The sequence below is a fragment of the Microcoleus sp. Pol12B5 genome (assembly GCF_036701335.1).
Classification (GTDB): domain Bacteria; phylum Cyanobacteriota; class Cyanobacteriia; order Cyanobacteriales; family Microcoleaceae; genus Microcoleus.
Map to the genome: position 1 here is coordinate 155066 of NZ_JAUBQQ010000002.1, position 57671 is coordinate 212736.

The 57671-nt window shown below is 44.6% G+C and carries 46 protein-coding genes and 1 pseudogene (1 of these 47 cut by a window edge); 29 read left to right on the forward strand and 18 right to left on the reverse strand.

Annotated elements, in window-relative coordinates:
* Both QUA24_RS01955 and QUA24_RS01960 read right to left on the reverse strand, forming a co-directional pair.
* The coding region (locus QUA24_RS01955) for a tetratricopeptide repeat protein (RefSeq protein WP_333226774.1) at window positions 1–2622 on the reverse strand (2622 nt) is incomplete at its 3' end.
* A gap of 106 nt (window positions 2623–2728) precedes the next feature.
* A complete protein-coding gene (locus QUA24_RS01960) occupies window positions 2729–3874 on the reverse strand; it encodes a hypothetical protein (protein WP_333226776.1) in 1146 nt (381 codons plus the stop codon).
* 275 nt (window positions 3875–4149) lie between these two features.
* Here QUA24_RS01960 and QUA24_RS01965 point away from each other — a divergent pair, with 275 nt between their 5' ends.
* Complete coding sequence (locus QUA24_RS01965) at window positions 4150–4854, forward strand: hypothetical protein (RefSeq protein ID WP_333226778.1); 705 nt, start codon at window positions 4150–4152, stop codon at window positions 4852–4854.
* Window positions 4855–5308: 454 nt separating this feature from the next.
* Here QUA24_RS01965 and QUA24_RS01970 read toward each other — a convergent pair whose 3' ends face one another.
* Both QUA24_RS01970 and QUA24_RS01975 read right to left on the reverse strand, forming a co-directional pair.
* Window positions 5309–5755: an NADAR family protein gene (locus QUA24_RS01970; protein WP_333226780.1), complete on the reverse strand. Its 447-nt coding sequence runs from the start codon at window positions 5753–5755 to the stop codon at window positions 5309–5311.
* A 48-nt stretch (window positions 5756–5803) separates the two neighbouring features.
* On the reverse strand, window positions 5804–6517 hold the full coding sequence (locus tag QUA24_RS01975; RefSeq protein ID WP_333226782.1) for a hypothetical protein: 714 nt from the start codon (window positions 6515–6517) through the stop codon (window positions 5804–5806).
* A gap of 121 nt (window positions 6518–6638) precedes the next feature.
* Here QUA24_RS01975 and QUA24_RS01980 point away from each other — a divergent pair, with 121 nt between their 5' ends.
* The 8 genes from QUA24_RS01980 (at window position 6639) to QUA24_RS02015 (ending at window position 14706) form a co-directional block, all read left to right on the forward strand.
* Window positions 6639–7718, forward strand: a complete 1080-nt coding sequence (locus QUA24_RS01980; RefSeq protein ID WP_333226784.1) for a dipeptide epimerase — start codon at window positions 6639–6641, stop codon at window positions 7716–7718.
* A gap of 158 nt (window positions 7719–7876) precedes the next feature.
* The gene (locus tag QUA24_RS01985; RefSeq protein ID WP_333226786.1) at window positions 7877–8926 is read left to right on the forward strand and encodes a DUF1611 domain-containing protein; all 1050 of its coding nucleotides are present in this window, start codon (window positions 7877–7879) and stop codon (window positions 8924–8926) included.
* A gap of 284 nt (window positions 8927–9210) precedes the next feature.
* Window positions 9211–9684: a GNAT family N-acetyltransferase gene (locus tag QUA24_RS01990; protein ID WP_333226788.1), complete on the forward strand. Its 474-nt coding sequence runs from the start codon at window positions 9211–9213 to the stop codon at window positions 9682–9684.
* Window positions 9685–9750: 66 nt separating this feature from the next.
* Complete coding sequence (locus QUA24_RS01995) at window positions 9751–11256, forward strand: amidase (RefSeq protein WP_333226790.1); 1506 nt, start codon at window positions 9751–9753, stop codon at window positions 11254–11256.
* Window positions 11257–12031: 775 nt separating this feature from the next.
* Window positions 12032–12319, forward strand: coding sequence for an NfeD family protein (locus QUA24_RS02000; protein ID WP_333101688.1), 288 nt, complete (start codon window positions 12032–12034; stop codon window positions 12317–12319).
* A 113-nt stretch (window positions 12320–12432) separates the two neighbouring features.
* Window positions 12433–12720 carry an NfeD family protein gene (locus tag QUA24_RS02005; protein ID WP_333226792.1) on the forward strand — a complete coding sequence of 96 codons (288 nt, stop codon included), beginning with the start codon at window positions 12433–12435 and terminating at the stop codon, window positions 12718–12720.
* A 127-nt stretch (window positions 12721–12847) separates the two neighbouring features.
* Window positions 12848–13726, forward strand: coding sequence for a glycine--tRNA ligase subunit alpha (gene glyQ / locus QUA24_RS02010; RefSeq protein WP_333226794.1), 879 nt, complete (start codon window positions 12848–12850; stop codon window positions 13724–13726).
* Between the two features lie 212 nt (window positions 13727–13938).
* The gene (locus QUA24_RS02015; RefSeq protein ID WP_333226896.1) at window positions 13939–14706 is read left to right on the forward strand and encodes an ATP-binding cassette domain-containing protein; all 768 of its coding nucleotides are present in this window, start codon (window positions 13939–13941) and stop codon (window positions 14704–14706) included.
* Window positions 14707–14913: 207 nt separating this feature from the next.
* Here QUA24_RS02015 and QUA24_RS02020 read toward each other — a convergent pair whose 3' ends face one another.
* On the reverse strand, window positions 14914–16185 hold the full coding sequence (locus tag QUA24_RS02020) for an MFS transporter (RefSeq protein ID WP_333211413.1): 1272 nt from the start codon (window positions 16183–16185) through the stop codon (window positions 14914–14916).
* A gap of 289 nt (window positions 16186–16474) precedes the next feature.
* Window positions 16475–16987 carry a DUF2808 domain-containing protein gene (locus tag QUA24_RS02025; RefSeq protein ID WP_333226797.1) on the reverse strand — a complete coding sequence of 171 codons (513 nt, stop codon included), beginning with the start codon at window positions 16985–16987 and terminating at the stop codon, window positions 16475–16477.
* 444 nt (window positions 16988–17431) lie between these two features.
* Between QUA24_RS02025 and QUA24_RS02030 the strand changes: the two genes are divergently transcribed.
* The 3 genes from QUA24_RS02030 (at window position 17432) to QUA24_RS02040 (ending at window position 20605) form a co-directional block, all read left to right on the forward strand.
* Window positions 17432–18580, forward strand: a complete 1149-nt coding sequence (locus QUA24_RS02030) for a Re/Si-specific NAD(P)(+) transhydrogenase subunit alpha (RefSeq protein ID WP_333226800.1) — start codon at window positions 17432–17434, stop codon at window positions 18578–18580.
* A gap of 322 nt (window positions 18581–18902) precedes the next feature.
* The gene (locus tag QUA24_RS02035) at window positions 18903–19196 is read left to right on the forward strand and encodes an NAD(P) transhydrogenase subunit alpha (RefSeq protein ID WP_006633295.1); all 294 of its coding nucleotides are present in this window, start codon (window positions 18903–18905) and stop codon (window positions 19194–19196) included.
* Window positions 19193–20605 carry an NAD(P)(+) transhydrogenase (Re/Si-specific) subunit beta gene (locus QUA24_RS02040; protein ID WP_333226802.1) on the forward strand — a complete coding sequence of 471 codons (1413 nt, stop codon included), beginning with the start codon at window positions 19193–19195 and terminating at the stop codon, window positions 20603–20605. Before QUA24_RS02035 ends, QUA24_RS02040 begins: the two co-directional genes overlap by 4 nt.
* 98 nt (window positions 20606–20703) lie before the next feature.
* Here QUA24_RS02040 and QUA24_RS02045 read toward each other — a convergent pair whose 3' ends face one another.
* Window positions 20704–21066 carry a tetratricopeptide repeat protein gene (locus QUA24_RS02045; RefSeq protein WP_333211406.1) on the reverse strand — a complete coding sequence of 121 codons (363 nt, stop codon included), beginning with the start codon at window positions 21064–21066 and terminating at the stop codon, window positions 20704–20706.
* A 62-nt stretch (window positions 21067–21128) separates the two neighbouring features.
* Here QUA24_RS02045 and QUA24_RS02050 point away from each other — a divergent pair, with 62 nt between their 5' ends.
* Window positions 21129–21608, forward strand: coding sequence for a helix-turn-helix domain-containing protein (locus QUA24_RS02050; RefSeq protein ID WP_333226804.1), 480 nt, complete (start codon window positions 21129–21131; stop codon window positions 21606–21608).
* Here the strand turns inward: QUA24_RS02050 and QUA24_RS02055 are convergent.
* On the reverse strand, window positions 21605–21874 hold the full coding sequence (locus QUA24_RS02055; protein WP_333226806.1) for a type II toxin-antitoxin system HicB family antitoxin: 270 nt from the start codon (window positions 21872–21874) through the stop codon (window positions 21605–21607). The genes QUA24_RS02050 and QUA24_RS02055 overlap by 4 nt on opposite strands.
* A gap of 260 nt (window positions 21875–22134) precedes the next feature.
* Between QUA24_RS02055 and QUA24_RS02060 the strand changes: the two genes are divergently transcribed.
* A complete protein-coding gene (locus QUA24_RS02060) occupies window positions 22135–22830 on the forward strand; it encodes a hypothetical protein (RefSeq protein WP_333226808.1) in 696 nt (231 codons plus the stop codon).
* Window positions 22831–22850: 20 nt separating this feature from the next.
* Here the strand turns inward: QUA24_RS02060 and QUA24_RS02065 are convergent, their stop codons facing one another.
* On the reverse strand, window positions 22851–23165 hold the full coding sequence (locus QUA24_RS02065; RefSeq protein ID WP_333226810.1) for a hypothetical protein: 315 nt from the start codon (window positions 23163–23165) through the stop codon (window positions 22851–22853).
* A gap of 205 nt (window positions 23166–23370) precedes the next feature.
* On the opposite strand from QUA24_RS02065, the gene QUA24_RS02070 reads away from it, so the two are divergent.
* The 11 genes and pseudogenes from QUA24_RS02070 to QUA24_RS02120 all read left to right on the forward strand — a co-directional run bounded on the left by QUA24_RS02070 (window position 23371) and on the right by QUA24_RS02120 (window position 38547).
* Window positions 23371–25650: an N-6 DNA methylase gene (locus QUA24_RS02070; RefSeq protein WP_333226812.1), complete on the forward strand. Its 2280-nt coding sequence runs from the start codon at window positions 23371–23373 to the stop codon at window positions 25648–25650.
* Window positions 25634–26469, forward strand: a pseudogene (locus QUA24_RS02075) (type ISP restriction/modification enzyme). Before QUA24_RS02070 ends, QUA24_RS02075 begins: the two are co-directional and overlap by 17 nt.
* A 20-nt stretch (window positions 26470–26489) precedes the next feature.
* Entirely contained in the window at window positions 26490–26816 is a 327-nt protein-coding gene (locus QUA24_RS02080; protein WP_333226814.1) for a DUF433 domain-containing protein, read from the forward strand.
* 56 nt (window positions 26817–26872) lie between these two features.
* On the forward strand, window positions 26873–27199 hold the full coding sequence (locus QUA24_RS02085) for a DUF433 domain-containing protein (RefSeq protein WP_333226816.1): 327 nt from the start codon (window positions 26873–26875) through the stop codon (window positions 27197–27199).
* A gap of 3 nt (window positions 27200–27202) precedes the next feature.
* On the forward strand, window positions 27203–27544 hold the full coding sequence (locus tag QUA24_RS02090; protein WP_333163649.1) for a DUF5615 family PIN-like protein: 342 nt from the start codon (window positions 27203–27205) through the stop codon (window positions 27542–27544).
* A 101-nt stretch (window positions 27545–27645) separates the two neighbouring features.
* Window positions 27646–30306, forward strand: coding sequence for a protein-arginine deiminase family protein (locus QUA24_RS02095; RefSeq protein ID WP_333226818.1), 2661 nt, complete (start codon window positions 27646–27648; stop codon window positions 30304–30306).
* Window positions 30307–30505: 199 nt separating this feature from the next.
* Window positions 30506–31429, forward strand: coding sequence for a hypothetical protein (locus QUA24_RS02100; RefSeq protein ID WP_333226820.1), 924 nt, complete (start codon window positions 30506–30508; stop codon window positions 31427–31429).
* Between the two features lie 85 nt (window positions 31430–31514).
* The gene (pruA, locus tag QUA24_RS02105) at window positions 31515–34490 is read left to right on the forward strand and encodes an L-glutamate gamma-semialdehyde dehydrogenase (protein ID WP_333226822.1); all 2976 of its coding nucleotides are present in this window, start codon (window positions 31515–31517) and stop codon (window positions 34488–34490) included.
* 120 nt (window positions 34491–34610) lie between these two features.
* On the forward strand, window positions 34611–36239 hold the full coding sequence (locus tag QUA24_RS02110; RefSeq protein ID WP_333226824.1) for a glycosyltransferase family 39 protein: 1629 nt from the start codon (window positions 34611–34613) through the stop codon (window positions 36237–36239).
* 42 nt (window positions 36240–36281) lie between these two features.
* Complete coding sequence (locus tag QUA24_RS02115; RefSeq protein WP_333226826.1) at window positions 36282–37892, forward strand: glycosyltransferase family 39 protein; 1611 nt, start codon at window positions 36282–36284, stop codon at window positions 37890–37892.
* 175 nt (window positions 37893–38067) lie between these two features.
* Window positions 38068–38547 (forward strand): hypothetical protein, encoded by a 480-nt coding sequence (locus tag QUA24_RS02120; RefSeq protein WP_333226828.1) that lies wholly within the window; start codon window positions 38068–38070, stop codon window positions 38545–38547.
* 174 nt (window positions 38548–38721) lie between these two features.
* On the opposite strand, the gene QUA24_RS02125 is transcribed toward QUA24_RS02120, so the two are convergent.
* Window positions 38722–40767 carry a S8 family serine peptidase gene (locus QUA24_RS02125; protein ID WP_333226830.1) on the reverse strand — a complete coding sequence of 682 codons (2046 nt, stop codon included), beginning with the start codon at window positions 40765–40767 and terminating at the stop codon, window positions 38722–38724.
* A gap of 254 nt (window positions 40768–41021) precedes the next feature.
* On the opposite strand from QUA24_RS02125, the gene QUA24_RS02130 reads away from it, so the two are divergent.
* A complete protein-coding gene (locus QUA24_RS02130) occupies window positions 41022–42068 on the forward strand; it encodes a lysylphosphatidylglycerol synthase domain-containing protein (protein ID WP_333226832.1) in 1047 nt (348 codons plus the stop codon).
* 113 nt (window positions 42069–42181) lie between these two features.
* Here QUA24_RS02130 and QUA24_RS02135 read toward each other — a convergent pair whose 3' ends face one another.
* The 4 genes from QUA24_RS02135 to QUA24_RS02150 all read right to left on the reverse strand — a co-directional run bounded on the left by QUA24_RS02135 (window position 42182) and on the right by QUA24_RS02150 (window position 45454).
* Window positions 42182–42931 (reverse strand): amino acid ABC transporter ATP-binding protein, encoded by a 750-nt coding sequence (locus tag QUA24_RS02135; RefSeq protein ID WP_333226834.1) that lies wholly within the window; start codon window positions 42929–42931, stop codon window positions 42182–42184.
* Window positions 42897–44360, reverse strand: coding sequence for an ABC transporter substrate-binding protein/permease (locus QUA24_RS02140; protein WP_333226835.1), 1464 nt, complete (start codon window positions 44358–44360; stop codon window positions 42897–42899). The genes QUA24_RS02135 and QUA24_RS02140 overlap by 35 nt, the downstream gene beginning before the upstream one ends.
* Window positions 44361–44626: 266 nt before the next feature.
* Window positions 44627–45160 (reverse strand): DUF2726 domain-containing protein, encoded by a 534-nt coding sequence (locus QUA24_RS02145; protein WP_333226837.1) that lies wholly within the window; start codon window positions 45158–45160, stop codon window positions 44627–44629.
* 21 nt (window positions 45161–45181) lie between these two features.
* Complete coding sequence (locus QUA24_RS02150) at window positions 45182–45454, reverse strand: hypothetical protein (RefSeq protein WP_333226839.1); 273 nt, start codon at window positions 45452–45454, stop codon at window positions 45182–45184.
* 240 nt (window positions 45455–45694) lie between these two features.
* On the opposite strand from QUA24_RS02150, the gene QUA24_RS02155 reads away from it, so the two are divergent.
* Window positions 45695–49108 carry a tetratricopeptide repeat protein gene (locus tag QUA24_RS02155; protein WP_333226841.1) on the forward strand — a complete coding sequence of 1138 codons (3414 nt, stop codon included), beginning with the start codon at window positions 45695–45697 and terminating at the stop codon, window positions 49106–49108.
* A gap of 582 nt (window positions 49109–49690) precedes the next feature.
* Here the strand turns inward: QUA24_RS02155 and QUA24_RS02160 are convergent.
* On the reverse strand, window positions 49691–50611 hold the full coding sequence (locus QUA24_RS02160; protein WP_333226843.1) for a cation diffusion facilitator family transporter: 921 nt from the start codon (window positions 50609–50611) through the stop codon (window positions 49691–49693).
* A 241-nt stretch (window positions 50612–50852) separates the two neighbouring features.
* Between QUA24_RS02160 and QUA24_RS02165 the strand changes: the two genes are divergently transcribed.
* On the forward strand, window positions 50853–51200 hold the full coding sequence (locus tag QUA24_RS02165; protein ID WP_333163608.1) for a hypothetical protein: 348 nt from the start codon (window positions 50853–50855) through the stop codon (window positions 51198–51200).
* Between the two features lie 126 nt (window positions 51201–51326).
* On the opposite strand, the gene QUA24_RS02170 is transcribed toward QUA24_RS02165, so the two are convergent.
* From QUA24_RS02170 to mtnA, 3 genes are read right to left on the reverse strand one after another with little or no spacing between them, the layout of a single operon-like run.
* Window positions 51327–52184, reverse strand: a complete 858-nt coding sequence (locus QUA24_RS02170) for a rhodanese-like domain-containing protein (protein ID WP_333226845.1) — start codon at window positions 52182–52184, stop codon at window positions 51327–51329.
* 3 nt (window positions 52185–52187) lie between these two features.
* A complete protein-coding gene (locus QUA24_RS02175; RefSeq protein ID WP_333163602.1) occupies window positions 52188–52673 on the reverse strand; it encodes a type IV pilin-like G/H family protein in 486 nt (161 codons plus the stop codon).
* Between the two features lie 37 nt (window positions 52674–52710).
* Complete coding sequence (mtnA, locus tag QUA24_RS02180) at window positions 52711–53772, reverse strand: S-methyl-5-thioribose-1-phosphate isomerase (protein ID WP_333211358.1); 1062 nt, start codon at window positions 53770–53772, stop codon at window positions 52711–52713.
* A gap of 532 nt (window positions 53773–54304) precedes the next feature.
* Between mtnA and QUA24_RS02185 the strand changes: the two genes are divergently transcribed.
* On the forward strand, window positions 54305–57671 hold the 5' portion of the coding sequence (locus tag QUA24_RS02185) for an SdrD B-like domain-containing protein (protein ID WP_333226847.1). It continues 2150 nt past the right edge of the window; the window shows 3367 of its 5517 coding nt (coding positions 1–3367); the start codon lies at window positions 54305–54307; its stop codon lies off the right edge, out of view.

Consider the following 57671-nt stretch of genomic DNA (forward strand, 5'->3'; position numbering starts at 1 on the left):
ATAGCGGCCGAGATTATCCAGTACCCAGCCTCGACTAAACCAACCCCACTGATAATTGGCATCAAGTTCGAGCGCCCGATCGTAAGATACTAAAGCTTCTTCATAGCGTTTGAGGTTGTTGAGTACATGGCCTCGTACAGCCCAAGCCCACTGATAATTGGCATCAAGTTCGAGCGCCCTATCAAAGGATTCTAAAGCTTCTTCATAGCGTTTGAGGTTGTCGAGTACATCGCCTCGCTTAGCCCAAGCTAACTTATAATTGGCATCAAGTTCGATCGCCCGATCGTAAGATACTAGGGCTTCTTCATAGCGTTTGAGGTAGGTGAGTACATCGCCTCGCATACGCCAAGCCAACTGATTATTGGCCTCAAGTTCGATCGCCCTATCAAAGGATTCTAAAGCTTCTTCATAGCGTTTGAGGTTGTTGAGTACATGGCCTCGTACAGCCCAAGCCCACTGATAATTGCTGTCAAGTTCGATCGCCTTATCTAAGGATACTAAGGCTTCTTCAAAGCGTTGGAGGATCGTGAGTACATTACCTCGGCTAACCCAAGCTAACTTATGATTGGCATCAAGTGCGATCGCCCTATCAAAGGATGCTAATGCTTCATCATAGCGTTTGAGGTTGTTGAGTACAATGCCTCGCATACGCCAAGCCCACTGATAATTGGGGTCAAGTTTGATCGCCCGATCGTAAGATACTAAAGCTTCTTCATAGCGTTTGAGGTTGTTGAGTACATGGCCTCGTACAACCCAAGCCCACTGATAATTGGCATCAAGTTCGATCGCCCTATCAAAGGATTTTAAAGCTTCTTCATAGCGTTTGAGGTTGTCGAGTACATCGCCTCGCTTAGCCCAAGCTAACTTATAATTGGCATCAAGTGCGATCGCCCGATCGTAAGATTCTAAGGCTTCATCATAGCGTTTGAGTTTGTTGAGTAAAATGCCTCGCCAATACCAAGCTAACTTATCATTGTTGTCTATTTTTATAGCTTCATCATAAAATACTAAAGCTTCTTCATAGCGTTCTAGACTGTTAAATACATTACCTTTATAAGTCCAAGCCCTCGCATAATCAGAGTCAATTTCAATAGCTTTGTCTAAACATTCCAAAGCTTCATCGCGGCGTTTAAGCCTATTTAAACAGCGTCCCTTTTCCGACCAATCCCTTGCCTCGCCGCGACTTGTTACCAATTTTTCTGAATATTCTAAAGCAGAAACATCATCTTTTTGTTCGCGACAATATTCAATTTCATCAAAATAAGCCTTCAGACGCGGGTCTTCCTCATTTCTCTCAATAGCCTCAAGCGCTCGCGTATAATATTCTCGTTCCATCACAGCATCAGGTGGAATCGGTTTCAAATCTTGCCGATACATAAAATGACTTTCTTTCTCCGCCAAATCAACATCCGCCATCCTCAATCCCAATCGCTGCTGCAACTCTTGCGGCGTATACCAAACCCGAATAAAATCCACAATTAATCGAATCGGTTCATTTCGCTGCTTCTTTACCTCCAGACAAAAACGCATCAATGGTTCCCGCAATTCATACCACGATTCCCGTCCTATCTCCTCAGTTGTGACATAACCCTTATCTCGCAAATCTTTAAGTTGGCTAGATACAGTTCGCTGTTCGATAAAACAGCGTTTAGCAATTTCTTTGACTGGTGCAGCACCACCTCGATCGCACAAAAAGTCAACAATCTTTCGCTGCTGAGGTGAAATATATTTCATCCGATCCTGATAGTATGGCGTAAGGTCATCCAGCATTGCCATGAACGGTTCTACCAATTTATCGAGCGATTCAGGAGTCATCAGAAAAGCCGAAAAAACAATATAGACGCGAGGACTGCCACCAGAAAGGTAATGAACAACTTTAATGCGATCGCGTCCGGTTGGAGTTTGAATAAAAGATGCTAAATCACTATTCCCTTCTAACTTAGCAATGTGATTTAATAAATCTACAGCATCATCGACCTTAAACTCATTTAATGTATGTGAATAAAAAAAACCATAAAAAGGATTATCATAGAGTTTGACTCCATCAAACAAACTTTGTGATGTTGCCAAAATTGTCAAAAATGAATAATTTTGAATGTACGCCCTCAACTGCTTTTGCCCGAAATCCCCCAACCCGCTAAACACGTCCTCTAAATTTTCGACAATCAACAACAGCACCCGCTTGCCAACAAAATTTTTCAGCAATTCTGCCGCCTTAAATTCAGCTTGTTCCAGCGATAAATCATAAAGCTTTTCAACCTCATCATGTAACTGAGCTTGATATACTTCTGGATCTTCTTTAGCAATTGCCCGGAATATTCCCCGCAATAAATCTAAAAAAGAGGCAATCCCCCACTCCTCCTCCCTGAGCCACCCAATTAGCAATTTATCCTGCAAATCTTTCATCTTAGCAACGCGATGATAAATCAGTGAAACCAAGTGCGTTTTGCCAATGCCGCGCGGTCCAATTAGCAGTTGAAAATGCTTGTTATCTGTTAGCGCGCTCACCCGAATTAGCTCTACTAATCGTTCTGCTAGTTTGTGACGTTGTACTAAGATAGCTTCCAGGGTTTCTGGTGCCATTAAGCTAGGAGTAAATCGAGAGATAAATGTATTTTTCATGGAGGGATTCAGTTGGTTATTTAGTCCGGCAGGGAATGAATTCCCTGTCGGACTGTCGGACTGTCGGAGTTTCGGTTTAAAGTTAAGCCTGGAAACTAGGAGAATATCAACATCTCAAGGATTTCCAGTATTTTTGAATCAGCGGGTAGCGAAATTGAAATCCCAAATCACCCTTTTGGATATAATAATCCTGCTGCAAAAGCCTTAACACATCCCTCGCTATTTCCTTGTCTTGAGTTTCTGACTCTTGATTGAGACGATTAAACAATTCATCAAATACCACAGGCTGGTCTGCAACTGCCAAAATATCCAGCAAATTCACAGCATAAAGATACTGCGAATCTTTATAATATGTCTTAATTCGATCGCCATAATGTTGCATCATCCACGGATTCAGGGGATCGTTCAGAGACTCAGCAATAATTGCTTTAATCGCTGGTATATCCACCAAGCCGCCGAGCTGTTTTACTTTAGCAATTATGTGGTGAATGTAGAACGGAATATAATTAACTTCGTCTGCGATAAAAACGGCTGTTCCTTGAATATCAGGTGTAGAAATGTTCTCACCTTCAAGCAACCGTCGGGCTAAATTAGTGGCAGTTGTAGGAGACAGTGGCGGCACATCTTGGACGTACATATCATTAGTAGGATCGTTCGCATAGCCAGATTTTTTGAGAGAACCAATGACATGATGCAAGCCAATTGAACCTGTATAAACCATTCGGACAGCAGGGTACATCTGGCGGATTGAGCGCAAAGTATCCAGCAATTCCATCGCCGATTCGTCGCCGATCTTACCGAGCATATACGGCACTTCATCCCAAAAAAAGATGATAGTGGGCTCTTGATTTTCTACCAAATCTGCGATCGTTTGAGTCAGCAATGCTTTCCAGTGAGGGGCGGCAATTTCGGGTAACTTGAAACCGCTAAATTCTGTACCTCCCAGTTGAGTTAGCAATGCGCGAGTCTTCTTAGCATTGCGGTTAAAACCTGTTAAATATTCTTCGACATCCTTAAAGACAGTCTCGACAAATTCTAAGGGCGATCGAACAAATTCTAAGTCATGATAAATAGGCAATTTGTTTGAGCGAGGCTCCGCGCACATCTTTTGAATTACCGAAGTTTTTCCCATCCTGCGCTCTGCACTCAAAATCAGGCTTTGCTGCTCTAACCTCTCCCACAAACCTGAAATTAGCTCACCCCTGCCGATGACTTCCGCCGGAGCAATTTTTCCCCCTGGATTCGCTTTCATATTCTCTCCTTAATTATATTTTTGAAATCTACTTTTTTTATTGTACGTCAAATTTGACGTATATCGGGAATCGACAGACAAAATCAATTAACTGGTTCCCCGGCTCTGCCTGGGAACCGATATCCAGAGTCTCTGCCTCGCAAGTCATAGACTCGCGGGAGGCAGAGCCTCCAAATCTGCGTCCCCAGGCAGAGCCGGGGAACAAGAAAAAATCTGAAAAATATGCTTTAAGACTTGTTACAATACACAAAACTTCATACTTTCCCCAACACTGGATGACCTTTTTCAACGCCTCCGAACCCCTAATCCGCTGCAAACAGGAACATCTCGACGTACAAGACCGCGAAGGCCTGTTGCAACTCCGCTGGCAAATTGGAAATATTACTCTTTTCTCAGGACTTTATACCCGCATCGACCAAACTTTTCTGCTTTGGGGTTTGGTGACAGGGGGGATTTTTTTTACGGCTCAGTTTTTCCCCATCAGTTGGAGCTTTCAGGCGATTCTGTGGTCAACTTTGACTCTAATTGGCACTGCGGGAATGGCTGTTTTGACTTTGTTTTGGGTAAGAGTCGAGCGAGTTAGCTGGATTCTTTATTCTTGGGCGATTTTGATGATAACTGGTTTGGTTTTGACCGATTGCAGTATTTTTGCCGGTTGGGGAGGTTTGTTACTGCACCTTTGCGATTTGTGGTTGGGATTGAGCGCGATCGGCTATTTGTTGACGGGATTAGGTTTGCGATCGCGCACTTTTCTCCTGATTGGACTAACTCATTTATTTAGCATACCTGTATTAACATTTGTTGCACCTTGGCAATATCTAACCACAGGAATAATTATGGCAGGCTGTTTGTTGTTATTGTCAGAATTGCAGTGGGATATGCGATCGCCGATCGACAATAGTTTGCTAAGCGCAGAACAGAAAGAATTTAACAAAATTCAACAGCAACTGCGACAGAGTGGCGCGATGGTATCCAAATAAATCACAAATGTAAAGAATTCTGTAGCACTGCTGACACTTTCCACAAATCGTACACAATAATAAAGATACAGCATCAATAAAAAACCAACTTTAACCAGAACAGGTGTTTTGCTGTTTTACCTGTGAATCGCCAACCTTAGGGGAACGGTGTCCGGGAGGCGAGGGGCTAACAATGCTGTACTTGCGACCATAAAATTTAATTCCGGTTGAGAGTAGTTGTTAAAACAAAAAAAGTGGTGCAGGGTTTTTACCGTTTCCCCTGCTTCGCAGTCTCTGAGGAGAGGCTAAACCCTCTACTAGAACAGCCCGACGAGATTGGCACAGGTTTTGACAGTTCCTCAGACCGATTTTTAAGTTCAGTGTTTAAGAAAATTGAGGAAATGCTCGCTTAGGAGCATTGCAGGACTTAGGATTAAATAAGTCCTGCTTTAGTTTGGGTAATTTAAGTTATGTTTTACTCTGACGTGCGTTTTCGCAATATTTCCCTTACTTCCATTAAAATCAGGCCCAACATATTTTTGCCGGTGCCATCTTTACCACAACCCCAATAGTAATCAACAGGGGAATTTTCGACTATTTCCTCATCCGCAGTAGCGAGTAAAATTTCTCTAATTTCGGCATGAGTTTCAAATTTGCGGAGTACGGCTTTTCGCATGATATCATCTTTTACTTTTTCCCAATCTTTGCGGAGGGGACGAGAGCGATCACGTCCCATTTTTGCGGCATCTTTCGGTGTTTTTGCTTGGCAAATTTGGTCACAATGAGCCGTTTTGGGAAACTTTTGTGCTTGAAAATAATGCTCGGTAGTTGGCAAATATTCTCCGTCTAACTCGAATCCATGACTGGAAAAATTGGAAAAACAGCCGTATTCGCTGCCAGTGGTGTAGAAGTAGATAGCCATAAAGTCTGCGATTTCAATTTCGTTAAGAATCTTGGTCGATCGTCATTTTTACCTCTGTTGATTCTCTACTACCTTCAACCGCAAATCAATAGTTTCAAGATGGGAACCGATGTAAGACAGCAGGGCGTAGATAAATACTATCACCCCTACCATTTCCAAAATTTCCTCAACACAAACCATCAAACCGTATATCAAGTTTCGTTGAGTTACCGCATCTGCATAATAGCCAGTAGCCATTTCCATGCCAAGTGCTCCACCCACATATATACCGCCTGCTAGTAAGAAAAAGTCTCTTATTTTCCGGGGTAGGTGCAGGAGAAACTTGAGATAACCCAGCGCAGTAATCGCAACGAAAATTGCCCCAGGAATTACCCAAATGAAGTAAAAAATTCCCCCTAAATTCAGTGCCTTTCGCAAGTCGTTAATAATTAATATTTCGTGCAGACTCAATATTTCATCTAAAGAAAAAAATACAAACATGAACCCCAGCGCTTTCCAGTGTCCAAAATACCGATCGCCCTCCTTCTTCTTAGCACTAGCAATAATACCTAGCAAAATCGCGCAAAACAGCAAAGTAAATGACGAGTACCACGAAGGATAATTTATTTCTTGGTCTAAGTTAAACAAACTAATCCAGCGTTCTTTATAGTTAAAACCGTAGCGCAGAACTTGTACGATGCAACCAGCAACAGCAAAGAAGAGCACCCAAATGCTGAGAGAGAAGGCAACTCTCTTCGGCGAAACAGAAATAAGGAATTTCATCAAGTTTTTGATAAACTAGAACAAGCAAAATCAAACTATAAAGTAAAAAGTTACAAATCGCAAGAGCTGCACAATCCGCCCCCTCGGATTTTTATCTACAAAAAATCACCAATCACTGACAATGCACCTTCAAATTGAAACCTTCACTGTCCGCAAGCGGTTTGCTCTTACCATCAGCCGCGGTACAACAGCCCAAAGTACCAATTTATGGGTGAAGCTAGAACACGAAGGCATCGAAGGCTGGGGAGAAGCTTCGCCGTTTTCCACAGGTTCTCGGCCCCAAACTACCGAAATTCTGCTAGCCACATTGCAGGAAGTCGCACCGCAGCTAGAAAAGTTTACTCCGTTCGATCGCCAAAAAATCGAACAAGTATTAACAGAGGTCAACTTACCCTCAGCCGTCCGGGCCGGCATCGACATGGCAATGCACGACTGGCTGGGCAAAAAAGCAGGCTTGCCGCTGTGGAAAATGTGGGGATTAGATCGATCGCGCATCGTCCCCACCTCGGTCACAATCGGCATTAATTCGCCGTCTGGTGCAAGAGAAAGAGTGCGCGATTGGTTTGGTAAAGATGCGACAGATCCAGCAAGCATAAAATACCACGCCGTTAAGGTTAAATTAGGAAATCCCGAAGGAATCGAAGCCGACAAAGCTATGTTAATAGCAGTGCTAGACGAAGCACCAGCTAACATTCAAATCAGTGTAGATGCTAACGGCGGTTGGAGTTTAAAAGATGCAGCAGAGATGTGTTGCTGGCTGGAAAGATACAAGATAAATTATGTAGAACAGCCGCTTTCACCCGTCGCCGATATGGAGGAATTCTCAGAACTATACCGTCAATCGTCCCTGCCCATTTTTGCTGATGAAAGTTGCTTTGATAGTTCCGATATACCCAAGTTAGCGCACTGCGTCCACGGCATCAATATCAAAATGATGAAGTCAGGGGGATTAACTGAAGCAATGCGGATGATTCACACAGCAAAAGCCTGCAATTTGCAAGTAATGTTCGGCTGCTATTCAGATAGCGCGATCGCAAATACAGCAGCAGCACAACTTTCGCCGCTAGCTGACTATTTGGATTTGGACAGTCACTTAAATTTATTAGACGATCCTTTCACCGGTGCGATCGTCGAAAATGGTTGTTTGCTGCCAAACGGGCGATCGGGATTGGGAGTGCGGCGAGTTGAGATTGGAGAATAGAAGTAAGTAGGTAGGCACCAATAAATTTCACCATGTAACAGAATATCAAGCTATCATAAACTTTGCGATTGCTTTCCTTCTCCTTCCGAAAGCTAAAGTTTCACTCACAGCGTTTAGGGCTTATATACTTTCAAGCTTCATCTATTTACAGTGAACCAATGACTAAAAGCTATCCCATCCAAAAGGGCAAAGTTGCTATCTTGTTCCATGAGGGAATCCTCGGGCCTTCCGGGAAAACAGGTTTAGCATTTTTGCGCTACAGCGAAGCACAAATTGTAGCAGTAATAGACCGCCAATGTGTAGGACAATCTTTACCTGAATTAACGGGCATTCCTCAACAAGTACCGATTGTTGTGTCCGTTGCAGAAGCACTGCAATTTGCGCCGGATATTCTGTTAATTGGTATCGCTCCTTCCGGCGGTGTTTTGCCGCCGGAATGGCTGCCAGAAATTAATCAAGCGGTAGCAGCAGGTTTGTCAGTTGTCAACGGTTTGCACGCGAAACTTGCACCTTTGATAACAGTTCCGTTAACCGAAAATCAATGGATTTGGGACGTGCGTCAGGAACCGAAATCTGTGGGTGCGATCGCCTCTGCTGCTGCGGCTAAATTAACTTGTCGCCGCGTGTTAACCGTCGGCACAGATATGAGCGTTGGCAAAATGTCAACCAGTCTGGAACTCAATCGCATTTGCTTACAGCGGGGTTTGCGTTCCAAATTTTTAGCAACAGGACAAACTGGTTTAATGATTGGAAATGAAGGCCTTCCTTTGGATGCTGTGCGAGTTGATTTCGCGGCTGGTGCTGTCGAACAAATGGTGATTAAATTGGGTTCTGAATGCGATATTCTGCACGTAGAAGGGCAAGGTTCGCTATTGCATCCGGGTTCGACGGCGACTCTGCCACTGTTGCGGGGCTCGCAGCCAACTCACTTAATTTTAGCCCACAGAGCCGGACAAACTAGCATCCGCAATCACCCGCACGTATCGATTCCCAGGTTATCAAAAGTAATTGAATTGTACGAAATGGTAGCCGCTGCGGCGGGTGCTTTTGCAGGGGGAAAAGTGAGCGCGATCGCCCTCAACACTCATCACTTAAATGAGGCAAATGCGCTGTTAGCAATAGCTGAAGTTCAAGCAGAAACGGGATTGCCTTGTACCGATCCGGTAAGGTTTGGCGCGGAGGTTTTGTGGGAGGCGATCTATAGTTAATGTTACAATTTTATCGGCTTTGTGAATGATATTTTTTTGATTAAGCGCAGAGGACGCAGAGAAAGAGAAGATAAGAAAGAGAAGATAAGAAAGAGAGAATAGAAAGTTTTATTTTTTTTTGAAGCGTTATATGCGATTACCGCGTATGCACCCCACAGCTAAAAAAACTAAGTTTCTAGGAAGGGGAGTGCGTAATTCTTGTTTAAAAAACCGGGTTGTTGCATCCATGAATGGGTATAATAAATAGTCCCGAATCGCTAGTTTAGTTTAAAAGTAAAATACAAATGATTGATAATTCTTGTTCATTACCGTCTGAATGCGCCATCCGCCCAGCCTCAGTTCAAGATATCAAATCAATTAGAAAGTTAGTTTGGAGCGCCAAACTCGATCCAACTCAGTTGCGCTGGGAGCAATTCTGGGTCATCGAATGCGAGGGAAAATTGGCAGCTTGCGGGCAGTTGCGGAACTTTGCGGGCGCGCAAGAATTGGGCAGTTTGGTGGTGGCGAAAGATTGGCGCGATCGAGGTTTGGGAAGCTACCTCACAAAATATTTAATTCAACAAGCTACAGAACCGCTATATTTAGAATGTTTGGGAAAGCGACTCGCATCATTTTATACTCGCTTTGGCTTCGTAGAAGTTTGCGTACAAGAATTGCCGCAGTCGCTTAAATTCAAGTTCGGTTTGTCTCAATTAGCTAAAACTTTCTTCAGAATTCCTGTAACAATTATGCAGTATCAAGCAAATTTTATAAAGTGAAGGCTAGGGTATACAGCGGTTCCCGCTGTAATTTAGTACAATTACTCAATAACTAAGGAGTGCAATATGTCTGGCTTTCCCGATTATCAACAATATGATGGTTTAGGCTTGGCTGAGTTAGTACAAGCAAAGCAAGTTACTCCAGCCGAGTTATTGGATGCAGCGATTGCCCGGATTGAAGCGTACAATCCAGTAATTAATGCTGTCATTTGCAAAATGTATGAACAAGCAAGGATGTTAGTCAATCATGACTTGCCAGAGGGTTCATTCAAAGGCGTCCCTTTTCTATTAAAAGATTTGAGATCGATGTATGCGGGTGTTCCTACCAGTAGTGGCAATCGTTTACTTAGAAATATATCAGCCAGCCATGATAGTGAATTGGTGAGACGTTTCAAAGCAGCAGGAGTTGTCATTTTAGGTAAGACAAATACTCCAGAATTTGGTATTACACCCTACACCGAACCTCAGACTTGGGGAGTGACTCGCAATCCTTGGGACTTGGAGCGTACACCAGGAGGGTCTAGTGGAGGTTCTGCGGCCGCGATTGCAGCAGGAATGGTTCCCATAGCTGGGGCGGGGGATGGCGGCGGTTCTGCCCGAATTCCAGCATCTTGTTGTGGCATTTTTGGACTAAAACCCAGTCGGGGGCGTATTCCCACTGGTCCGATTGCAGGTGAATTGTGGCGTGGATTTTCAACTGAAACGGTGCTAAGTCGTTCTGTTCGCGATAGTGCAGCTATGCTGGATGCAATCAGTGGTTCTGATGTGGGAGCCACCTATTTATCTCCGCCACAGGTAAGACCCTATTTGGACGAAGTTACGACTGCACCAGGAAAACTTCGCATTGCTTTTACCACTCATCCATTTTTGGGTGATGCGGTTCATGAAGATTGCATAGAGGGATTGAAAGCAACCATTAAATTACTTCAAGAACTTGGGCATGAAGTTGTAGAAGATCGGCCTAAATTTGATGGAGAAGCTTTTGCCTTAAATTTTATGAGAATTGTTGTTGGGGAAACTCGTGCAGATATTGAGTGGGCGGCTAAATCAACACAACGAAAAGTGACTGCTGAAGATTTTGAATTAGGGACTTATTGTTTAGGCCTGTTAGGTGAGGCTTTGAGTGCGGCTGACTATGCTAAAGCAGCTCGTCAATTACAGGTAGAGGCACGGAAGATAGGCCCATTTTTTGAACAATATGATGTTTTGCTGACTCCCACCCTTTCTCAACCTCCAATTCCTATTGGTTCACTTCAACCGTCATCAGGGAAAGAATTTTTGATGAATTTGGTTGCGAGAACAAATGCAAGCTGGTTACTGAAAGTCATGAAAGTGATTGAGCCTCTCGCCAGACAAGTCTTTAACTTCACTCCCTATACAGCACCATTCAATGTAACAGGGCAGCCTGCAATGTCTGTGCCTTTGTATTGGAATGAAGCAGGTTTACCTGTTGGGATGCAGTTTGTGGGAAAATTTGGGATGGAAGCTACACTTTTTCGGTTAGCTGGTCAATTGGAGTATGCTAAACCTTGGAGCCATCGCCTACCCATCATCAAGTTAACAAATCGCTGAACCGGAACGGAATGTAGAAAGAGGTAGGTACAAATCAATATCGCATGGAGAGGGCGGGTGAGTTGCCAAGTTTACTTAGCTTGTATCATAGATCCACTTACGGGCCGCTAATGGCGCACAGAGTGTCAGAAACCGGGTTTTTAGAGGTTTGGTGCGTAAGTTACGGACTAGATATTTATGGATATTCCGGATTGGGAGATCGAGACTGCGTAAGTTCATGATTCACCGTTTGCGGTAGTCCAGTTAGCTAAATTGGCACAGCTACAAGCCTGATAGCTAGGCAAAAACCGTTGCAAAACCGTTGTTTGCAGGTTGGAAAGTGTCCTGTGCCAGTACCAGACTCGGAAAGTGGACTGGCGATCGCACCAAAGACATTCGACTCCTGGCAAATTAGTAAGTGTAAAGCAAGTGAGTCACACCCCAATCAAAACATACAACCCAAAAATAAAACATTTTCACAGCAGTAGTAATGCGGAATCAGTCAATCTCTAATGTAGCTAACCACATCTACCCTTAAGGTAAATCCCACCAACGGCTCAACAACGAAATCCGTAATTCAATACCTCGGAATTACTGGATTTATACTCCCCGCAACCGCTTCTGAAATCCCCTCAACATTTCAAAAAATCTTGGGTTTTTATCCTGATAAAACCACGGAAGGCAAGAACAATGAAATATCAAGGTAATCAATCTTAACAGAGGAAATGCAGCCTCTCAAATAGCATAAACAGACAATTACACATCCCTATATTTTAACACCACAGGAGTAAATATCATGTTCAACGTAGTAAAAGCCTTCGGCTCTATTTTCTCTACCCAAGGATACAGCACAGCTAACAATATGCTTATCAAAAATTACGTCAACACCAATTTTAACTACTTCAACGAAGAAGCAGTCGTTGATGAATCGATTTACCCGAATCAAACAGGTCGCGTCCGCTTCCAAGGTAGCTGGTGGCCCGCACGTTGCGATCGCCAAATCACACTCACACCTGGAGACACGGTTTATGTCATCGGCGTTGACAACATCACTCTGTTAGTTTCCCTCGCTCCTGCAGACTAAATCAGAGCATGAGAGACCTGGTAATCAATTTCAACCAGGGAATGCTACTTTTCAAAGAACACAAAATAGGCGATTAAACTTCGATATATTTTAACACAAAAGGAGTCAACAAAATGTTTAACGTAGTAAAAGCTTTCGGTTCTATTTTTTCTCCTCACACCTACAGCACAAAAAACAATCTCTTAATGGATAACTACATCAACACCAATTTTAACTACTTCAACGAAGAAGCAGTCGTTGATGAATCGATTTACCCGAATCAAACAGGTCGCGTCCGCTTTCAAGGTAGCTGGTGGCCCGCACGGTGCGATCGCCAAATCACCCTCACACCTGGAGACACGGTTTTTGTCATCGGCGTTGACAACATCACTCTGTTAGTTTCCCTGGCTCCTGCAGACTAAATCACAACTCGCTCCAAACTGCCTAACTTTTCACAACCATATCTGATTTCGGCAGGGTTTATGCAAATAAACCCTGCCTTTTATATGCTTAAATAAGCTTAGACACTCGCTAACCATATTGAAACCAGTGAACTTTCAATCAGTCATTGCCACCTTAAACAAATTCTGGAGCGATCGAGGATGCCTGATCGCGCAATCCTACGACACAGAAAAAGGTGCAGGAACCATGAATCCCCACACCTTTCTCAGAGCAATCGGCCCCGAACCTTGGTCAGTCGCCTACATCGAACCCTGTCGCCGCCCCACCGACGGACGCTACGGCGAAAATCCCAACCGCTTCCAACATTACTATCAGTATCAAGTTTTAATTAAACCCTCTCCTCCCAACATCCAAGACATCTATTTAGACTCCCTCAGAGCATTAGGAATTTGCCCAGAAGACCACGACATTCGCTTCGTAGAAGATAACTGGGAATCGCCCACCCTCGGAGCTTGGGGCGTGGGCTGGGAAGTCTGGCTCGATGGCATGGAAATCACCCAATTTACCTACTTTCAACAGTGCGGTAGCATTGATTGTCGCCCCGTCTCTATTGAAATTACCTACGGACTAGAACGCCTCGCAATGTATCTCCAAGAAGTCGATGCGATGACGAAAATTCAGTGGAAAGATGGCATCACTTACGGCGACGTTCACCTGCAAGGAGAAATAGAACAGTGTACTTATAACTTTGAAGCTTCCAATCCCGAATTGCTCTTTACTTTATTTGGATTGTACGAGCAAGAAGCTGAACAATTGACCAAAAAAGGATTGGTTTTACCCAGCCTTGATTATGTGTTAAAATGTTCTCACACTTTCAATTTACTCGATGCTAGAGGCGTGATTTCGGTAACGGAAAGAACTCGGTATATCACCAAAATTCGCAACTTGGCGCGGCGAGTTGCTCAGCTTTATTTGGAACAGCGCGAAAAGCTGGGTTTTCCTTTAGAAAAATCTGTAAAAGTGTGAGAAGGAAAAGGGTCACGACACGGATACACGGATGAATTTAGTTGCGATCGTCCTCGACTCATACCAATTTTATAGGTCGTTTCAGAGAATTCCGATCCCCCCTAACCCCCCTTAATAAGGGGGGGACAAGATTCCGATAAAAGTCCCCCTTCTTAAGGGGGATTTAGGGGGATCGAAATATGTGCAATTTTTTGGGATTTTTAATGAATTCAATGCCTAATTATTCGGAAAATAATACAGAAATAACTCCTCAACTGCGAATTGACGGTGTAAGTTTGAAAACACCGATCGCCTCAAGTTATTTGTTGGACAATATATCGTTTCAGGTACATAAGGGCGATCGCGTGGCAATTGTTGGCCCTTCAGGTGCGGGGAAAACAACGCTGTTGCGACTGCTAAATCGGCTCAGCAGTCCTAGCAGCGGCTCCATTTATCTGGAAAATACAGAATATCGCCAAATACCTGCGATCGAACTCCGCAAACAAATCACCCTCATCCTGCAAGAATCCAAGCTTTTGGGAATGTCGGTGCGAGAAGCATTGGCTTATCCTTTGAAGCTGCGGGGCGTGACTGCATCAAACATTGCTGAGAGAATTAGCGGGGCGATCGAACAACTGCACATACCCCAAGAATGGCTCGATCGCACCGAATTGCAGCTTTCCACAGGCCAAAAACAGCTTGTGGCGATCGCCCGCGGCATCATCCTGCAACCAAAAATCTTGCTTTTAGACGAGCCAACATCCGCCCTAGACGCTGGAAAAGCCGCCCACCTTTTGCAAGTATTGACACAGCTAACAAACGGCCAAACCACAATTGTAATGGTTAACCATCAATTAGAATTAGCTGAGCAATTTAGCACGCGAATTCTGCATTTACAGCGCGGAAAGCTCATTGAAGATTTGCCCTCTCATCAAATAAATTGGGTGCAACTGCGGCAAAATTTAATCCAAGCAGAAGCAGAAGCCCAACAAGAATGGTAAACAAGCTCAAAAACACTTTCTGCGACGGGTTGCGTAATTAATTTGGATGTTTTAACCGCAGAGGGCGCAGAGGGCGCAGAGAAAGAGAAGATAAGAGGGAAAGAGAGAAGTTTACCAGTTGTTGAGGATTCCTAGAGAGAGAGACAGTCAGATATTAGCTTTGGGAATCTTGTTTAATGTTGGCATTTGTGATTTGACGCTAAATCGCTAGTGCGGAATTAAACCCATTTTTTGATAAAGTGGTCGGATTAAGTTTTTTAAAGCTGGCAACTGTTTGGTAAAAACTATGGAGCCTAAAATACAAATTATACCTCCAATGATGACTGTATAGGGAGCGCCGATATAATTTGCCAATCCGCCTGCAACTAAATTCCCAAACGGTGTCACTCCAAAAAATGCCATCGTGTATATGCTCATCACTCTTCCGCGTTTGTCGTCTTCCACAATTGTTTGCAAAAATGTGTTTCCTCCTGCAAATTGGATAATGAAACCAAAGCCAACGAACAACATCATGATTAATGACAGCCACAAGACGCGGGACAAACCAAAACCTATTAATCCGAATCCCATAATTGCCGGTGAAATCGCAATCCATTTGCCGAGGCCAATTATACTTTTGCGCGAAATCAAATAAATCGCCCCCGCGAAGGCGCCGACTCCCGAAGATGCCATCAAAAAGCCGAGGGTTTGTGCGTCGCCGTGCAGGAGTTTGGTGGCAAAAATTGGGACTAAAACTGTGTGGGACATTCCGGCTAAACTGACTAATGCTAATAGCAGTAAAATTGCTCGAATCGGGGGAAACCCGAAGGCATAAACGAATCCTTCTTTTAATCTTTGTAAGGGTTTGGTATTAGTTGCTGCAATTTTACGGGGTTTGATTTGCATCGCTAATAAGCCTGCAATTACAGCAATGTAGCTGAGTCCGTCAATAAGAAAGCAATAACTTGCGCCGACTGTAGCTATCAGCAAACCTGCCATTGCTGGGCCGATTAGTCTGGCTGCGTTGAACATCGAAGCATTAATGGCGATCGCATTTGCTAAATCTTCTTTCTTTTCTACAAGTTCCGGTACAAAAGCTTGCCGTGCCGGCGCGTCAAAGGCGTTAATTGCGCCTTGAAAGAAACTCAGTACCAGGATCTGCCAAATGTTAACGACTCCTGTTAGTGCTAAAAATGCTAGCGCTAAGGATTGAACCATCGCTAATATTTGAGTGGCAATTAGGACTCGGTGGCGGTTCCAGCGATCGATAAAAACTCCTGCAAAAGGCAGTAAAATTAATGTAGGTATTTGACTTGTAAATCCCACCACGCCGAGCATCCAAGGTGAATCGCTCAAATTGTAGACAAGCCAAATAGTAGCGACTTGCGTCATCCAATTCCCAATTAGGGAGATGCCTTGTCCGGCAAAAAACAGGCGATAATTTCTTGATCGCAGCGCTGGAGGAAGTTTTATTGTTTTGATTTTTGCTAGTAGATTCATGCTGCAAGTACGGCTAAAGCAATCCTATTTGATTGGTAAACATTTTTTAGGGTAGCGCCCCTGGGTCTACCCCTAATTAGCGAAGGGCAACCATCGGGAGACTGCCCCTAGACTCATTATTACCAATCATTGAGAATTGCGATATGAGCCGAAGGTTCTATTTTACTACTCCCGAAAACCCGGATTTGAGTATGGTTAAGTTTTTGCTCGAAGGAAAACGATCGCAACAGTTAAATTTTTCTGTCGCGATCGCTTGACTAACGAGAAATTCCGTCCCCTAACTCTTGCCTCAATTAATGCTCAACAGCCAAGTACCGAGGTAACGCAGCAAGGGAACGTCTCCGGGGGTGCGGATGCGGACGTTGAAATGGTACATTCCGCCGGGAGATGGGTTTCTGACGTTCGAGAGTACAACCTCAACATTGTTGCCTGCAGGAATTGGTTCTTTGGGATAAATTTCTATGAAACGATTTTCTTTGTCCCAGATTACTTCTTGCAATTCTATTGTTTTGTCTTTGACGCGCACTTTAATGTCTTTTTGGTCAAATTCGCCTTTGTAGTAGTCTGGATAGGATATGTTCAGTTGGGCGATCGCCAAACTTACTTTCTTGGAAGGAATTCGCAGCCGATATCTATCGCCACTCATCCCGGCTGTACCGTAATCCAAACGATAGTTTAATTGGTTAGCGCGCTCGGGGCCTCCGAAAATTGTCAATCCTGGCATGGACTGAGCTAAACTGATGGCGGGTAATCCAGCCACCAAGCAACCTGTAACCGCTAGTGCTGAAAATAATCGTCGCATAACAACTCCTCTAATTAAACTCTTGGTGAACCTTAAATATTGCTCGCCCGAAATTTGCGATCGTGCCTACAATATATCGAATCTCTCAGCAATTTGATGAGGGCGAGGGACCTCCGGCTGAGGTCACTTTTTTTTGCGTAATTTTTGCGTAATACTGATAACTGACATTCAAACTACAGAATTAGGCGACATAAAATCATATCATAATCGGTGGCAAACTTAACAATATAGCGAATTTGAATGTATAAGATAAGTTAAAGATACGGGTCGAATTTGGGCGATCGGCTTTAGTATCAACGAGAGAAGTTTAGGGCAACGGCTGCTTCAATGTAAAGCAAGGCATCGGGCGATTAAAAATCGCACTTCAAGAAACCTGCGTAGGCAGGTTTTGTCTGTGTAGACGCGGTTTCAACCGCCCTGGGAAGGCTTAAATAAGGAGAGTTCATGAAATTAGCGATCGCAAAAGAAATAGCAGCAGGCGAACGCCGGGTGGCTTTAGTACCCGACGCTGTAGCCCGATTAGTCAAACAGGGCGTAGAAGTTTGGGTTGAAGCCGGTGCCGGCGCACAATCCTTTTTCTCGGATCTTGCTTACGAAGAAGCGGGAGCTCAGGTTGTCGCCGATACCGCTAGGGTGTGGGGCGAAGCCGATGTCGTCGTGAAAATCGGAGTCCTGCAAGAATCAGAAGTTCATCAACTCCGGGAAGGAGGCGTTTTCATCGGATTTTTGAATCCTCTGGGAGATCCAGCTTTAGTGCAGCGTTTAGCCGATCGCAAAGTAACTGCATTCAGCATGGAAATGATCCCGCGCACCAGCCGCGCTCAAAGCATGGATGCGCTGTCATCTCAGGGCAACGTTGCCGGTTACAAAGCGGTACTGATCGCAGCCGCAGCTTTGCCAAAGTATTTTCCGATGCTGACAACGGCGGCGGGTACAATTCGCCCCGCGAAAGTATTGGTAATGGGTGTGGGCGTTGCGGGCTTGCAGGCGATCGCCACGGCGCGTCGTTTGGGTGCGGTAGTCGAAGCCTTCGACATCCGCCCGGAAACAAAAGAACAAGTACAAAGTTTGGGGGCTAAATTCCTTGATGTCGAACTCAAGGAAGAAACCGTCGCCGCCGGAGGCTATGCAAAAGAACTATCAGAAGCAGCCAAAGAATACACCCGCCAAGTGCTCACCCAACACGTCAGCGCTTCCGATGCAGTTATTACAACCGCTCAAGTTCCCGGCAGAAAAGCACCTATTTTAGTTACTAGAGAAATGGTTTCTCAAATGAAGCCCGGATCGGTAATTGTTGACCTCGCGGGCGAACAAGGCGGCAATTGCGAATGCACGGAAGCGGGGAAAGATGTTGAATGGAACGGCGTTAATGTCATCGGCCCGATTAATGTGCCCTCGTCTATGCCTGTCCACGCTAGCGAAACTTACTCGAAGAATATCTCGGCTTTAGTTCAGTTGATGCTGAAGGATAAGGAACTCAATTTGAATTTTGAAGACGATATCATTGCTGGTGCTTGCGTTGCCCGCGATGGTGAGATTAGTAATCAGCGAGTGCGGGATGCTTTGGCGGCTGAGGCTGAAGCCGTCAGTTAGATTCTGTCGTTATGAGGCAAAGTCCGGCAGTCCGATAGTCCGGCAGTCCGATAGTCCGATAGTCCGATAGTCCGGCAAGGCAAGGGTTGAAACCCCTGCCTCAAAGCTCAAGTCCTCTGAAGAGGACTTAAGAACTGATTAAATATCTCCAAAAAAGGCTTTTTTGAACAGGCTTTCCGGCCCGTTCCACAAGAAGAATTCTTGGAGATGTCTATTAGTCCTCTTAAGAGGACTTGGGCTATGAGTCAGGGAATTCATTCCCTGGCGGACTGGCGGATGCAACCGGGAACGAGTTATTTCCAATTACCAATTACCAATTGTTATGGCAGAAGGATTGATTGCAGGTTTAGTGGTGTTTACTCTAGCGTCGTTTGTGGGATTTGAAGTAATTAATAAAGTCCCGCCGACGCTGCACACACCTTTGATGTCGGGATCGAATGCGATTTCGGGAATTGCCGTTTTAGGCGCAATTCTGATTTCTGGCCAAGGCAATGTGACTGTTACTTCGATTTTGGGGACAATCGCGATCGCCCTAGCCACAATTAACGTTGTCGGCGGTTTCTTAGTAACCGATCGAATGCTGCAAATGTTCAAGAAAAAAGAGGTTAAAGCGTGAGCGATTTTCTGCCCAGTGGCATTCAACTAGGTTATTTAGTTGCCGCATCTTTGTTTATTATCGGTTTGAAACAGTTGGGTTCCCCTGCAACTGCGCGTCAAGGGAATGTGTTAGCTGCGATCGGGATGTTAATTGCGATCGTCGGTACGTTGCTGGAAAAGCAAGTAGTCAGCTACGAATTGATTGCTGTCGGAATTATCGTCGGTTCCATTTTGGGAACAATTATGGCGAATACCGTGGCGATGACGGATATGCCGCAGATGGTGGGTTTGCTTAACGGTTTCGGGGGCGCGGCTTCTGCACTCGTTGCTGTGGGCGAATTCTGGCGCTATCTCAGCATCCCGGAATCGCCAACTCCAGACGCGACAATCACTATCCTTTTGGGTGTGCTGATTGGCGGAATTACTTTCACTGGTAGCCTTGTGGCGTTTGCGAAACTGCAAGAATTGCTACCGGGTGCGCCCATGACGTTTCCGCTGCAACAGCCGTTTAATGCCATGCTGGCGATCGCACTTTTAGCCGGCAGCGGTTATATGCTGACGAACCCGGAAAATGTGCCGGTATTCCTCGGTTTGGTGGCGATTTCCAATATTCTGGGAATCATGTTCGTGCTCCCGATTGGCGGTGGCGATATGCCGGTGGTGGTGTCGCTGCTTAACTCTTATTCGGGGATTGCGGCGAGTGTGGCTGGGTTCATTTTGATGAACAATATGCTGATTATCGCTGGTGCATTGGTGGGCGCGTCGGGGATTATTTTGACGCAAATCATGTGCAAGGGGATGAATCGATCGCTTTCTAGTGTGCTGTTTAGCGCCTTTGGTAGCGGTGGCGGTAGTGCTGCGGGTGCTGCTGGGGCTGCTGGTGATGCGATCGACAAAACTGTTCGCAGCATCAATCTCGAAGAAAGTGCGATGATGTTGGGTTATGCGCGATCGGTTGTAATTATTCCCGGTTACGGGATGGCTGTAGCGCAAGCACAGCACGCTGTGCGCGAGTTAGCCGACGGTTTGGAAAAAATGGGTGTTGACGTGAAATACGCGATTCACCCGGTGGCTGGGCGGATGCCGGGGCACATGAATGTGCTCTTAGCGGAAGCAAACGTGCCTTATCCGCAGTTGTACGATATGGACGATATCAATCCGCAGTTTGAAGAAACGGATGTGGCGTTGGTAATCGGGGCGAATGATGTGGTGAATCCGGCGGCGCGTCACGATACGGCGAGCCCGATTTATGGGATGCCGATTTTGGAGGTTGATAAGGCCAAACATACGATCGTGATTAAGCGCGGGATGAGTGCTGGTTTTTCCGGTGTAGATAATGAGTTGTTCTACAAGGATAAGACGATGATGTTGTTTGGTAGCGCTAAGGATGTGGTTGCCAAATTGGTTTCTGAGGTGAAGCAGTTGTAGGATTTTGCAACCGCAGATGAACGCGGATTAACGCGGATGATTAAACCCGGTTTCTTGGAGAAACCGGGTTTTTGTTTGGAGTTTGTTTTGGTGTTGTTTTATGCAATGCTAGCTTTGTTCACATATTCACTGGAAATCGGTGTATGTGAAAATCCTTGTTCTCTGGCTTTTTGAAACCATTTTTCTGCTTCAGTGCGATCGGCTGTTACACCATCAGCACCGCATAGATAAATTCCTGCTAAGTTGTTTGAGGCAACACCATAGCCTTGCTCAGCGGATTTGATGTACCATTTAATTGCTTCTAATATCATCCTTTCTCGACCTAATCCTAAATGGTACATACTGGCAATTATGCACTGGGATTCAGCATTTCCTTGTTCTGCTAGTGGTTTTAACAAGGTAAAGGCTTGGGTATAATCTTGGTTATTAAAAGCGGCTAGACCTTTTTCTAAGTCAGGCATTAACGGTCATTAATAAATTCAATATACTATAATAGCATTAAACCAATTCAGGAAACATTACCATGAACAGACAAAAAATACTTCTAGATCCGGTTTTACCAACAGAAGCAGAAACAAAAGCTATCAAATTGTTGGATAAAATGCTATGTCTCAAGACAGAAAGTGGTGATGCTGAGACATCCAAAGTAAAATTGGTGGAAGTTGGCGGGGAAGCGATCGCACTTCCTGAATCACTCTATCAATTGTTGTGTCAAGCTGCACATTTAATGGCGGCTGGTAAAGCAGTATCTTTAGTGCCTATTGAGCAAGATATGACTGTTGAAGAAGCTGCGACTTTGCTCAATGTGTCGCCACAATTTGTAGTCAAATTGCTCGATGATGGGGAAATTGCCTATGGAAAAGTAGGAAACCAGCGGCGGATAAGTTTGGCAAGTGCGATCGCCTATAAACAGCAGCGTAGTGTTAAGCGCCGTGAAATTCTCAAGGAATTAGCTGAGTTTAGCCAAGAAGAGGAATTGCATGAGACTAGAGTATACAGCTAGCAGGTTGATTCCGATTTTTGCAGATAAGATTCAACGTTATTATCAGAATATTTCGTAGGTTGTAGTGAAGGGCGATCGCTATGCAGCCGATTCTTGATTTCAGAAGCATCTGCTGTCTCAAAAAATAGTTCCAGCGCCTCGATCAGATTCCGTCGCGCTTCTTCTATATTGTCACCTTGGCTGGCAATATCGAGTTCCGGGCAAAGGGATACATATCCGTCGCCTTCTCGTTCAATAATTGCTGTCAACTGTTGTGTTGACTTCATAATTTGAAGTGGCGGACTGCCAAGCTCAAACAATTATAGTTTTACTTGAGATTATATCACATCTTTCGCTGTTCGGTGTATAGGGCGATCGCCCTATACAATGCTAGCTTGGTTTAAATAGTCACGGGCGATCGGTGCTAGTCAAATATACCTGCGATCGGAGATTTTTTAAATATAAGGAAATCCTAAAGAATTAATAGAAATGCAAAAATTGTACTAACCTTAGAGCTAAAGTCAAGTAAATTAAAAATTTTTCAACTATGTCAGATCAACCTTTTAATATCCGACAACTCAATGACCTAGATTATGACGAAGCAGAACCACTCCTGGAAGATTATCAGGAAACGCTAATCGAGCTATTTGTCAATTCTCCCGAAGGAGAAGAATACTGTAAAACTTATCCAGACGTTGGATTTTGGATCTCGCAGTTCATTTATTACGGTTTCGGCTATGAAGGTTTTACGCTGCCTCGCATGAAAGTGGAAGATGTGGCAACTGTAGTCGAAGAGTTGTTTCCCAGGAAAGTCAGTTTGCTTTCGCCGGAAGAAGGTGAAAATGCTATCCCGGAATTATTGGCGTTCTGGCAATTTTTGAAGCGAGAATTTAAACTGCGAAATGCCACTTCAATTATCAAATACCTGCGGGATATCGAGCCGGAATTTAAGGATATTATGGAAGATTCCTCTAAATTTGGATTTGCCAAATCCTTTGTAACGCTCGGTCATCAAGCAGGGTTTGATATGAGTACGGGGGAAGGTCTAACACAATTTCAGGAGATATATAATGCCAGCATTGCTCCTATAATGGCAGCTAAAAACTCTGATACATCGGGATTTTCCAGCAAACCGATAAGTGGTAGTGGTGTCAATGAATCTAAAGCAAGTAAAGAAAAACAAAAAAAAGCAAAAAATACGGCGGCTGAATCGAGAAAACGCAACCGCACTAAGAAAAAATGAGGTTTAGCAAGTATCTATCCTCACTTTACTCTTCTTCTGATTCTTCTCAGCATCCTGTTAGCTTCTTCCCTCCCGCGCAACTTCCAAACTAATAAATAACATATCAACTGAAACCCGAATATCCCTAATACGATCGCACTTTCTTCCGGTGAGTTGGTAGTTCTATCGAACTTCCCACTCTTCGGACTTGCTTGGATGTTGTTAGTTCGATCGATCGTGCGATCGTCCGCTTGCAAGCTAAAATTGTGTTGTTCGATCGCATTACTATTTTTAAATTTTCGATCTATTTCTTGAAATGACTTCGCCTGTTCGCAGCTTGTTAAGGATAATCCCATAAGGATAAAAATTAGGAAATAACAGCGACATTTCATGATTTTTACCTTGCTGTCAGCGAAAAAGAGAATAAATCCATATAGGGCTTACTGACTCCGACAAAGAAACCTGGTTTCTGGGCCCCTATCTCCAGGACTATTCTATCTACTATAATAGCATTAAACGAATTCAGGAAACATTTCCAAACTCAACCAGGAAACTGATTCAATGCCGTCTCTATCTTTTGATGCTTACCTCAAGTCAATTCAAAATAACCTGCAAAAAGGTAGCGAGCGCAGCCATTATCCAGCGCTGAAAAATTTGCTGGATGACTCAGACAAGGGCATTGATGCCGTCATTGAAGAAAAAGGAAACAAGGCAGGGATTCCAGACTTTACCGTGCGGCGGCGGGAACTACTGGTGGGTTATGTAGAAGCCAAAGACGTTGGGCTAGATTTGGATCAGATAGAAAAATCGGAGCAATTGCAGCGGTATATAGAAGCGTTTCCGAATCTAGTATTGACTAATTATTTAGAGTTTCGTTGGTATGTGAATGGGAAGCGCAGGCAGAAGGAAATTTTAGCAGATCGTAATGAGAATAAGTTGCAAATAAGGGCTACAGAAAAAATTGCGGCTCTGTTAGATCAGTTTATCAATTATACAGTCGAGATTATCAGCAGTCCTGAAGACCTGGCGCGACAGATGGCGAGGTTGACGAAGGCAATTCGGTTAGCAACAACAACTGCGCTGGAGGGAGAAAGGAAAGACGGCGAATTGCATCAACTGAAACAGGGCTTTAGTGAGGTGTTGTTGCCCGATTTGAATGATGCTGACTTTGCTGATATGTATGCTCAGACGATTTCTTATGGGTTATTTGCGGCAAGAGTTGGTCATGCTCAAAATCCAGGGTGTGAACCGTTTACTCGGCGCACGGCGGGCACGTATATTCCGGCAACAAACCCATTTTTGAAGCGATTGTTTAATACGATCGTCGAAACGGATGCAGTCAGTCAGATCGATTGGGCGATCGACGATTTGGTGCAATTGCTGTCTCAGGTTGATATGGGCAGCATTCTCGAAAACTTTGGGCAGCGCACTCGGCAAGAAGACCCGGTGGTGCATTTTTATGAAACGTTTTTGGCGGCGTATAACGCAGCTTTGCGAAAGAGTCGAGGGGTTTATTATACACCGGAACCTGTGGTGTCGTTTATTGTGCGATCGGTTGATGCCATTCTCAAAGACCGCTTCGATTTGCCATTGGGATTAGCGGATAACGCCAAAGATCCAGTAACACAAAAGCCGAAAGTTCAAATTCTCGACCCTGCAACGGGGACAGGTACATTTTTGTATGAAGTGGTCAAGCAAATTTACCGCAATTTAGAAGAAATTGGCATGGCGAATCAGTGGGATAGCTATGTGCGAGATAATTTGCTGAATCGATTGTTTGGATTTGAGTTATTGATGGCTCCCTATGCCATTGCTCACCTGAAGCTAGGGCTAGAACTTCAAGAACTTGGTTACAAATTTAAGGGCAAACAACGATTAGGCATTTACCTCACGAATACGCTGGATGAAGCACTGAAAAAGTCAGAGATTTTGTTTGGTCAGTTTGTCGCAGAGGAAGCAAACGAAGCTTCGACGGTGAAGCGAGATGTGCCTGTGATGGTGGTGTTGGGCAATCCGCCCTATTCAGGACATTCGGCAAATAAAAGCGAGTGGATCGCTGGTTTAGTTCGCGATTATTACTATGTGAACGGTTTACCGCTAGGAGAACAAAATCCTAAATATTTGCAAGATGATTATGTAAAATTTATTCGCTTTGGACAGTGGCGAGTCAGTGAGACAGGTTATGGCGTTTTAGCATTTATTACTAATAATGGTTACTTGGATAATCCAACTTTTAGAGGAATGCGTCAGAACTTGATGCAAACATTTACCGATATTTATATCTTAGATTTACACGGCAACTCGAAGAAAAAAGAACTTAGCCCTGATGGTTCACCCGATAAAAACGTCTTTGATATTCAGCAGGGTGTTAGCATCGGATTTTTTATTAAAGAACCTGGAAAAAAAGGTGTGGCAAATGTTCATCATGCTGATCTTTGGGGAGATCGAGCGACTAAGTATGAAATTTTGAATCAAAGTTGTATTGACGATGTTGATTGGAAAGTGATCGCACCTCAATTACCGTTTTATTTATTCTGTCCTCAAAACACCGACTCACTAGCAGAATATAATACAGGCTGGAAAATTACCGAAATTATGCCAGTTAACTCAACAGGGGTCAAAAGTCATCGAGATCATTTCGTATTTGATTTTGATTTATCAGAACTCCGCACGCGAATAGATAAATTTAGAGACTTAAGCATTTCAGATCAAGAAATTAGCAAAACCTATGATATTCAAGATACGAGAGATTGGAAATTAAGCCAAAGCCGACGATCGCTCAAATCAAACCCTGATTGGGAAAACTATTTTACACAATGCCTGTATGTATCGCCCGTTTGACTGGAGAGCTTATTATCACCACGAAGATGTAGTCGAACTTCCAAGAAGTGAGGTTATGCGTCACCTGATAGAAAAGGAAGAAAATTTGTGTTTAGGAGTTGGACGGCAGGGGATGGCTGTAAATGATCTTCAATGGTCATTAATCTCTGTTTCTAGCGAGCCGATAGATGTAAATATTTTTCGGAGAGGTGGTGTTAATGTTTTTCCTCTCTATCTCTACCCTGATACTACAAATCAACAAAGCAGTTTATTTGTTGAGAAATCTCCGAATCTCTCCTCAGATTTTATGAACGCAGTCCAACTAAAGCTTGGCTACATTCCCACACCAGAAGCCATCTTTTACTACATCTACGCCATCTTCCATAGCCCCACCTATCGCCAACGCTACGCCGAATTCCTCAAAATCGACTTTCCTCGTGTGCCTTTGACCAGCAACGACCAGCTATTCAAAGACTTGGGTGCAAAAGGTCAGGCATTGGTAGACCTGCACCTGATGAAATCGAAAAAGCTGAATAAGCTGATTACTAAAATGAGTGGCGATGGTGACAATGCCGTTACCGAAGTTACCTATAAACCCGCAGAACAACGAGTTTATATCAACAAAACCCGCTATTTTGAAGGCATCGCCCCGAAGTTTGGGAGTTTAAAATTGGCGGTTATCAGGTTTTAGACAAATGGCTCAAAGACCGTAAGAAAGCCAAACGCACTTTATCCTTTGATGATGTACTGCACTATCAAAAGGTGGTGGTTGCGCTCAAAGAAACCATGCAACTGATGGTAGAAATCGATCTACTGATTCCTGGTTTTCCCCTAGAGTAAAGTTTATGAGATCGTAAAAAATGACACTGAAAGAATTAGAAAAACAACTCCTTGCCTTAACTCCCGCTGAAAAAACTCAGGCAATACAGCTATTAGTTCAAAGTTTAAGCAATACTTGGCAAGGAATCGAAAAAACTCCCGGCGTGTGTGGTGGGGATGCTAGAATTGCCAAGACTCGCATACCTATTTGGTCGCTGGTAAATTATCGCATTCTGGGTGCAAGTGATGTGCGGATTTTGCAAGACTTTCCTCATTTGAGTGCAGCAGATTTGGCGAATGCTTGGGCTTATGCTGAGGCCCACCCAGAGGAAATTGAAGCTGCGATCGCTAGAAACGGGGAAGCCTAAAACATGGCGCGAATTTGCTATAATCTAACTAATATCAAATCCGAGCGATCGCACTTATGACTATACAAGAATTAGAAACTCAAGTCTTAACCTTAAATCTCGCTGATAAAGCTAAACTAATCAGTATCCTAACTCAAAATTTAACCAACGGTTCTTTAGGCATTAAAAAGACTCCCGGTGTCTGTGGAGGGGATGCCTGTGTCGGCAATACTCGCATACAAGTTTGGGTACTGGTGGGTTATCGCCGTCTCGGATGCAGCGATGCGGAACTTTTTAAGTGCTATCCCCATTTGACTGCGGCTGATTTAGTCAATGCTTGGGCTTATGCTGATGCTTACCCAGAAGAAATTGAACAAGCAATTAGAGAAAATGAGGAAGCCTAAAACATGGCGCGACTTTATGCAGACGAACAGTATCCGTTGCCAGTAGTTGAGTTTCTTCGACCTTTAGGTCACGATGTATTAACAGTTCAAGAAGCCGGAAACGCAGGATTAGGAATTCCTGATGAGGATGTATTGGCTTTTGCAGTGAGTAATGAGCGAGCAGTTTTGACTCTCAATCGAGGGGATTTCATTCGACTGCATCGCTCACAACCCAACCATGCTGGTATTATCATTTGTACTCAAGATAGCAACTGGGAAAGACAGGCGACCCGAATTAATGAGGCTATTTCTGCGATCGATACTTTGAACGGTAAATTGATTCGAGTTAACCGTCCTTCGACATGAAAAAAAGCCGATCGCCCTTCCCGCCCCAAAAACCCTATAATTAAATCCCCAATTGCTCCCAATATTAGGTAAAATTATTGGCGTGTCTGAGGATAAACTATATGCGCTGGGTTCGATATATTGCGATCGCGATCGTCAATGGTTTCGGTGTCGTCATCGGTATTATTTGGGTTGCAGTCCCCACAACAGTGGCTCAACCTTCCCTAAACTACCAACTCGCACTCTCCGGGCGACAGTCAGAGGGCGCAAATCCGCAATCCCTTTCCGAACTCTACAAATTGCGCGATCGCCTGAAAGTACAATTAGATAACCTTGCCAAAAATCCCGACAGCGCCCCGTTTCCTGCTGAACTTTGGAAATCAGCAATCCACCGCCAGCAATCCCAAACTCTGACGCAGCAACTCGAAAACGTTCAAAGTCAGATTCAAATAGAAGAAAGAGCCAAATATAATTGGGACGAGGCTGCTAAATTTGCCGCCCAAGCAGTCTTAATTGGACGCACTTCTAATCCTTCTTCTGCTACTTGGGAACAGTCGCAACGCCTGTGGCAAATTGCTATCAATACGCTGCGACTCATTCCTCACGATTCTTTTTTGGCCGATGGGGCGATCGACAAAACCATCGAATATCAAGGAAACCTCAGTGTCGCTACCTATGAAATGCAAGTTGCACGTTCAGTTGAGAAAATTAGAGCCGAGGAAGAAGAGATAAGAGAGCGAGCTCGCAAAGAGCAAGAGAAAAAAGAATTTGCTCGTCGAGAAATAGAGAGAAAAGAGCAAGAGAAAAAAGACCGGGCTAGAAAAGAACTAGAAAGGCAAGAGTTTGAGAAGCAAGAATTAGCCCGTAAAGAGCTTGAAAGGCAAGAATTAGCCCGTAAAGAACTAGAAAGGCAAGAGTTTGAAAAGCAAGAATTAGCCCGTAAAGAACTTGAAAGGCAAGAATTCCAAAGGCAAGAGTTAGCTAGACAAGAACTTGAAAGGCAAGAAGCAGCCAGGAAAGAACTGGAAAGACAAGAACTTGAAAAGCAAGAGTTAGCTAGACAAGAACTTGAAAGGCAAGAGTTAGCCAGACAAGAATTAGCCCGACAAGAACTTGAAAGACAAGAGTTAGAGAGAAATCAAAATCAGCAAGCAACTTCTCAACCAACTCCTGAATCAACTGCAACACCAACTCCCACCCCAGTTACACCCGCCGCGTCGCCGCCGAACTTTTTCTTTGCGGGAGATACCAACAGAGATGGCCAAATTAACGAGCAAGACGAAGCTGGAAAAGAACAATGGTCTTTGTCCAAGGGCGCGCTAATTTTATTTAACGATCGCAATAACGATGGCGGTAAGATACCGACTTGGAAACAAACCAAAGTTAGCGCTCCCCGCCGTGCAGCAATGCTTTCTCAAGTTAACTTAAACCTGTCTGAAAACTTCAAAACCTCTCAGTTATTTATCACGGCTGACAGCATTGCCAGCCCTCACATCAGCGTTTTTCAGAAGACGGGCGAGGGCTGGCAACCTGTAGATATATCCGGTGCTCAACCTCTAGTTTTCAGCACGAATATTGTTTTAGGTGTCGAAGCAAAACAATTTGCTGATCGCAATTGGAACGGCACTGTTAATCTCAAAGCAACTGCCCAAAACAACGGTCAAGAAATCGCCTCCACAACAATTCAAATGGGCGTTAGTCCTTGGATAATAGCGCCCAATACAGCACCAGTAACCGAAGTTCAGGTCAGCGACAGAGGCGCAGTCAACAGCGAATTTATCTCGCAACTAAAACAAGCAGTAGAACCCACGGGCGCCAAAGTAAAAATTCTCCAGGGCGATCGCACTTGGATGCAAGATACCCAGAAAAACGGCTACGTTCAATTGCCAGAACAATCCGAAATACGCCTTTTTAATGTAGCCCTCAAAAGCAATAGCGAGCCAGAGAAAAACCCCCCTGTTAAATCAACTCAAGACCGGGATTTGAAAGTAGTGAAAATTGGCAATCCTCGTTCTTTAGACCCTGTAAGTCAGTGGTCCGACGGATACGGCAATTTGCAGGTAACACCGCCGATTCCCGGACACCCAATGGGTCGAGTTTATTACGGGAATTCGGGAAATTCTAGTTTTAATCCAGAGGTACTTGATTTTATTCAAGCTCAGAGAATTCAAGGGCCGCCAGTGGATATTGATACTTCTTGGCTTTTGACTCGCCAAGTCGATGAAATTATCAATTTTATTCCCACTCAAACTCCCGGACAATATGTAATGGCGATCGCCAGTCCCGAAGCCGGAGTTAAGCTGTTGGAAGAATTGGAGGGAAGAGGTTACGGCGATGTGGCGATCAATCGTGGTTTGAGCACTCAAACAACTGTCAGCACCGCCTTGAAAAACCGTGCTTTAATTCAACACAATCTCTATTTGCAAAATCAGAAACTTAATCCGATTATAGAGAAGTTGAAAAGAGAGTTCTTACTCGGAGACGACCAAATTGTTCAAGTTCCAGTGATGTTTGGCTACAGCGGTTATGCTTGGTGGCCGAATATGGTCAATTCGGTGCCAGTTAACGGCAAGTTGTTAGTTTCAAATCCGCGCGGGCCAATGATTGACGGGGTAGATTACACTCAGGAAAGATTGCGCCAACTGCTGCTTCCTGCTGGCGTCAGCGTTAGTTTTCTGGATGACAGGTATTATCAAGAATTGAAAGGAAACGTGCAGTCGGCGACGAATACTGTGAGGAAGCCAGAAGACCGGCCTTTTTGGCAGTCTTTGCCTAATAATTGAGTTCTGTAGTAATTTGCGAGCGCAATTTGTGCTCAATATTTACCGAAAGTTGGTAAATTGCGATCGCCCCAGCAGATAGATTTCTAGATAGACACGGACGGCATTTTGTTAATAGCCGTGCCGTATGGATGCTGTGCAGGCGATCGCACCAGTAACGTAAAATGTCTAAAAGCGGTCTTTGTAAAATAAATTTAGCCCCATGAGCGACGAACAGGAAAAAAAACAAGTTTTGACTCAGCAACCAGAAACAATTTCTCCTACCAGCGATGAGTTCGATCGCAGTGAAATTGCCAGTGCCGATGCACCTTCAGCATCAGTAGAAACTCCCGCAGAAATTGTCGCGCCAGAAGATATTTCAACCCTCATCCACGAAGCCGAAACAATTCCCCTTGGCGCCGATATCGCGCCGGAAACAACTCCACTTGCAAGTTATCCGCCTCCAACAATTCCAACTGCCAACCCTGAACCAAAACCAGCTCGCTCGTGGCAAATATTAGCAGTTTTTCTCAGCGGAATGTTAGTCGGTTCCGTCCTTAGTCTTGGCAGTTTGCTAGCGTGGAAAATGTATCAGGAAAGAGCGAACCTGCAAATCAAACTGCCCGCTGACGTACCCCTCCCCGAAAGCCCTCCGCCTGTCGCAACAGCGCCCGCCAACCGCCGGCCCGGACTTCCCCCAGCACCTGGAACTCGACTGCCCGCCACAATCTATCCGTCGCCCCGTCCCACTCAAATACCCTCTGTGTCTGGCGTTCCGCAACTTGCTTCGCCGTCACCCTCGCCGTTGCCGTTGCCTTCTCCTTCTCCTTCTCCCGCGGCGGTTGAAACCCCTGTAACCGAGCGAGTTTACTTTCAAGCTGGTGCTACGGGAACTACTCTGAGCAATAGTTTGCGAGCCAACATATCCAGGCGCTACTTACTGGAGTGCAATAGCGGCCAAAGCATGACAATTAATGTTCAAGAAGGTCAAGTTAGCGCCGCAATTATTGCTCCTAACGGTGAAAACTTAGGTACTGCTAACAGCACAGGTCAGTGGCAAGGTCAACTAGCTAGTAGCGGCGATTATACTATTGAAATTTCAGGCGATCGCCAAGCAAACTACCAAGTTAAGATTGAAGTCAAATAGCAACTATAATTGTATCAGGGGGTAGTTACACAATACATAAACCCGCCCTGGTTGCCAATTACAAATTACCCATTACTAATTACCAATGGTTGCACAAATATCTCCAAGCATCTACGAAGCAAAAACCCAAGAAATTGCCAAAGAAATACTGAAGGCAACTCAAGACAAAAAGCGATCTTTTTTCGGTCAACTGCAAGACCAAATGCGCTGGGATGACAAACTAATGGATTGGGCGATGGCTAGCCCCGGACTGCGGGTGCAATTGTTTCGATTTATTGACTGTTTGCCGGCACTCCGCAGCAAGCCGGAAATTGCCCGCCACCTGCAAGAATACCTGACCGCTGAAGAGGTAGAATTGCCCGAAGCTTTGAAAAAATTGCTCAATTTTACTAACGCTGATTCGATTCCTGGACAATTGGCTGCGACGACGGTTGCGCCTGCGGTGGAAACTTTGGCGCACAAGTATATTTCTGGGGAAAATATCAAGCAGGTAGTTAAAACTTTAGAGCGACTTCGCAAAGATAAAATGGGTTTTACAGTTGACCTTTTGGGGGAAGCTGTCATCACTGAAACTGAGGCGCAAATTTATCTTAACCGCTATTTGGAATTGATGGAGGAACTCGCGAAGGCAGCGAAGAATTGGCCGCAGGTAGATGCAATTGACAAAGCAGACGGCGAAACTCTGCCACGAGTGCAAGTATCGGTAAAGCTAACAGCTTTTTATTCTCAGTTTGACCCTTTGGATGCTAAAGGTAGTGAGGAGAAAGTAAGCGAGAGAATTCGCATTTTACTGCGCCGCGCGAAGGAGTTGGGAGCGGCCGTTCATTTCGATATGGAACAGTATGCCTACAAAAGTTTAACTCTGACAATTCTCAAAGACTTATTGTTAGAGGAAGAGTTTCGCAGTCGCACGGATATTGGAATTACATTGCAAGCATATTTGCGCGACAGTGCCCAAGATTTGCGAAACCTGATTTCCTGGGTAAAAAAACGCGGAAATCCAGTAACAGTGCGGCTGGTAAAAGGCGCTTACTGGGATCAGGAAACTATCAAAGCGATGCAGAAAGATTGGCCGCAGCCGGTCTACAATGACAAAGTTGCTACGGATGCAAATTTCGAGCAGATGACGCAGTTGCTGTTAGAAAATCACGAATATTTGTATGCAGCTATTGGCAGTCATAATGTACGATCGCAAGCGAAGGCGATCGCCATTGCCGAAACTCTCAATATACCGCGCCGCCGCTTTGAAATGCAAGTGCTGTACGGCATGGGCGACAGATTGGCTAAGCTTTTGGTCGATCGGGGTTATCGCGTCCGAGTCTACTGCCCCTACGGCGATTTGCTGCCGGGAATGGCTTATTTGATCCGCCGTTTGCTGGAAAATACCGCTAACAGTTCTTTCATCCGGCAAAGTTCCGAAGAAATGCCGATCGAACAATTGTTAGCCGCGCCCGTTGCTAACGGAAATGACCAGCTAGTTTACAGCAAAGTATTTCCCAACGTTGCCGATACCGACTACGCCAATACCAAATTGCGGCAACAAGCAGAAACAGCCATCAAATCAGTGCGCGCCAACTTAGGCAAAACCTATTTACCCCTAATCAATGGCGAGTACCAAAATACCGAAGCAACCGTTAACTCTCTCAACCCTTCCAATCCCACAGAAGTAGTCGGCACCATCGGATTGCTTTCCGAAGAACAAGCCAAACAAGCCCTTGAAGCAGCAAAAGAAGCCTCCACCAGTTGGCGAAAAACCCCCGTCCGCCAGCGCGCAGGCGTCCTCCGCAAAGCCGCAGAGTTGATGGAACAGCGGCGGCATGAACTGTCAGCTTGGATGGTGTTTGAAGTCGGCAAACCCGTCAGAGAATGCGATGCCGAAGTCTCCGAGGCTATTGATTTTTGCCGCTATTACGCAGACGAAATGGAACGGTTAGAACAAGGTAAAAATTACGATATACCCGGAGAAACTAACCGCTACACCTATCAGCCGCGCGGCATTTCTTTAATCATTTCGCCTTGGAATTTTCCCCTCGCAATTCCCGTCGGCATGACAGTTGCATCGCTGGTGGCAGGCAATTGTACTTTACTCAAGCCTGCGGAAGTTTCCTCAGTAATTGCAGCAAAAATCACAGAAATTTTGCTAGAAGCCGGAATCCCCAAAGGCGTATTTCAATACGTGCCTTGCAAAGGTTCAACCGTCGGCGCTTACATGGTGAAACATCCTGAAGTTCACATGATTACTTTCACCGGTTCTCAGGAAGTTGGCTGTCGGATTTATGCCGATGCTGCGATTTTGCAGCCGGGGCAAAAACACCTGAAACGAGTAATTGCTGAAATGGGCGGCAAGAATGCAATTATTGTCGATGAAAGTGCGGATTTAGACCAAGCAGTTGCAGGCGTAGTTTATTCGGCATTTGGCTACAGCGGCCAAAAATGTTCCGCTTGTTCGCGAGTAATTGTGGTCGAGTCGGTGTACGATAATTTTGTGGCAAGATTGGTAGAAGCGACGCGATCGCTCAATGTCGGCCCTGCAGAAAATCCCGGCACTCAAGTCGGCCCTGTGATCGATGCAAATGCCCATTCCCGCATCCGCGAATACATCGAAAAAGGCCGCGCCGAAGCTAAAATAGCTTTAGAAATGCCGGCACCGGAAACCGGTTATTTTGTCGGCCCAGTCATTGTTACGGAAATATCGCCCACAGCAACTATCGCCCAAGAAGAAATTTTCGGCCCGGTTTTGTCTGTGATTCGGGCAAAGAATTTCAGCGAAGCGATTGCTATTGCTAACGGCACGAATTTTGCTTTAACCGGCGGATTGTATTCTCGCACGCCTTCGCATATCGATCGAGCCGCATCCGATTTTGAAGTCGGAAACCTGTACATCAATCGCGGAATCACCGGCGCTGTGGTATCGCGGCAACCCTTCGGAGGATTCAAACTTTCGGGAGTTGGTTCTAAAGCGGGTGGCCCGGATTATTTGCTGCAATTCCTCGAACCCCGCACCATAACCGAAAATATTCAGCGGCAAGGTTTTGCACCGATTGAAGGAGTAGATGATTAATCTCAAATTCGTTTGATTAAGATTTGATACCCGACTTCTTTAAGAAGTCGGGTATATGCTATCTTGGTTCCAAGAAATCGGGGTTAGGCTATTCTGTTGTTCTAATTAGATTTACTTAAAATGGAATCTACAAAAAATGGTAGTCGGCTAAATTATCACCATCCTTCACTTGACAAGTGGATGAGAGTTTTAATTATAGTTGTATTAGTACTCGGCATATTCTTTCGCTTCGCCAACCTAGGAAAGAAAGTTTACTGGATAGATGAAAGTTACACCTCCCTGCGGCTCTCGGGATATACAGAATCTGAGTTTATTCAGCAAGTAGCTGACGGTCAAGTTAGGAACATTAAATACTTACAAAAGTATCAGCGGATTAATTCAGAAAAAACTGTCGTAGATACCGTAAAAGGATTAGCATTAGAAGAAGCTCAAATCACTCCACTGTATTTTGTCGCGACTAGATTTTGGGTGCAAATGTTTGGCGATTCAGTGGCTGTAACTAGAAGTATGTCGGCAGTTTTTAGTTTGCTCGCATTGCCTTGTATGTATTGGCTGTGCTTAGAATTATGTGAGGCCTCGCTGACAGCTTGGTTGGCAGTTTTATTACTAGCTGTATCGCCTTTTCAAATAGTTTACGCTCAAGAAGCTCGACCTTACAGCTTGTTTGTATTAATGATTTTGCTGTCTGGCGCTGCTTTGCTACGGGGAATGCGGCTAAAAACTAACAGCAGTTGGGCAATTTATGCGGCAACAGTAGCGCTGGGATTTTATTCTCACCTATTATTTGCACTGGGGGTGCTAGGGCATGGAATCTATGTAGCCATTTCGGAAAATCTGCGCTTCAATAAAACTGTAATTGGCTATCTCCTAGCAGCGAGCGCAGGATTTATTGCCTTCTCTCCTTGGACGGTAGTTTTATTGATAAATTCGCAAAATGCCAGTCAAAGAACAGCATGGCAGTCTTTTAAGATTCCCCTTTCACACTTAGTTAAACAGTCGGTACTCAATATTATTAGGCAATTTTTTGATGTGGGATTGTACTCTGATTTACCGCGAGTATATTTCCTATTAAGTATCCCAGTTATGTTAATCATTTTAATAATTGTCGGCTCTTCTTTTTATTTGCTGCTGAGTCAGACAGATAGACGTGTTTGGTTGTTTGTTATGACATTAACGTGCGTGACATTAGCCATTTTCCTGCCAGCGGATTTAATCTTTGGCGGAAGGCGATCGATCTACAGCCGCTACCTGATTCCCTGTTATTTAGGAATGCAGATAGCTGTTGCCTATTTTTTGGCGGTAAAAATGACATCTCCTCAAGTTACAATGCAGTGGCAAAAGCTGTGGAGGCTCGCTCTGGCTGCTTTGCTCTCTATTGGAATTATATCCGGCTGCATCTATTTGCCAGCAGACTCTTGGGAAAATAAAGGCCCCTCTTATATCAACACCCCGATCGCCCGCACAATCAACTCAGCTTCTCGGCCATTACTCATCACAGACTTGTGGGAGTATAAGGTAAATATGATCGGCAATTTACTGGGTTTGAGTAACTTAATCAATTCCCAAGCTAATTTTTTAGTATTGCCGCCTAAAAGTGTTGAAATTCCCCTAAAATTTAATGAGATTTTTTTATACGATATTTCCCCACAATTAAAAAATGAAATAGAAAAAAATACTCGTTATCAAATCCAAAATATTTACGATGCCCAAAATCAAGATATAATTTTGAGAAAAGTGCGAAAAAAATGAAGTTGGGTTTAAAAAATGCGTTTTTATGTTCCCCGAAACTGGGTGGGTTTTCTGATAATCGCTGTATTAGTCATCGGTATTTTATTTCGCTTCGCCAATCTCGATCGCAAATTTTACTGGATCGACGAAACATATACTTCTTTGAGAGTTTCGGGCTACACCGAAGTCGAAATAATCAAAGAAATTTCGTACCAGAAAATAACCTCGCCTGCGGATTTACAAAAATATCAGCAGATAAATTCCGAAAATACTTTAAGGGATACCCTGAATTCTTTAGCAACAGAAGACCCCCAACACCCCCCTCTGTATTACGTACTAGCGCGATATTGGGCGCAATGGTTCGGCAGTTCCGTTGCAGCAATGAGAAGTTTGGCCGCCGTGATTAGCCTGCTAGTATTTCCCGCAATTTATTGGCTGGCTTGGGAGTTATTTGAATCTTCAGCAGTAGCGTGGATCGCGATCGCAATTTTTGCAATTTCTCCCTACCACATCCTATTTGCCCAAGAAGCAAGACAGTACAGTTTGTGGACATTAACTACTATTTTATCCAGTGCAGCCTTGCTGCGAGCAATGCGCTCTGACCAAAATCAAAATGCTGTCCCCCTCGTTCTTTCCTGGGCGCTTTATGCAGGCACAGCAACACTGGGATTCTACACCCATTTGTTATTTGTCTGCGTCGCTGCCGCCCACGCAATTTACGTCGCAGTTATTGCCAACTGGCGCGATGTGAAAACATTCATTTCCTATTATGTCGCATCTTTAATCGCTTTGATCGGCTTCATGCCTTCCCTGGTAAATACTGTAGAAAACTTCAATCAAGTTAGAAGCACAACAGCATGGGCAGAACAAACAAATTACTTAAGATTAGTCAGCAGGTGGGTTGGTTCCGTAAGCATAGCATTTTTTGATATTGGCATTGATGGAACCGCCAACGCCACACAATTTGCCTTGCTAATTCCAGTTGGTATCATGCTTCTAGCTTTAGTCGGCTATGCCATTTATTATCTATGCCGACAAACACCAAAGCGAGTGTGGTTGATTGTATTGTTATTAATTGCAACAACTGCTTTTTTTTTAGCAGTACCTGATATAATTAAGGGTGGAAGGCGATCGGCAAATCCGCGATATTTAGTTCCTTGTTATGTGGGAATTCAGCTAGCAGTGGCTTACCTGCTGTCTACGAAAATTAGTAACAATTTGGAGAACTTCAAACAGCAAAAACTGTGGAGAATAGTTATATTTGCAGTCTTTTTCGCAGGTATTATATCCGGTGGAGTTAGTTCTCAAGCAGATATTTGGTGGAATAAAGGCAGCGGTTGGTTGGGTGCTTTGGAAGTAGCTGGGACTGTCAATCAAGCCAGCAATCCCCTAATTATCAGCGATGCCAATATCGCATATATCATGCCTTTAAGTTATTACCTAGAACCAAAAGTCAAACTGCTAATAGAACCCCGCTGTTACACAGCTTGCTACAAAAATCGAGAATTGGCAAAGAAAAAACCCCAACCCCCGCAAATTCCCAGCGGTTTCAGTGAGCTGTTTTTATACAGACCTTCCTCTACTTTGCGATCGGCAATTCAGCAACAAAACTATCAAATAGATCCGGCTGGCACTAATGTTGAGCTTAATCTGTGGAAAATTACCAAAAAATAATCTAAAACATTAAGCAAAAAACACGGGTTTGCTGCCCAAAAATAAATGTCTTATTCACTGCGAAATCTGCCTATAAACGGCATTTGTGGAAGTATGTCGCAAGTAGAGTTCGATAGGTTGGCTTTTCGTGGTAAGCTAGAAGTTAAGAATAAAAAAATAACATCAAAAATCTCAAATGACAGTCACGGAAACTTCCAACATTCGTAAACTGCTGTGTGATCCAGACTTAGGGCTGATTCCTCACCTTGAAAAGTGCCTGAAAGATTTGCACTCATCTGCGATCGCCAGTGGAGAGAAATTCAAGGTAGAACCTTACGATATAGAATTCAAAAACTGCCACACCCAGAAGCATCCCAACGACCAAAAACCCCTCGTCACCCAGTCAGTGTTAATAAAACTTCCCTTGACTGGGAAAGTTCAAGACAAGATGCACCTATATCTCATCGCAAGTGAGTTACAGAACCAAATCGACTTCAAAATTATTGACTGGAGTGCCTTAGAACGCCGCCAATACGACATTCAGGGCATCCCTTTAAAGCAGCCGATCACCAAAATAGACGGCCAGATGAATTACGAGTTAGTATTCGATCGACCAAGCTACTGCTGCATCACTCTGTTCCGCCAATTTGACTTAACTTACGCCGCCAATTTTTAATACCCATTCTGAAAAGTAGTGATACAGATTGATTGTACGGAAGCGTCTGTAAGGACAGGGTAATGTCATGTCCGGCGCGGGGACTCGGACACGGCATTGCCCTGTCCCCACGGTTTGCTTTTAATAATTGGTAGAAGATTGAGGATTGTAGATCGCGATCGCACCAAATCCAATTCAAACCCCTCGATTCGCAGTTTCCGCAAGAATCCTCTTAATATCAGCAGGAGTCAGATTCGGATTAGCTTGCAACATCAAAGCTATCACCCCGGATACTTGTGGCACTGCCATTGAAGTACCCGCAAAATATCGATAAGGAATCCCCGGTTGAGAAAGTGGTACAGTTGAATAAATGTCACCAGAATCCGCCGTGCCAGCGTCGCCGCCTGCAGCAACAAAGTAATTAATTGTCTCCGCACCCGCCCGGTTAGAATAATTCGCAAACAAGCCATTTCGGGTAACACCACCGACAGCAATTCCTACCTCATTGGCAAACCGAGCCGGATAATCTGCTTGTGGGCGAGCATCATTTCCCGCCGCCGAAATCACGATCACGCCTTGAGCTTCAGCCGCTCGAATCGCATCCAATTCTTGAATATTCAACTGTAGGCCACCCAAACTCACATTAATAATCTTTGCTCCATTTGCCACCGCATAATTAATGGCATTAATTTCATCCCGAATTTTACCCACCCCGGCCCTATCGAGTATTTTTAAAGGCATAATCTTCGCAGTTGGAGCAGTTCCAGTAATCCCAACCCCATCTTTTTTCGCAGCAACTAAACCTGAGATATGAGTGCCGTGATTGTTATCATCCATCGGGTCATTATCATTGTTGACAAAATCCCATCCCCGGAAATCGTCAACAAAGCCATTGCCATCATCATCAACTCCGTTGCTAGCTTTATTGCGACCGATCGCATCAACACCGGTTTCCCCCACATTGCTCCAAATATTCCCGATCAAATCCGGGTGATTGTAGTCAACTCCGCTGTCGATAACTGCCACCACAATTCCGTCTCCAGTCAAGCCTTGGGCCCAAACTTCTGGAGATTTAATTAAATCTCTGCCCCAATCCTCGCCGCCCAAGTCGGGAACATCAGGAAAAGTTGCAGTATCTTGAGCTTTAGCAACTGCCGCCGCTGCATTCACCAAACCGAACCCAAAACGAGAGTCAAAACCTTGCAAGTTGCTCGGATTGTTAGGAGAAACAGTTGCAGGAGTTGCAGCCAGATTTAGGGAAAAATTTGTACTGCCTTGGTATTGATAAACTCGGACAAAGTAAGTTCCTGCGGCTAAACCGTTGATGTCGATCGACTCCGGCGATAAATTCGGTTGTTGAGAAGAAGCAATAATATCGGTGAAGTCAATAGAATTGTCGCCGTTAAGATCTTTAATTAGAGCAACGTCAACATCTGCCGTCAAACCGCTGACAGTTAATTTAAAGTCGCTAGTTGCAGGCAAAGTAAAGCGGTAAAGGCCGTCTGGCCGGGCGTTGCTAACCGAGTCTGCGATCGTTTGAGTGCCACCCAAAACGCCTAAATCGCGAGCTTGATCCAGTTGGTTGCCCAATACGGTAGTTGCAGAGATGAATGTATCGGCGAGGTCTTGTGGAGATGCGTTGGCTACCAAGCCTAAAATAGCATTGGATTGGCGAATTTTAATTAATGTATTGGAAATACCGGGGGCGATCGATATTTCTTCGAGAATCAAGTCAGCTTCGGTAAGATTGTCAGTCAGTCCGATCGAATCCACAAAACTGTTAAAGTCAGTAATCACGTCTGCAGCAGCCGGATCGGAGACTGCGGAGTCGCTGCGGAGGACAAAGGTATCTGGGCCCAAACCCCCTGTCAGCGTATCTTTACCCCCATCGCCCACTAAAACGTCGCTGCCAGAGTCACCGTTGATCACGTCATCTCCCTTACCTCCCTGCAAGGTATCGCTGCCGGCATCGCCAAACAGGATGTCGCTGCTGACACCGCCGTTAAGCAAATCGTTGTCTGCGCCCCCTAACAGCGTATCGGAATTGCTGCCGCCGAGAATGCGATCGTTACCATTATCACCGCTAATTATCTCGGCATCCGACGAACCGACAATAAAATCGTTGCCGCCGAGGGCAAAAAATCCGTTAGGATAAGGAGTCAAAAAGCCCGGAGTCAAGGCGAAACTATTGGGGCTATCATCTAAAAGATAGGAAAGACCGTCAGGGCTCGGGCCGGGCATAGAAATGTACTCCTAGTGAGGTATATCGATCTAAATTTTAGATTTTAAATTTAAGTTTGTGGTTAAGAACGCCCTAAATAGTCTGTAAGGCGGGCATTACGCACAGTCTGTAGAGGCCTGCATAGGTTAGGTTAAACAAATTTCTTCCGTCATATCATTCCGTGTAAATCAACCACAATTCCGCCTTAGCACCTCTAAAATGTAAAATCTAAAACAGTATAACTTAATCCCAAATTCAAAATCGGGATCAGAAAATGGGAAAACAACACTTGCATCGAATTCAAAATTTTTTCAACATCGCCAAGTCGCATTTAAAGCCTTATTTGCGCTATTTGATTTTGGGCGGGACGTTTTTATTTATTGCCAAAGCTTTTTTAACTCACTGGCGAGAAGTCGCGAATATCCAAATTCGAGCCGAAAGTTTTCCGTTACTGGCGATCGCCCTCGGCGTCACTTTACTTTCTCTAATTTTTGTCGGCTGGGTGTGGATGTTGATTTTGCGGGAATTCCGCCAACCTGTAACTGCGGCCTGGGCGATTCAAGTTTTTCTCAAAACTAATATTGCCAAGTATTTGCCAGGAAATATTTGGCATTTTTGGGGTAGAATATTGGACGCCAAAAAAGCCGGCATTTTCCCGAAAGCTGCTACTCTCAGCGTGTTGCTGGAACCGCTGCTGATGGCTTCTGCGGGCGTTTTGATTGGGTTGATTTGTTTTGAAAAATTCAATTGGTTTTTGCGGATTGTCGGTTGTGCTGCTATTTTAACGGCGATTCATCCCCGCATTTTAAATCCGATCGTTCTCTTTGTAGAGCGGTTGAAGTTATCAAAGAATAATGGGGAAAATTCCCAGGCTGGGGAGGCTGCAGGCGAGGAACTGATTTTTCGTGCAGAGTCTACCTCAAATATAGCTAAAAAAACATCGAATGTCAAGCCCCGCCGCCACATTAATTTGCCAATTAAACGCTATCCTTTAGTGCCGTTAATCGGACAAATATGTTTTATCGGATTGCGGGGCTGCGGTTTTTTGCTAACGGTAATGGTTTTAACTCCGGTGAACTTCAGCAATATTCCCAACTTGTTCGGTGCTTTTTGTTTTGCGTTTGTTGTCGGTTTAGTCGTACCGGGTGCACCGGGGGGAATGGGAGTATTTGAAGCAACGGCGATCGCCCTGCTTTCCGATCGCTTTTCTACGGGTATAATTCTGGGTGCGGTGGCTTTGTATCGGATAATTAGCATTCTGGCGGATGTTTCGGGTGCTGCTTTGGCAAAGATCGATCGCCAGCGCGATCGGCACAGTTAAAAAAAACAGCTAAAAAAGGTGAATTTAATTGTTTCACCGTAAGTCCCGGCTGAAAACCTCCGATTATGTGCGATCGAACAACAAACCTATTTAATTGCGGATGCGATATCAGATTAAAGCATTTTTTCCAGAAATTGCTTGGCGCGATCGCACTTCGGGTTACTAAAAAACTCCTGCGGCGGCACATCTTCCGCCACCTTTCCGCCATCGAGAAACAATATCCGGTGGGCGACTTCCCGCGCAAAACCCATTTCGTGAGTTACAATTGCCATTGTAATTCCGGTTTTAGTCAAAGCTTTCATTACATCTAACACTTCTTTAACCATTTCTGGATCGAGTGCAGAAGTCGGTTCGTCCATCAACAAAATTTCCGCTTCCATAGCCAAACAGCGGGCGATCGCCACCCGCTGTTTTTGTCCCCCCGAAAGCTTAGAAGGATAAACCTCGGCCTTATCTGACAAACCCACTTTTTCCAGCAATTCTAACCCCTTGAGACGCGCCTCATCCTTAGCCACCTGCTTCACCTTGACAGGCGCATACATCACATTTTGCAGCACAGTCATGTGGGGGAACAAGTGGAAATGCTGAAAAACCATCCCCACTTTCTGGCGGATTTTCAGAATATCTGTCTTCGGCAGAGTAATATCCACCCCGTCAATGTATATGTGTCCCGAAGTCGGAATTTCCAGTAAATTTAAACACCGCAAAAAAGTAGACTTGCCGCACCCCGAAGGGCCGATAATGGCAATCACTTCTCCTTTATGAATCTCAGTAGTTATCTCGCGCAAAACCTTCAGATTGCCAAAAGATTTATACAGGCGATCGACCTTAACTGCTACTTTGGAGTCTGCGTTCGAGTACATTGGCCCCCCAAGTTAAACTAAGTACCATCAAATAATAAATTGCGCCGACAAATATCAAAGGTTCAAAGTAAATATATTTTTCTGCTCCCACAATTGTAGCGCGGCGCAGCAAGTCTTCTACGCCAATTACTGAAACTAAAGCTGAATCCTTCAGCAAAGCAATACTTTCATTCACCAATGCAGGCAAGATGTTTTTCAACGCTTGCGGCAAGATAATATCGCCCATCATCAGTTTGTAGGGAACGCCAAGGGATTCTGCGGCTTCTTTTTGACCTTTATCTACGGCTTGAATTCCGGCGCGGATTGTTTCGGAAATATAAGCCCCAGAATTCAGGAAAAAAGTAATCACGCCAGCTTGCAGCGCCGATATATTATAGCCCGTAAGCTGCGGCGTTGCAAAATAAACTAACGTCAACTGCAAAATTAGCGGTGTTCCTCGAAAAATTGAGGTGTAAGCAGTGCCAAACCAGAACAGCGGTTTAATGCTAGAAATCTTAAACAGAGACAGCACGATTCCCCAGATAAATCCGAGAAATGCCGACAGCAAGGTAAAAGTTAGCGTTACCCAAATCCCGGACAAAATATAAGGCAAACTCGGCAAGATTTTGCCAAAATCTAACCCGAACTTGGACGCTACCGCAGGCTGATTTGCTTGAGTAGCTTCTTGGGGAATTGGTCGAGAAAACCACTTAGTAGCTAGTTCCTTAATTTGACCGCTGGCTTTCATTTGCTGGAGGACTCGGTTGAATTCTGGAACTAATCTCGAACCTTTCGGAAAGGCGATCGCCGAACCGCTTTCTTCAGTATTCGGAATTGTGTTAAATTCCAAGTCCGGGTTCGCTGCGGCATAACCCGTAGCGACAGTATCCTCGATGACTCCTGCGGCGATGCGGTTCGATTTAATTTCTTGAATGATGTCAGGAATCCTATTGAGAGCAGCCAGTTGCACACCGGGCATTTTTTTCACAGCTTCCTGCTGAATGCTTCCGAGTTGAACGCCTACTTTTTTCCCGCCTAAATCTTCAGCTTTGGTCAAATTGCTGCCTTTATTGGCGACAATTGTATTTTGAGCTTCGTAGTAAAGGTCAGAAAAATCAACATTTTTTTTCCTTTCTGCTGTGGGAGTCATTCCAGCCATCACAAAATCGGCTCTTCCCGCCTGCAAAGCGGGAATTAAGCCGTTAAAATCCATGCCAACTACTTTCAGTTCGTAGCCTAATTTTTTAGTAATATATTTGGCAATATCGATGTCAAAACCGATGATTTCGTTGCCGCTAACAGCCGTATCTTTAAATTCATAGGGCGGGTAGTCTGGGGAAGTCGCCAGTGTTAAAGTCTTGTTGGCTTGGGCGTAGCTGGCGATCGCAATTAAACAAAGGGCGATCGCGATCGCCGCCGCCAGCATTGATTTTAATTTTAAACGTTTCATATCGAACATTGTCCTACAAAATCCCCGCGCCCAGAAAATATACCACAAATCGGAATTAAGTCATGATTGTAAAGGAAGATATACTCCTGGACGCACGGGTTTCCAGAAACCGGGTTTGATGGACAAAAGAACTGCATAATTAGCCTTTAATAAGGGTAAATAACCCGGTTATAAAGGTATTAATGCGCCCAGGGCTAAAGATAGATAGCCGTCTGTAAGTCCTGTGTTAATTACAGGACTTACAAAGAAAATTTATAGTCTAAGAGTCAACTGTCAACTGTCAACTCTGTTGAATAGTGTTGAAAAAATGCTTCCAGTTCTGTCCGTCCTTGTTGGGTAATTGAGTTGTAGAAGACTTCTTTTTGTCCATTGGGAGTGTAGAAACGATAGAAGCGTCGATCTCGATCGATTGGTCGCAGGTATACTAAGGGAACGCCAACAGATGCAAGGAGTCGGGCTTTTTTGCGATCGCGCTCCTGCACCTCTGGGCGATCGTGCCAATGAGATTGGCATTCTATCACCAGTTTGGCTTTGCGACTAGCACAATAACCGCGTTCCATCAAGGCGATATCAACTCTGGAACTCACCCAAAATTTCCAAAGTTCAATGGGAAGACGGGTGAAAGTTTCTGGACGAGAACAGATGATTTCTAGGGGAACTTGGGGACAGTAACGGAAGCCATCGCCTAAAATCATCTCTAGAATATCGATAGCGATCGTTTCTAACTCGTTGATGATTTCTCCGCTTTGGAATTGGGGAAATGAAGACAAAGAATTGTCATAGTCAAAGGCGTATAGCATGAGTTTTATTTCAGATTAGGGTTAGTGGGAATTAAAGGGGTTGTAGATGACTGTCCAAGCGTTTGCACCAATAGCGGTGGCAGTCCAAGCGCCCTTCTGGTAAGGTTTGCCTTCTTTCCGAGCGCGGTAGAGAGTTGTGGTGGATACCTCCAACAGTTGCGCGACTCTATGGGTTGTGCAGGATTGCTCAATTACAGTTGGTTGGGATGGGAGTTTTACCCTTCTCTTTTTGTTAAGGAAGTCGAGGGGAGTGGGTGGCTCGTCTGGGAAAAGGCTGAGTTGAAAGGCTGTCATAGAACGATTACCTGACTTTTGAATTACGGAGTTGAACTAATTCGAGAGTAGGCGTTTAGCTAGCGGGTGTCAGTCCCCAGTTATTTCCACTAACCGCCAAATTGGTGGAAGTTTTATTCCACCAATATCCTGAAACTATTTCTATACAAAGGTTTTAGACTTGGGGAGCGAGTTGCCCGTTTAGGGGATTAATGCGTTAGACTCATTTCAATGGCAAGGTGCTAACAGATATAAAGAGCTATGGAATTGGAAAGCTGCTGGAACGGTTGGGATAATTTTCTGAAGTGTAAAGCTGTTGGTGATAAAACGCTATCACCTACTGAAATAGAAGCTTTTTTGATAAGTTTTGCTCGGCAGAATATTGAAAAAAGTCCTCCCACAATTGCTTTGGAAATTTTGAAGCATCAAAATGTAGAAGCTTACAAGAAAACGATGGGTAGAGTTTACAGGAAATTAGGAGTCAAAGGAGGTAAAGGAAACTTTGGCAAATTGCGAAAGCAATTGGAACAGGAATACGCCAAATCAGAGCATGCTTCTCAGCCTTTCACGAGTGGATCTCAAAAGTTAACTTTTGAGCATACTGTGGAATCAATCAATGTAGATTACCAATCTCAGGCATCTTTGCGATATCACAGCAATACTCCTCGCAGTGGTGCTGTTGAGTTTGTCGGTCGCACGGAGCAACTTTCAGAATTGCACCAACTTCTGGAAAAAAACAATCAGGTAGTAATTGCGGCGATTGCTGGTATGGGCGGTGTTGGCAAAACTGAACTCGCGATCCAGTATGCTCAAGGTCATGCAGAAACCTACAAAGGCGGTATTTGTTGGCTGTATCCCAAACGTGGAGACATCGGAGTTCAAATTGTCGAGTTTGCGATCGCGCATTTTCCAAACTTCACCTTACCCAATGGATTGACATTAGCTGGTCAAGTACAATTCTGCTGGCAACGTTGGGCTGAAGGTCAGGTGTTAATTGTTATTGATGATGTTGCAGATTACAGGCAAATTAAGTCTTATATACCATCTGAATCTCGCTTCAAAGTGTTGATTACAACGCGGGAAAGGCTTGGTAAACCGATTGCTCGTCTAGATTTAGATGTGCTGAAGCCGAAAGCAGCTTTAGCTCTGCTGAAGTCTTTAGTTGAGCGAGAAAGGCTAAAACGAGAGCCTTGGGTTTCTAGAAATTTATGCAAGTGGCTTGGTTATTTGCCTCTAGGATTGGAATTAGTAGGGCAATATTTGGCACAAGATGAAGATTTATCTTTAGCAGAAATGTTGCGACGATTAAAGCAGAAACGTCTAAGACATCCAGCCTTGAAAAATCCAGAACCAACCATGACAGCTCAACTAGGAGTTGCCGATGCTTTTGAGTTGAGTTGGGAACGCCTAAATGATGCTGAGCAGAGGTTAGGCTGTCTTCTGAGTTTGTTTGCTCCAGCGCCCATTCCTTGGAAACCCAATGAATTACACCTTGCAGTGAGTGAAGAAGATGCAAAAGCCATAAAAGAAGCATTAGAATCTCAGGGAATTACTCAGGAAATACTGGAAGAATTAGAAAACTCCCTAGAAGCGACAGAAGAAGCTAAAAATAAGCTTGTTCGATTGAATTTACTTCAGCCTTGCGGTGAGGGAATTTATCGGTTTCATCAACTTATCAGAGAGTTCTTTCGGCAAAAGCTAGAGGCACTACCAGAGGCAGAAGAACTGAAAATTTACTTGGTAGGATATATAGCAGCATTGGCGAAACAGATACCAGATTCACCAAACCACCATGAAATTAACATTATTTCTCCTCTTATTCCTCATATAAAAGAAATAGTTCAAGAGATGAGTCAATATCTTAGCGATTCAGACTTTGGATATCCTTTTACTGTATTAATCTCTTTCTATGAAAATCAAGGTCTGTACGTTTTAGCTGCTGATTCGTGTCAGTTTTTTATAGAAAAGCTACAAACTCGTTTTCATGGAAATCTTCTTTTTGTGAGTGTTGTAAAACGAACTTTAGCAAAACTTTATATGTTGCAAGGCTTTTACAAAGAAGCAGAAACACTTTGTAAAACTGTTTTAGCATCTTTCAAAGAAAATTTGGCTGACCAACATTTATGGCTAATAACGATCCAATATGAGCTTGCGTTAATTTACATTTTCCAAAATCGGTTTAACGAAGCAGAAAAATTATTAATAGTTTCCGAAAAAGAGTTATTAAATAATTACGACTTAGATGGTATTGATGGAGAGGAAAAATTTAAAACTACCGAAAAGATTAGCGAAGATAAAGAACAGGTTTTTATACCTATTTTACGTCAACACTTTTGCAAAGATAAAGGGATTGATATACTGATTGCGGTTTTAAATACTTTAGGAAAATTGTATAAAGACCAGGGTCGTTATAATGAAGCTGAATCTCTACTTAAAGACAGCTTAAATATTGCTAGAGATTTATTAGATAATAACCATCGCGCAATAGCTGCGTACAAAAATAATTTGGCATCTCTTTACGACGTTCAGGGAAAATATAGACAAGCTGAAGTTCTATTTATGGAATCTCTAGATATTCTTAAAAATTTGTTTGGAGAGCATCATCCTGATGTAGCTTCTGTTCTCAACAATCTAGGAAATATCTATAGAGCGCAAGAAAATTACAATCAAGCCGAATCTTTTTTTAAGCAAGCTTTAGAAATTAGGAAAAATTGTTTATCCGATAATCATCCTGACTATGCTGTTAGTCTCAACGATTTAGGACTACTTTACACAGATATATGCCGTTATACAGACGCAGAACAATTGCTTTTAAAATCTTTAGAAATAAAGGAGAATTCGGTGGGAAAGAAGCATTTAGATTATGCTGGTACTTTGAATAATTTAGCGATTGTATACTTTTACAAAAATCGACTTAAAAAAGCCGAGTTATTATATGTAGAATCTTTACAAGTAAGAAGAGAAATTTTAGGAAACGATCATCCTGATGTTGCTTCTAGTTTTCATAATTTAGCAGACTTGTACTGCCGACAAGGGAAATTTGACGAAGGAGAGGAGTTATGGAAGAAAGCTTTCAAAATTGCTTTTAAGACTTTCGGGCCGGATCACCCTGATACTATTATGTATCAAATATCACTGGCCCATATGCCTTATTATCGCACAATTCCTGATGAATCTCAACAAAAGCTAATGAATGCTTTTCCCGGAAGGTTTGCGTTAGTAGATATAGAATCAAAGCTGAAAAAAATTTCAAAGGAAAAGCGTAAAGCCCAAGGATTTGGAAAAAACAGACAACCTCATACTTCAATCATTGAGGGTATTAGTAGTAAGGATATTTTTCAAACTCCAGAGTTGTACAATTTAGTTCCAGTAGCTCAAAAAATATTCTCGCAATTTAGTGAGTTAATTAAACAGCAAGCTGTTAGCGGTTATCAGCAATTGGGGAAAGGAATTGTCTTAATTGAAGTACAAAAATCGTATGAGGAACTGACTAGGGCTTATGTAACACAAAATAATTGTATAAACTTGTCCCAAAATGCTCCAAGTGAAATGTGGGATTCAATTCTAATGTTTTTGGAAATGTATAATCCAAAAGATTACTTTATTGTGCTGATTGTAGATCCATTAGAAAATCCTGGCTCGAACACTTGTCATCACTATATAATGCCCCTATAAACTAAAGTTTCAGTTTTTCAACTGAAAATGATTAAGATTGAAGGTTGAGATGTACCTCTGCGTTATCTGGTTCGGTGGTAAGAGAGCGATCGCACTCACTCCCCCAAATCCAACTAGCTCGAAACATTTCTTCATCTTTCTCTGAATTAAGAGAATCGTCCGCTAAAACAGAGTAGGAGAATTTCCGCTACGATCGAGAGTAGATAGGCTAGCACCAGATAAAATAAAGTAAAAATTCCATCCGCACTACCCGTTGAGATGGCTGCGAGCTCTCGGTTCAAAAGTGGAGATTTTGCTACCTTGGCATTTGCGGGGGGAAATGGCTACAGAAATTCAAAATACTTGGAATTTATACAAATAGAAAGACAGAAATCGACGACAGCCGATCGATCTATTGTGGAAAACTTGCCCTTTTCTGTGGAAAACCCTCGTTTTCCTGTGGAAAACTGCTACTAAATTAAGTGCGATCGCTCTAACCCGATTGATAGGATTTAAAAAATTGGAGGAATTGCGGTAAGTAAAAATACTTTCCCGATTCTTCAATTAATCCGTGTATCCGTGTCAAAATCACTGGTTGTGCCTTCATTTTTCAGAATCGTAGCTAATTTGGTCGGAATGGTAAGCCGGCGGCTCAACGTGAATTAAGATGCGTACAGGGCTGAAACGTTCTTCCAAACGGGCTTCTACTTCTTCTGTAATCCGGTGAGCTGTTTCTACATCCACAGCATCCACAATCATGTGCATCTCAATAAATACTTGACGCCCTACAACGCCACGGGAGGCGATCGAGTGACAGTTGACAACCCCCGGTACATCGATCGCGATCGCATGAATAACTTCCGGTGCGATCGCCATTTCATCCACCAACCAAGGCAGATTTTCCCTTAAAACCTTCCAACCGCTGCTAAATACCAAAACAGCCACAGGAAAAGACAAAAACACATCCAGGGATTGTAATTGAGGTATATTCCAAACCTGCCCTTGCCAAACACCAATCAACCCGCCGATGACCATAATTGTCACCCAAACATCGCTCATCGTGTGCTGAGCGTCAGCCACTAAAATCGCGCTACCGAGACGTTGGCCAACTCTGCGCTCATAAAAAGTGACAAAAATATTAATCCCCAGTACAATCAGCAAAATCCACAGTTCATTTGGGGATATTTTGACAACTGTGCCACCTTTGAGCAACCTTTCGACAGCACCGCTGATAATTTCAAAACAGGCAATTCCCAGAAAAGCAGCAATTCCCAGAGCTCCGAGAGCATCAAATTTTTGGTGTCCGTAGGGATGATCGCGATCGGGCTGCGGATTGGCATAATGATTAGTTACCAATCCTAAAATATTATTAGCGCTGTCCGTGACGCTGTGCAAAGCATCTGCCAGCAAACTGAGGGAACCAGTCAGCCATCCCACGACTGCTTTAATTGCCATCACCAGCAAATTTAGCAATAAGGTAATTATTAAAACCTTGCGGACTTCGGAACGGTTATCGGCAACCATAAAATCTCCTCTATCTGCCGTTAAGTTTTCTGGTTTCTAGTTTAAAGCTTATCAAGTCATAAAAGGTTAAAACTCTTGCGGAATCTAGCTTGCGACTAGATTGATATTCATTAATTTAGCCGAGCTTCTTGAGACAAATTTTAATTAATACCAGTTTCGCAGTGCAATTGAGCTGGAATGTACTTCTTTTGGGTTACTATATTTTTTATCATTAACAATAGTATGTTAAATTTCATTGCCCATGTCTCTTTCTCCGCTGACACTTAATTTAGTCGAAGGTTCTGTCTCCTTTAGCTTTTCCCCGCAAGCCGCGCGGGATTTGCAAAGCGAAATTGCAGCTTTGATGGAAAGCTTGAAAGCTGTAGCAGCCAAAACCTCTGGCGCTAAAGCTTCTCCCCAAAAACCGATGGAATATCGGTATGCAGGAGATGTCTTTTTGGAGGTTTTCTGCAACCCGAATATCTGGCCAACTCCTTTTGCTGCAAAAGTGCTGATTACGGTTCGGGACGATCGTGTGCGCGTCACCACCGAAGCCGAACTCAGCCGCCTGCGCGACGATCTCGCTCAGTATATCGAACAAGTCGGTTGAGATTCTCAACCTCGATCGTTTGTAGTTAATAGGTTGAATCTGAGTTCAGATACCATTCTCAAGAACAGGCTTTCCAGCCTGTTCCACAAACATTGAATTTTCTTTTGGGGAGTAGGGGTTGGGTTTCTAGGCCGCCCGTGAAAGGATTACTGACAAAGGATACCTATCAGCAGGCGAAGCCGACCATTCCCACATTGAACCTGCATAATTCTTAGCATTAAATCCCATATTTGTCAAGACACAAGTCAACCAGGCAGAGCGAATTCCCCCAGTACAATAACTCACAATTTGAGTGGACTGCGAAACTCCTTTTTGCTGCCAAATAGCGACAATTTCCTCACGGGTTAGCAGTTGTCCGCGCCGATCCATTAACTGTTTATAGTAAAGGTGAACCGCACCGGGAATGTGGCCGCCCCGCTTTTCTCCGTAAGGCGTTTTACCTGCATATTCTCGCCGCTCTCTGGCGTCAATAATGACTAAATTCTCATATCCTAAAATAGCTGTCAATTCATCCCGCCGAATTTCCCAATTCGAGCGACGAGATATTACAAAATCTCCTGTTTTCGGGGGATTTTTTGCAGCTTTTACTCGATTAATTCCAGCTTTGATTAAAGCCCTATATCCTCCATCGACAAAAACTGCTTTTTCGTGTCCCAAAGTCCGCAACATCCAAACAATTCGCCCCTCTTCGCCCCACCCTTTCACCGAATCGGCAACGACTATGACAGGTTTGTCTTGACAAATGCCAATTGCTTGCAGTTTTTGAGTTAAAACTGTGTTATTTTCGATAATTTTTCCCTTGTGGGGAAAGTCCGATAGCGAAAATTCCTGCCAAGTTACGGGAATAGCTGGTGGGAGACGGCAAAACCACTTTAAAATGGGTGCGCGAGCATCTAGTAAAGTAGCTTCTTGTTCCAGCAATTGCTTAGCTAAATCTGCATTTACTATCCAGTTATTTGCTAAATTACCCAGTAAATTAGACATAATTTATTGAGTAACTTTGGCTGTATTAGCACCGCAGGCTAAAACCCCTTTGGTATTAGTTGGATTAGCTGGTTTAGTCTTGCCAGGAGCAGCATTTAGACACAAGATTGTTTGTGTCTTGTTTCCCACCAAAAAGACTCCCCCCACAAAACTTTTGAGATTAGCTTGTTTCGATACTCCGTAGTTAAATACAGCACCTTTTTTCATCATGCCGATCGAGTAGCTGTAATTGGCTGAGTTAGGTTTAACTTGGAGACCGAGATAAACCAATAGATTGGAAACAGAACTTGTAAAGCCTGCTTTTTCAGCATAGTAAACTTGCTGAGCTTTATTCATCGAACCCACAAAATTTTTCGCTTGTGATTCCTTAGCTTCAAGCGTTTGTGAAACTTGAGCTTCCGAGATAGGACTGAAAACAACTGGCAGAGTTAGAGCTGCGATCGCAACTTTGATCTGCCAGTTGCTGCTATAAATCCTGCTTAATTTCACAGACACCCGGTGGAATGAGCAGTTTAGTAACATACAATTAAACCAATTGTTTTGCTTGAAATTGTTTCAAGGCCCCAGGAGCAACCGTGCCGTGTTCTGTGATTATTCCTGAGATCAACTCCGCCGGAGTTACGTCAAAAGCGGGATTGTAAAATTCAACTCCCACAGGACAAATCCGCGTAGTTCCCACTTGATACATTTCAACTGGATCGCGTTCTTCAATGGGGATTTGGCTGCCGTCGGAAAGTTCAAAATCAATTGTTGACAGAGGCGCAGCGACAAAGAAGGGAACGTTGTGAGCTTTGGCAACAATTGCTAAACTGTAAGTGCCAATTTTATTGGCGGCGTCGCCGTTAGCAGCGATTCTGTCTGCACCGACAACTACTGCGTGAATCATGCCGAGTTTCATGCAGTGAGCGGCCATATTGTCAGCTATTAATGTGACAGGAATTCCTTCTTGCACGCATTCCCAAGTGGTTAGTTTTGCACCTTGGAGACGGGGCCGAGTTTCGTCTGCAAAAACTCTTCCAAGTCTTCCTTCTCGCCAAGCAGAACGAAATACACCTAAAGCAGTACCGTAGCCTGCTGTTGCTAATGCACCTGCATTGCAGTGAGTTAGTAAGTTCAATTTTTCTGGTGTAGCTGGCAGAACTTCTAAACCTTTGTCGCCGATATCTTTACAAGTTTGCAAGTCTTCTGCTTGAATGGTTTTGGCCATTTCTAACAAAGTTTTTTGCACTTGTTCGACAGAACCGCTAGTTCTCTCGGCTGTTTTGAGCATTCGCGATATTGCCCAAAACAAATTAACTGCAGTGGGACGAGTGGAACGCAATAACTCGCCAACTTGTTCTAGTTTAGTTAAAAACTCAGTACGATCGCTGGTTTCGATTTCTCGCGCCCCCAAATACATCCCGTAAGCTGCTGCTACCCCGATCGCTGGAGCACCTCGGACTATCATAGTTTTAATCGCCTCAGCCATATCTTCGTAGCGGCTAATTTCGACTACACCGTATTCTTTCGGGAGTCGGTTTTGGTCAATTAGCAGAACTCGGTCTTCCATCCAAGTGACGGGGGAAACAGGGGAGTTTTGAGCGGTCATCTATTTCAATTATGTGAGGGACAAGTTTCTATGATGCCATGAAGGCGACTACTCCTCTATGTTATGAGGGACACGCTGAATTTGCCAAAATCCCAGCCCTGCGGTTTTAGCTTCGAGACTGGAGATTAGAAATTGAAGAATGGCTGGATACCTACCACTCTCTGGGTTTGAAATTTGCATAGAGTTGGATTTTTTTTCACAAAAGTGTACTTAGTAAAAAACCGTACATTAACTTGTGTAAATTATACTTACGTTTTTGGAAAAATTTCCGTAATCGGGAACAAGCTAGCTGTACCAGGGGTCTGTTTTTTTTAAGTTGAGAATGAAAAAGTGCGATCGAGCAACTTTCCAGATCCAACAGATTTACAAGAATCACCAAAATAGATAATCGTAAAGCTTTGTCTGTACAAATTGTACTGAGTTAAAGGCAGGTTTTGTGGTAGCCGTATTTGTGGTTGATTGAAGTAGCGACTATCATCGCACGGAAACAACATTTTGAAAACCTACTTAGGTGCATGGGGAAACAGTAATTATGAAAAACCAACAAATAGTATTCGTAGATTCAGCAGTTGAAGATTGGCAAAGTCTGGCCACAGGAGTTAAAACGGGTACAGAGGTAATTTTAGTCGATCGCACGCGGGACGGCATCGAACAAATTGCCGAAGCACTGCAGAGCCGCAAAGGTATAGAAAGCGTTCACATTATTTCTCACGGGGAATCGGGAAGTTTGCAGCTAGGGCCAACTATCCTGAATTCCGACAATTTAGAAAAATATCGCGACTGTTTGAAACTGTGGTTTACCTCATCTGTCAACTCAATTAAAAATCGATTTGAAATTCTGCTATACGGATGTAACGTAGCAGCAGGTGAAAAAGGAGAGGCTTTTGTACAAAAGCTGAGCAAGTTAACAAAAGCTAATATTGCTGCTTCTGCAGATATTACCGGGAGTGCCCAAAAAGGCGGAAACTGGGTACTTGAATACGCTACGGGAGCGATTAAAACAGGATTGGCGATCGAGCCGGAGGTAATGGCAAATTACGCACATACCTTGGCTATATTCACTGTTTTTAATACCAACGATGCTGGGCCGGGTTCGCTGCGACAAGCGATTACGGATGCGAATGCAGCGGCCACACCACCGCACAATATTAACTTTGCCATTCCCGGTGCAGGCGTTCAGACGATCGCGCCCCTGACTGCCTTGCCAAATATTAATGTTCCCACAATCATCGACGGCACTAGCCAACCGGGGTTCGCCGGCACCCCCCTGATCCAACTCGATGGAGCAAATGCGGTTGACAGGGGTTTGAGCCTCGCTGGTAGCGGTGGCAGCACTTTGCGGGGATTAATAATTAATCGCTTCACCAACAGCGGCATATCCCTCCAAAGCAACGGCAACACCTTAGTGGGGAACTACATCGGCATCAACGCCACTGACACCGCTGCACCCAACTTATTTGGCGTCCTTGTTCAGAGTGGCAGCGGTAACATAATTGGCGGGCCTAACCCGGGTGATCGCAACGTCATTTCTGGGAATACAGCCAACGGTATCGCCATCGTTGGCGGTACAGGAGGCAACCAAGTGCTGGGCAACTACATCGGCACCAACGCTGCGGGCACTACGGCCTTGCCCAACGCTGTTTTCGGCATCGCCGTTCAGAGTGGCAGTGGCAACATAATTGGCGGGACTAACCCGGGCGATCGCAACATCATTTCTGGGAATACAGCCGACGGTATCACCATCGTTGGCGGTACAGGAGGCAACCAAGTGCTGGGCAACTACATTGGCACCAACGCTGCCGGCACCCTGGCCTTGCCCAACACCAGCGGCGTTAGCATCAACGGCTTACCCAGCAACACGATTAGCGGGAATGTCATTTCCGGTAACAGCATTCACGGTGCTGCCATTCTGGGTGCCGGTGCCATCGGCAATACCCTGACAGGCAACTTCATCGGCACTAACGCTATCGGCAGCGCCGCTTTGCCCAACGCTGCTTTCGGCGTCTCCATCGAGGGAGGTGCAAACAACAACATTGTTGGCGGGACAACCCTAGCAGCCCGCAACATTATTTCCGGCAACAATAACGGTGTGGGACTGTCGGGTTCCACCACTACGGGCAATACTCTGACAGGCAACTTTATAGGCACCAACGTCTCAGGTAACGCCGCTTTGCCCAACACTGGTGTCGGCGTCGTCATCCAGGGAGGTGCAAACAACAACATTGTTGGCGGGACAACCCCAGCCGCCCGCAACATTATTTCCGGCAACAGCAACGGTAACGGCCTATCACTTTCTGGCCCCAGCACCACGGGCAACTCCTTGTTCGGTAACTTCATCGGCGTCGGCTTCGACGGTACCTCCCCCGTGCCCAATATTACTGGGGTGTTGATTGACGGAGCAATCAATAATGCGATCGGCGGTACAGCAGCAGGTCAAGGAAATACCATCGCCAACAACCTCGGTTCGGCAGTAAATATCATCGCCGGTACCGGCAACAGCATCCAAAACAACTCCATCTTCGCCAACCTTGGCTTAGGCATCGACCTCGGTAACAACGGCATCACCGCCAACGATGCGGGCGACGCCGACACCGGTGCAAACAACCTCCAAAACACTCCCGTACTCACTAGCGCTACCGCCAGTGCTGGCAGCGTCACGGTCGCGGGTACTTTCAACAGCACTCCCAGTAACACATTCACCCTCCAATTTTTCGCCAACACTCCCCCCGGCACCCAAGGCCAAACCTTAATTGCTTCTATCCCGGTAACTACTGACGCAGCAGGCAACGCTGCTTTCAATCAAACTTTCGCAGCAGCAGTCACCGCAGGCCAATTAATCACCGCGACAGCAACAGACACCACTGGCAACACTTCGGAATTTTCCGCACAGCCTATTCCCGTTGTCGTACCGCTGAGTACCATCACGGGCATCAAATTCAACGACATTGACGGCAACGGTACTCAAGCCGCCGGAGAACTAGGCGTCGCCGGAGTGACTGTTTTTCTTGACACTAACGGTGACAACATCCTCAGTGCCGGCGAAACTTCCGCAACTACCGCCGCTGATGGCAGTTTCACTTTCGGCAACTTGCCTGCGGGCACTTACAACGTTCGGGAAGTTGTGCCACTTGGCAGTCAGCAAACTACTCCCAACCCACCCCCAGTAATTCTGGCAGCAGGTCAAACTACTCCTGCTACGGTGAATTTCGGCAATCAAACCATACCCGTGCCGCTGAGTACCATCACGGGCATCAAATTCAACGACATTGACGGCAACGGTACTCAAGCCGCCGGAGAACTAGGCGTCGCCGGAGTGACTGTTTTTCTCGACACTAACGGTGACAACATCCTCAGTGCCGGCGAAACTTCCGCAACTACCGCCGCTGATGGCAGTTTCACTTTCGGCAACTTGCCTGCGGGCACTTACAACGTTCGGGAAGTTGTGCCACTTGGCAGTCAGCAAACTACTCCCAACCCACCCCCAGTAATTCTGGCAGCAGGTCAAACTACTCCTGCTACGGTGAATTTCGGCAATCAAACCATACCCGTGCCGCTGAGTACCATCACGGGCATCAAATTCAGCGACATTGACGGCAACGGTACTCAAGCCGCCGGAGAACTAGGCGTCGCCGGAGTGACTGTTTTTCTCGACACTAACGGTGACAACATCCTCAGTGCCGGCGAAACTTCCGCAACTACCGCCGCTGATGGCAGTTTCACTTTCGGCAACTTGCCTGCGGGCACTTACAACGTTCGGGAAGTTGTGCCAGTTGGCAGTCGGCAAACTACTCAAAACCCGCCCCCAGTGATTTTGACAGCAGGTCAAACTACTCCTGCTACCGTTAATTTCGGCAACCAAACAATACCCACTGTACTAGGCAGCATCACCGGGATTACAT

Coding starts and splice junctions, on each gene's coding strand:
- QUA24_RS01960 (WP_333226776.1), bottom strand. CDS start 3,874: ATGAAAGCGAATCCAGGGGGAAAAATTGCTCCGGCGGAAGTCATCGGC.
- QUA24_RS01965 (WP_333226778.1), top strand. CDS start 4,150: ATGACCTTTTTCAACGCCTCCGAACCCCTAATCCGCTGCAAACAGGAA.
- QUA24_RS01970 (WP_333226780.1), bottom strand. CDS start 5,755: ATGGCTATCTACTTCTACACCACTGGCAGCGAATACGGCTGTTTTTCC.
- QUA24_RS01975 (WP_333226782.1), bottom strand. CDS start 6,517: ATGAAATTCCTTATTTCTGTTTCGCCGAAGAGAGTTGCCTTCTCTCTC.
- QUA24_RS01980 (WP_333226784.1), top strand. CDS start 6,639: ATGCACCTTCAAATTGAAACCTTCACTGTCCGCAAGCGGTTTGCTCTT.
- QUA24_RS01985 (WP_333226786.1), top strand. CDS start 7,877: ATGACTAAAAGCTATCCCATCCAAAAGGGCAAAGTTGCTATCTTGTTC.
- QUA24_RS01990 (WP_333226788.1), top strand. CDS start 9,211: ATGATTGATAATTCTTGTTCATTACCGTCTGAATGCGCCATCCGCCCA.
- QUA24_RS01995 (WP_333226790.1), top strand. CDS start 9,751: ATGTCTGGCTTTCCCGATTATCAACAATATGATGGTTTAGGCTTGGCT.
- QUA24_RS02000 (WP_333101688.1), top strand. CDS start 12,032: ATGTTCAACGTAGTAAAAGCCTTCGGCTCTATTTTCTCTACCCAAGGA.
- QUA24_RS02005 (WP_333226792.1), top strand. CDS start 12,433: ATGTTTAACGTAGTAAAAGCTTTCGGTTCTATTTTTTCTCCTCACACC.
- QUA24_RS02015 (WP_333226896.1), top strand. CDS start 13,939: ATGCCTAATTATTCGGAAAATAATACAGAAATAACTCCTCAACTGCGA.
- QUA24_RS02020 (WP_333211413.1), bottom strand. CDS start 16,185: ATGAATCTACTAGCAAAAATCAAAACAATAAAACTTCCTCCAGCGCTG.
- QUA24_RS02025 (WP_333226797.1), bottom strand. CDS start 16,987: ATGCGACGATTATTTTCAGCACTAGCGGTTACAGGTTGCTTGGTGGCT.
- QUA24_RS02030 (WP_333226800.1), top strand. CDS start 17,432: ATGAAATTAGCGATCGCAAAAGAAATAGCAGCAGGCGAACGCCGGGTG.
- QUA24_RS02035 (WP_006633295.1), top strand. CDS start 18,903: ATGGCAGAAGGATTGATTGCAGGTTTAGTGGTGTTTACTCTAGCGTCG.
- QUA24_RS02045 (WP_333211406.1), bottom strand. CDS start 21,066: ATGCCTGACTTAGAAAAAGGTCTAGCCGCTTTTAATAACCAAGATTAT.
- QUA24_RS02050 (WP_333226804.1), top strand. CDS start 21,129: ATGAACAGACAAAAAATACTTCTAGATCCGGTTTTACCAACAGAAGCA.
- QUA24_RS02055 (WP_333226806.1), bottom strand. CDS start 21,874: ATGAAGTCAACACAACAGTTGACAGCAATTATTGAACGAGAAGGCGAC.
- QUA24_RS02060 (WP_333226808.1), top strand. CDS start 22,135: ATGTCAGATCAACCTTTTAATATCCGACAACTCAATGACCTAGATTAT.
- QUA24_RS02065 (WP_333226810.1), bottom strand. CDS start 23,165: ATGGGATTATCCTTAACAAGCTGCGAACAGGCGAAGTCATTTCAAGAA.
- QUA24_RS02070 (WP_333226812.1), top strand. CDS start 23,371: ATGCCGTCTCTATCTTTTGATGCTTACCTCAAGTCAATTCAAAATAAC.
- QUA24_RS02080 (WP_333226814.1), top strand. CDS start 26,490: ATGACACTGAAAGAATTAGAAAAACAACTCCTTGCCTTAACTCCCGCT.
- QUA24_RS02085 (WP_333226816.1), top strand. CDS start 26,873: ATGACTATACAAGAATTAGAAACTCAAGTCTTAACCTTAAATCTCGCT.
- QUA24_RS02090 (WP_333163649.1), top strand. CDS start 27,203: ATGGCGCGACTTTATGCAGACGAACAGTATCCGTTGCCAGTAGTTGAG.
- QUA24_RS02095 (WP_333226818.1), top strand. CDS start 27,646: ATGCGCTGGGTTCGATATATTGCGATCGCGATCGTCAATGGTTTCGGT.
- QUA24_RS02100 (WP_333226820.1), top strand. CDS start 30,506: ATGAGCGACGAACAGGAAAAAAAACAAGTTTTGACTCAGCAACCAGAA.
- pruA (WP_333226822.1), top strand. CDS start 31,515: ATGGTTGCACAAATATCTCCAAGCATCTACGAAGCAAAAACCCAAGAA.
- QUA24_RS02110 (WP_333226824.1), top strand. CDS start 34,611: ATGGAATCTACAAAAAATGGTAGTCGGCTAAATTATCACCATCCTTCA.
- QUA24_RS02120 (WP_333226828.1), top strand. CDS start 38,068: ATGACAGTCACGGAAACTTCCAACATTCGTAAACTGCTGTGTGATCCA.
- QUA24_RS02125 (WP_333226830.1), bottom strand. CDS start 40,767: ATGCCCGGCCCGAGCCCTGACGGTCTTTCCTATCTTTTAGATGATAGC.
- QUA24_RS02130 (WP_333226832.1), top strand. CDS start 41,022: ATGGGAAAACAACACTTGCATCGAATTCAAAATTTTTTCAACATCGCC.
- QUA24_RS02135 (WP_333226834.1), bottom strand. CDS start 42,931: ATGTACTCGAACGCAGACTCCAAAGTAGCAGTTAAGGTCGATCGCCTG.
- QUA24_RS02140 (WP_333226835.1), bottom strand. CDS start 44,360: ATGAAACGTTTAAAATTAAAATCAATGCTGGCGGCGGCGATCGCGATC.
- QUA24_RS02145 (WP_333226837.1), bottom strand. CDS start 45,160: ATGCTATACGCCTTTGACTATGACAATTCTTTGTCTTCATTTCCCCAA.
- QUA24_RS02150 (WP_333226839.1), bottom strand. CDS start 45,454: ATGACAGCCTTTCAACTCAGCCTTTTCCCAGACGAGCCACCCACTCCC.
- QUA24_RS02155 (WP_333226841.1), top strand. CDS start 45,695: ATGGAATTGGAAAGCTGCTGGAACGGTTGGGATAATTTTCTGAAGTGT.
- QUA24_RS02160 (WP_333226843.1), bottom strand. CDS start 50,611: ATGGTTGCCGATAACCGTTCCGAAGTCCGCAAGGTTTTAATAATTACC.
- QUA24_RS02165 (WP_333163608.1), top strand. CDS start 50,853: ATGTCTCTTTCTCCGCTGACACTTAATTTAGTCGAAGGTTCTGTCTCC.
- QUA24_RS02170 (WP_333226845.1), bottom strand. CDS start 52,184: ATGTCTAATTTACTGGGTAATTTAGCAAATAACTGGATAGTAAATGCA.
- mtnA (WP_333211358.1), bottom strand. CDS start 53,772: ATGACCGCTCAAAACTCCCCTGTTTCCCCCGTCACTTGGATGGAAGAC.